General features: G+C 69.6%; 47 protein-coding genes (1 of these 47 only partly in view). 19 read left to right on the top strand and 28 right to left on the bottom strand.

Annotated features, from left to right (window positions below):
- The 8 genes from ACYVK3_RS07800 to ACYVK3_RS07765 form a co-directional block, all read right to left on the bottom strand.
- Window positions 1-181, bottom strand: partial view of a glycosyltransferase family protein gene (locus ACYVK3_RS07800; protein WP_460496716.1) — the 5' end (the start) only. Its footprint begins 1,352 nt before the window's first position; 181 of the gene's 1,533 nt are visible here — the first part of the coding sequence; it begins with the start codon at window positions 179-181; its stop codon lies beyond the left edge, outside the window.
- A 54-nt stretch (window positions 182-235) separates the two neighbouring features.
- On the bottom strand, window positions 236-1,891 hold the full coding sequence (locus tag ACYVK3_RS07795; protein ID WP_460496715.1) for a glycosyltransferase family protein: 1,656 nt from the start codon (window positions 1,889-1,891) through the stop codon (window positions 236-238).
- Between the two features lie 41 nt (window positions 1,892-1,932).
- Window positions 1,933-3,477, bottom strand: coding sequence for a glycosyltransferase family 4 protein (locus ACYVK3_RS07790; protein ID WP_460496714.1), 1,545 nt, complete (start codon window positions 3,475-3,477; stop codon window positions 1,933-1,935).
- A gap of 19 nt (window positions 3,478-3,496) precedes the next feature.
- A complete protein-coding gene (locus ACYVK3_RS07785; protein ID WP_460496713.1) occupies window positions 3,497-4,780 on the bottom strand; it encodes a nucleotide sugar dehydrogenase in 1,284 nt (427 codons plus the stop codon).
- Window positions 4,781-4,788: 8 nt separating this feature from the next.
- Window positions 4,789-6,384, bottom strand: a complete 1,596-nt coding sequence (locus ACYVK3_RS07780; protein ID WP_460496712.1) for a glycosyltransferase family 2 protein — start codon at window positions 6,382-6,384, stop codon at window positions 4,789-4,791.
- Window positions 6,381-7,394, bottom strand: a complete 1,014-nt coding sequence (locus tag ACYVK3_RS07775) for a Gfo/Idh/MocA family protein (protein ID WP_460496711.1) — start codon at window positions 7,392-7,394, stop codon at window positions 6,381-6,383. Before ACYVK3_RS07775 ends, ACYVK3_RS07780 begins: the two co-directional genes overlap by 4 nt.
- On the bottom strand, window positions 7,391-8,482 hold the full coding sequence (locus ACYVK3_RS07770; protein ID WP_460496710.1) for a DegT/DnrJ/EryC1/StrS family aminotransferase: 1,092 nt from the start codon (window positions 8,480-8,482) through the stop codon (window positions 7,391-7,393). The genes ACYVK3_RS07775 and ACYVK3_RS07770 overlap by 4 nt, the downstream gene beginning before the upstream one ends.
- Before the next feature lie 195 nt (window positions 8,483-8,677).
- Window positions 8,678-9,478, bottom strand: a complete 801-nt coding sequence (locus ACYVK3_RS07765; protein WP_460496709.1) for a sugar phosphate isomerase/epimerase family protein — start codon at window positions 9,476-9,478, stop codon at window positions 8,678-8,680.
- A gap of 95 nt (window positions 9,479-9,573) precedes the next feature.
- Here ACYVK3_RS07765 and ACYVK3_RS07760 point away from each other — a divergent pair, with 95 nt between their 5' ends.
- The 4 genes from ACYVK3_RS07760 to ACYVK3_RS07745 all read left to right on the top strand — a co-directional run bounded on the left by ACYVK3_RS07760 (window position 9,574) and on the right by ACYVK3_RS07745 (window position 13,795).
- The gene (locus ACYVK3_RS07760) at window positions 9,574-10,383 is read left to right on the top strand and encodes a hypothetical protein (RefSeq protein WP_460496708.1); all 810 of its coding nucleotides are present in this window, start codon (window positions 9,574-9,576) and stop codon (window positions 10,381-10,383) included.
- 328 nt (window positions 10,384-10,711) lie between these two features.
- Entirely contained in the window at window positions 10,712-11,392 is a 681-nt protein-coding gene (locus ACYVK3_RS07755) for an IspD/TarI family cytidylyltransferase (protein ID WP_460496707.1), read from the top strand.
- Window positions 11,385-12,092 (top strand): SDR family NAD(P)-dependent oxidoreductase, encoded by a 708-nt coding sequence (locus ACYVK3_RS07750; RefSeq protein WP_460496706.1) that lies wholly within the window; start codon window positions 11,385-11,387, stop codon window positions 12,090-12,092. Before ACYVK3_RS07755 ends, ACYVK3_RS07750 begins: the two co-directional genes overlap by 8 nt.
- Before the next feature lie 11 nt (window positions 12,093-12,103).
- Window positions 12,104-13,795 carry a CDP-glycerol glycerophosphotransferase family protein gene (locus ACYVK3_RS07745; RefSeq protein WP_460496705.1) on the top strand — a complete coding sequence of 564 codons (1,692 nt, stop codon included), beginning with the start codon at window positions 12,104-12,106 and terminating at the stop codon, window positions 13,793-13,795.
- 51 nt (window positions 13,796-13,846) lie between these two features.
- Here ACYVK3_RS07745 and ACYVK3_RS07740 read toward each other — a convergent pair whose 3' ends face one another.
- Together ACYVK3_RS07740 and ACYVK3_RS07735 are read right to left on the bottom strand one after the other, a co-directional pair.
- Window positions 13,847-15,520, bottom strand: a complete 1,674-nt coding sequence (locus tag ACYVK3_RS07740) for a CDP-glycerol glycerophosphotransferase family protein (protein ID WP_460496704.1) — start codon at window positions 15,518-15,520, stop codon at window positions 13,847-13,849.
- 114 nt (window positions 15,521-15,634) lie between these two features.
- Window positions 15,635-16,330: a phosphocholine cytidylyltransferase family protein gene (locus tag ACYVK3_RS07735; RefSeq protein ID WP_460496703.1), complete on the bottom strand. Its 696-nt coding sequence runs from the start codon at window positions 16,328-16,330 to the stop codon at window positions 15,635-15,637.
- Between the two features lie 156 nt (window positions 16,331-16,486).
- Between ACYVK3_RS07735 and ACYVK3_RS07730 the strand changes: the two genes are divergently transcribed.
- Entirely contained in the window at window positions 16,487-17,260 is a 774-nt protein-coding gene (locus tag ACYVK3_RS07730) for an IspD/TarI family cytidylyltransferase (RefSeq protein ID WP_460496702.1), read from the top strand.
- A gap of 8 nt (window positions 17,261-17,268) precedes the next feature.
- On the opposite strand, the gene ACYVK3_RS07725 is transcribed toward ACYVK3_RS07730, so the two are convergent.
- The 5 genes from ACYVK3_RS07725 to ACYVK3_RS07705 all read right to left on the bottom strand — a co-directional run bounded on the left by ACYVK3_RS07725 (window position 17,269) and on the right by ACYVK3_RS07705 (window position 24,976).
- Window positions 17,269-18,435 (bottom strand): glycosyltransferase family 4 protein, encoded by a 1,167-nt coding sequence (locus ACYVK3_RS07725; RefSeq protein ID WP_460496701.1) that lies wholly within the window; start codon window positions 18,433-18,435, stop codon window positions 17,269-17,271.
- A gap of 229 nt (window positions 18,436-18,664) precedes the next feature.
- Window positions 18,665-21,433, bottom strand: coding sequence for a type I DNA topoisomerase (topA, locus tag ACYVK3_RS07720; RefSeq protein WP_460496700.1), 2,769 nt, complete (start codon window positions 21,431-21,433; stop codon window positions 18,665-18,667).
- 144 nt (window positions 21,434-21,577) lie between these two features.
- On the bottom strand, window positions 21,578-23,893 hold the full coding sequence (locus tag ACYVK3_RS07715; protein ID WP_460496699.1) for a proton/sodium-translocating pyrophosphatase: 2,316 nt from the start codon (window positions 23,891-23,893) through the stop codon (window positions 21,578-21,580).
- 217 nt (window positions 23,894-24,110) lie between these two features.
- A complete protein-coding gene (locus tag ACYVK3_RS07710) occupies window positions 24,111-24,620 on the bottom strand; it encodes an ATP-binding protein (protein WP_460496698.1) in 510 nt (169 codons plus the stop codon).
- On the bottom strand, window positions 24,617-24,976 hold the full coding sequence (locus tag ACYVK3_RS07705; RefSeq protein WP_460496697.1) for an STAS domain-containing protein: 360 nt from the start codon (window positions 24,974-24,976) through the stop codon (window positions 24,617-24,619). The genes ACYVK3_RS07710 and ACYVK3_RS07705 overlap by 4 nt, the downstream gene beginning before the upstream one ends.
- Window positions 24,977-25,111: 135 nt before the next feature.
- On the opposite strand from ACYVK3_RS07705, the gene ACYVK3_RS07700 reads away from it, so the two are divergent.
- Window positions 25,112-27,505 carry a DEAD/DEAH box helicase gene (locus tag ACYVK3_RS07700; protein ID WP_460496981.1) on the top strand — a complete coding sequence of 798 codons (2,394 nt, stop codon included), beginning with the start codon at window positions 25,112-25,114 and terminating at the stop codon, window positions 27,503-27,505.
- A gap of 65 nt (window positions 27,506-27,570) precedes the next feature.
- Window positions 27,571-28,035: a hypothetical protein gene (locus ACYVK3_RS07695; RefSeq protein WP_460496696.1), complete on the top strand. Its 465-nt coding sequence runs from the start codon at window positions 27,571-27,573 to the stop codon at window positions 28,033-28,035.
- 61 nt (window positions 28,036-28,096) lie between these two features.
- Here ACYVK3_RS07695 and ACYVK3_RS07690 read toward each other — a convergent pair whose 3' ends face one another.
- Window positions 28,097-28,687 carry a heme-binding beta-barrel domain-containing protein gene (locus ACYVK3_RS07690; RefSeq protein WP_460496695.1) on the bottom strand — a complete coding sequence of 197 codons (591 nt, stop codon included), beginning with the start codon at window positions 28,685-28,687 and terminating at the stop codon, window positions 28,097-28,099.
- Window positions 28,688-28,829: 142 nt separating this feature from the next.
- Here ACYVK3_RS07690 and ACYVK3_RS07685 point away from each other — a divergent pair, with 142 nt between their 5' ends.
- Window positions 28,830-29,624, top strand: coding sequence for an HAD-IIA family hydrolase (locus ACYVK3_RS07685; RefSeq protein WP_460496694.1), 795 nt, complete (start codon window positions 28,830-28,832; stop codon window positions 29,622-29,624).
- A gap of 26 nt (window positions 29,625-29,650) precedes the next feature.
- A complete protein-coding gene (locus ACYVK3_RS07680; protein ID WP_460496693.1) occupies window positions 29,651-30,034 on the top strand; it encodes a DUF3263 domain-containing protein in 384 nt (127 codons plus the stop codon).
- Between the two features lie 24 nt (window positions 30,035-30,058).
- Here the strand turns inward: ACYVK3_RS07680 and ACYVK3_RS07675 are convergent, their stop codons facing one another.
- The 3 genes from ACYVK3_RS07675 to mdh all read right to left on the bottom strand — a co-directional run bounded on the left by ACYVK3_RS07675 (window position 30,059) and on the right by mdh (window position 33,112).
- Window positions 30,059-31,312 carry an APC family permease gene (locus ACYVK3_RS07675; RefSeq protein ID WP_460496692.1) on the bottom strand — a complete coding sequence of 418 codons (1,254 nt, stop codon included), beginning with the start codon at window positions 31,310-31,312 and terminating at the stop codon, window positions 30,059-30,061.
- 3 nt (window positions 31,313-31,315) lie between these two features.
- Window positions 31,316-32,056 carry a phosphatase PAP2 family protein gene (locus ACYVK3_RS07670; protein WP_460496980.1) on the bottom strand — a complete coding sequence of 247 codons (741 nt, stop codon included), beginning with the start codon at window positions 32,054-32,056 and terminating at the stop codon, window positions 31,316-31,318.
- Window positions 32,057-32,161: 105 nt separating this feature from the next.
- Window positions 32,162-33,112 carry a malate dehydrogenase gene (gene mdh, locus ACYVK3_RS07665; RefSeq protein WP_460496691.1) on the bottom strand — a complete coding sequence of 317 codons (951 nt, stop codon included), beginning with the start codon at window positions 33,110-33,112 and terminating at the stop codon, window positions 32,162-32,164.
- Window positions 33,113-33,312: 200 nt separating this feature from the next.
- Between mdh and ACYVK3_RS07660 the strand changes: the two genes are divergently transcribed.
- From ACYVK3_RS07660 to ACYVK3_RS07635, 6 genes are all read left to right on the top strand, one after another.
- Entirely contained in the window at window positions 33,313-34,200 is an 888-nt protein-coding gene (locus tag ACYVK3_RS07660; protein ID WP_460496979.1) for a sulfite exporter TauE/SafE family protein, read from the top strand.
- Window positions 34,201-34,276: 76 nt separating this feature from the next.
- Window positions 34,277-35,629 (top strand): dihydrolipoyl dehydrogenase family protein, encoded by a 1,353-nt coding sequence (locus ACYVK3_RS07655; protein ID WP_460496690.1) that lies wholly within the window; start codon window positions 34,277-34,279, stop codon window positions 35,627-35,629.
- 93 nt (window positions 35,630-35,722) lie between these two features.
- A complete protein-coding gene (egtA, locus tag ACYVK3_RS07650; protein ID WP_460496689.1) occupies window positions 35,723-36,964 on the top strand; it encodes an ergothioneine biosynthesis glutamate--cysteine ligase EgtA in 1,242 nt (413 codons plus the stop codon).
- On the top strand, window positions 36,961-38,238 hold the full coding sequence (egtB, locus tag ACYVK3_RS07645; protein WP_460496688.1) for an ergothioneine biosynthesis protein EgtB: 1,278 nt from the start codon (window positions 36,961-36,963) through the stop codon (window positions 38,236-38,238). The genes egtA and egtB overlap by 4 nt, the downstream gene beginning before the upstream one ends.
- Window positions 38,235-39,194 carry an L-histidine N(alpha)-methyltransferase gene (egtD, locus tag ACYVK3_RS07640; protein WP_460496687.1) on the top strand — a complete coding sequence of 320 codons (960 nt, stop codon included), beginning with the start codon at window positions 38,235-38,237 and terminating at the stop codon, window positions 39,192-39,194. The genes egtB and egtD overlap by 4 nt, the downstream gene beginning before the upstream one ends.
- A 417-nt stretch (window positions 39,195-39,611) precedes the next feature.
- A complete protein-coding gene (locus tag ACYVK3_RS07635) occupies window positions 39,612-41,219 on the top strand; it encodes an HNH endonuclease signature motif containing protein (protein ID WP_460496686.1) in 1,608 nt (535 codons plus the stop codon).
- A gap of 334 nt (window positions 41,220-41,553) precedes the next feature.
- On the opposite strand, the gene ACYVK3_RS07630 is transcribed toward ACYVK3_RS07635, so the two are convergent.
- On the bottom strand, window positions 41,554-42,723 hold the full coding sequence (locus tag ACYVK3_RS07630) for an acyl-CoA dehydrogenase family protein (RefSeq protein ID WP_460496685.1): 1,170 nt from the start codon (window positions 42,721-42,723) through the stop codon (window positions 41,554-41,556).
- A gap of 272 nt (window positions 42,724-42,995) precedes the next feature.
- Between ACYVK3_RS07630 and ACYVK3_RS07625 the strand changes: the two genes are divergently transcribed.
- Window positions 42,996-44,396 (top strand): UDP-glucose dehydrogenase family protein, encoded by a 1,401-nt coding sequence (locus tag ACYVK3_RS07625; RefSeq protein ID WP_460496683.1) that lies wholly within the window; start codon window positions 42,996-42,998, stop codon window positions 44,394-44,396.
- A 17-nt stretch (window positions 44,397-44,413) separates the two neighbouring features.
- On the opposite strand, the gene ACYVK3_RS07620 is transcribed toward ACYVK3_RS07625, so the two are convergent.
- The 7 genes from ACYVK3_RS07620 to ACYVK3_RS07590 form a co-directional block, all read right to left on the bottom strand.
- Window positions 44,414-44,677, bottom strand: a complete 264-nt coding sequence (locus ACYVK3_RS07620) for a hypothetical protein (protein WP_460496682.1) — start codon at window positions 44,675-44,677, stop codon at window positions 44,414-44,416.
- Between the two features lie 5 nt (window positions 44,678-44,682).
- A complete protein-coding gene (locus tag ACYVK3_RS07615; RefSeq protein WP_460496681.1) occupies window positions 44,683-45,273 on the bottom strand; it encodes a non-oxidative hydroxyarylic acid decarboxylases subunit B in 591 nt (196 codons plus the stop codon).
- A 111-nt stretch (window positions 45,274-45,384) separates the two neighbouring features.
- On the bottom strand, window positions 45,385-45,852 hold the full coding sequence (locus ACYVK3_RS07610) for a hypothetical protein (protein WP_460496680.1): 468 nt from the start codon (window positions 45,850-45,852) through the stop codon (window positions 45,385-45,387).
- A 92-nt stretch (window positions 45,853-45,944) separates the two neighbouring features.
- Entirely contained in the window at window positions 45,945-47,912 is a 1,968-nt protein-coding gene (locus ACYVK3_RS07605; protein ID WP_460496679.1) for a CDP-alcohol phosphatidyltransferase family protein, read from the bottom strand.
- On the bottom strand, window positions 47,909-48,751 hold the full coding sequence (locus ACYVK3_RS07600) for an ABC transporter ATP-binding protein (RefSeq protein ID WP_460496678.1): 843 nt from the start codon (window positions 48,749-48,751) through the stop codon (window positions 47,909-47,911). The genes ACYVK3_RS07605 and ACYVK3_RS07600 overlap by 4 nt, the downstream gene beginning before the upstream one ends.
- Before the next feature lie 105 nt (window positions 48,752-48,856).
- Complete coding sequence (locus tag ACYVK3_RS07595; RefSeq protein WP_460496677.1) at window positions 48,857-49,207, bottom strand: hypothetical protein; 351 nt, start codon at window positions 49,205-49,207, stop codon at window positions 48,857-48,859.
- Between the two features lie 11 nt (window positions 49,208-49,218).
- On the bottom strand, window positions 49,219-51,660 hold the full coding sequence (locus ACYVK3_RS07590; protein ID WP_460496676.1) for a glycosyltransferase: 2,442 nt from the start codon (window positions 51,658-51,660) through the stop codon (window positions 49,219-49,221).
- A 161-nt stretch (window positions 51,661-51,821) separates the two neighbouring features.
- Between ACYVK3_RS07590 and ACYVK3_RS07585 the strand changes: the two genes are divergently transcribed.
- A complete protein-coding gene (locus ACYVK3_RS07585) occupies window positions 51,822-53,321 on the top strand; it encodes a glycosyltransferase family 2 protein (RefSeq protein WP_460496674.1) in 1,500 nt (499 codons plus the stop codon).
- A gap of 9 nt (window positions 53,322-53,330) precedes the next feature.
- On the top strand, window positions 53,331-54,779 hold the full coding sequence (locus tag ACYVK3_RS07580) for a glycosyltransferase family 2 protein (RefSeq protein WP_460496673.1): 1,449 nt from the start codon (window positions 53,331-53,333) through the stop codon (window positions 54,777-54,779).
- Here the strand turns inward: ACYVK3_RS07580 and ACYVK3_RS07575 are convergent.
- Window positions 54,690-55,808: a glycosyltransferase family 2 protein gene (locus ACYVK3_RS07575; protein WP_460496672.1), complete on the bottom strand. Its 1,119-nt coding sequence runs from the start codon at window positions 55,806-55,808 to the stop codon at window positions 54,690-54,692. The two genes, ACYVK3_RS07580 and ACYVK3_RS07575, sit on opposite strands and share 90 nt — an antisense overlap.
- Window positions 55,809-56,151: 343 nt before the next feature.
- On the opposite strand from ACYVK3_RS07575, the gene ACYVK3_RS07570 reads away from it, so the two are divergent.
- On the top strand, window positions 56,152-57,429 hold the full coding sequence (locus tag ACYVK3_RS07570) for a nucleotide sugar dehydrogenase (RefSeq protein ID WP_460496671.1): 1,278 nt from the start codon (window positions 56,152-56,154) through the stop codon (window positions 57,427-57,429).
- The last annotated feature ends 16 nt before the right edge of the window (window positions 57,430-57,445 follow it).

Genomic DNA, 57,445 nt, shown 5'->3' with positions numbered 1-57,445 from the left:
GTCGCACCTCGGCGTCGCCGAGATGCCAGGAATGGGGCTCACCGTCCGGGGAACGTCCGATCAGAACGACCTTCCAGCCGGCCTCTGCGGCGGACTGCGCCTCCTTCTGGACGCGCGAGTCACCGGCGACGCCATTCTGCACCAGCATGACCACCGTGCCGCGGTACTGCCCTGAACCCATGTCGGAATGGCCTCTCCTTCTCCGTGCGGCCTCCGCCGAATCAACGAACTGACGCTACTCGAACTCGGTGAACTGGCAGAGAATTCCTGTCCATGAACGCGTTAACCCGAGGAAGTTCTGCAGCCTCGCCGCACTCCATCGACCATCATGGACCATTCTGGCGAATTGGAGTGATGCGGACGCGATCCGACGAGTCCCCGTGGGATCGTCGATCATCGATTCCAGGCGTTCCGCGAGTGTATCGGGCTCAATGCCGACGACCGGCGGTGCCACACCCATCCGTTCGATGTTGGAAGGGTGCATGTAGGCCATGACGGGTTTGCCCGCGGCCATCGCTTCGCAGGCGAAGGCGCTGTAAGTGCCGATGCCGATCTGCTCGACGACAATGTCGGCGTCGTGGACGAATCGACGCATCTGGTCACTGGGCACACCTTCGACCAGTCGGAACTCGATCACGCCGCGGCGGTGGAGCCGCTCGAGCACGGGGACGATATAGGCCGAACCCTTCGTCCAACGTTTCGAGGGGGCGTGGACGACCACCGGGCGGCGCCGCTCCATGACCGGGCGGTCGCAATACCAGTAGTCCACGTCCACCGTGAGCGGCAGCCACTGCGCGCCGGGCAGCTCGTCCAGCAGATCGGGAGTCGTCACGAACAACGGCAGTCCGGCGTCCTCGGCGACGGCGCGGTTCCGTGCCGATTTGCGCCGCAGTAGCGGCGCGACGTCGTCGGGGACATGGCGGTACAGCGAGAATTCGTATTTGTCGAGATGGCGGCCGGCGTCGCGTATCTCGCTGCCGTGGGCGAGCAGCGCGATCCGGAGGCCGTCGCGGCGCAGATAGGGCAGGTCGGCACCGGCGTCGGTGCCGTGTTCGAACCCAAGGAAGGCGCGGAAGCCGTCGACAATGAGGTGCGTGTAGCGACTCGCGCGCTCGCTCTGCCGGCGCTGCACATGTCGCTGCTTCTGACTCGGTGGATCGATGCAGACGTCAGCCGGGTAGCCGCAGACTCCGCCGGTGGCGGTCATGAGTACCTCGGCCGACACGTCGCGCCTGGTCCGGCTGAGCGCACGGGCGAGCTGGGCGAGCTGGCCCGCCGAGTTCGCCGTGCCCATGCCCAGGCGAATGGGCCGCGAGCCCAGGCTGGGCCATCTGGTGGCCTGGCCAAGCCGGTAGTCGGCCGACACCGCCGCGAAATCGCGCCTCGAACCGAGCACCGCGCGGGCCGCCGCGGCGAGCGAGGCACCGTCATCGGGCAGATAGGTCTCACCGAGGCCGTACTCGCTCAGCAACTTCCTCGTCGCGACACCGTCGGGGGCGATGACCGGAAGGCCGGCTTCCAGGTAGGTGAAGACCTCCAGCGGCACCGGCAGGGCGTACGCCTCGTCCGGGTGCGCGACCACGCCGAGATCCGCCGAGGCGACGAAGCCGCGGAGGTCGTCGCCGACTCGGACAGTGTGAACTCGTCGAGCGACACCGGCACGACGCGCCTCCTCGCGGATTCGCTGCGCGCCGCCCTCGACGGAGCAGACGACCACCGCCGCCGCGTCGAGTTCACGAAGTCCGTCCAGCAGTGCCGTCAGCTCGTCGGCACGCCCTTGCGCCAGAGCGGCCAGCAGCGGTGTCTCGGAGGGCACACCGCAGCGCGGGGGTGCGGTCACCGGCCACTGCTCACCGGCGACCGAGCGGCCGTCGCAACCGAAGTAGCCCATGTACACCTCAGGCGTGATCGGGGTTCAAACGGTGATCATAGTCAGTTCTCCCCATAAAGCAGACGGCGGTACACGCCATGCAGCCGCTCGGCCTGGGCACGCCAAGTCCACTCGTCGAGCAGGCCGCCCTCGTAGACGGAGCGGTAGGCCTTGGGGTCAGCCAGGATCGCCTTGACGGCGCGCGCCAGGTCCTCGGGATCCTCGGCTCGGCACACTTCGCCCTGCCCGGTCGCTCGGACCATCCCGCCCATGGTCTTGACGTCGGTGACCACGATCGGCAGCCGTGCGTGGGAATACTCGAAGAACTTCGTGATCAGCGCGATCTCGTGGTTCAGGTAGTGATGCAGCGGGATCACCCCGACGTCCGCACTCGACAGGAACGGCACCACCTGCCAGTACGGAACATAGGGCACCAGGTGGAGCCGGTCAGCGACGCCCAGCTCCCGGGCCTGCGCGAGCAGCTCCTGCGGGAACCTGGACTCGGACTTGCCCACCACGAGCGCGCAATGCACCCCGTCGAGGTGGGGTAGCGCGCTGACCATGTCGACCAGCCCGCGCTGCGGGGCTGCAGCGCCGCTGTAGACCATAAGCGGCACCTCGGGCGACAGGCCGCAGCTCTCCCGCAGACTGGGCACATTCTCGCCGTCTACTTGCGCACCGTCGACATCGGGGACGTTCATCACGACGGTCGGGAGCTCGGCGAGCCCGTGCCGCTCCCGAAGGAGTTCGGCGACCGATTCGGAGACCGTGGTCACCGCATCGGCGTAGGGAGCGTACTCGAACTCGTGAGCGACCTGAGCCGGATGCCAGCGGGGATGCGGGACCCAGGGTTTCATCCCGGGCAGATATTCGTGGGCATCCCAGACGAGTTTGACGTTCCGGCCTCGGGCTCGCTGCCGCATCACCGCCCGCGCCCCTACCCCCAGCATCTGGAAGTCGTTGGCGTGGATCAGATCCGGCTCCAGCTCGTCGATGACGCGGCCGAAGGCGATCTCGAACTCCCACAGGCTCGGGTCGAAACGGCGCCAGACGCGGTGGCCCATCGTCCGCGCCCAGAAGCCGTTGGTGAACCGGTCGAGGACCGAGACCATCTCGCTGCGGCCTTCCCGGAGCCTGTCGGTTTGGCGAAGCCGCAAGCGGATCCACTTGCCGGCGATCTTGACCGCGACTCGCCTCGGCAGAAGAGCGAGCTTGCGGGCGGCGCGGATCAGGGCATGCTGTTCGCGGCCCTCGATGGTCTGACGAACCTTGATCTCACCGATCGAGGCGTGCCAGGCACGGCGCTGACGGTCGCGTTGGTTCCTGCGCGGCCCGGGCGGATACGCCAACGGGGCGCGCAGCCATCCGCGACGGACCTCGTAAGAGTGGCGCGCGACCTTCACGGGCAGCAACCGCACCAGTGCTCGGCCGAGATCCCATTGTTCTTCGCTGCGGCGGCGGGAACGCCCGAGCAGGACCACATCCCATCCCGCGGCCGCTGCCGATTCGGCCTGTTTCTGGACCCGGGAGTCGCCGATGACTCCGTTCTGGACCAGCATCACGATGCGTTCGTTCCGCTTCGCGATCGGCTGCTGCCCTTGTGTCATTGTTCGCCGTTCCGTTCGCTCAGTTGCCGATGACGATGTGGCGGCGCCCGGCCCACGCGGCGGGGTCGGTGACGCGGCGGCCGTCGAGGAGGACGGTGGCCTCGGGCAGGTCGGCCGGGCTCAGAGTGCGGTATTCGGAGTGGTCGGCCTGGACGATCGCGGCCGTGACGGTCTCGCCGCGGTGGGCGGGCAGGCCTTCCGCCTCGAGCTCGGCGACGGTGTACATCGGGTCGGCCACGAACGGGGTCGCGCCCTTCTCGCGCAGCGACTCCACGAGCGGGAACACCCCCGAGAACGCGGTCTCCTTGACCCCGCCGCGGTAGGCCGCGCCGAGCACGAGGACGTTCGCGCCGTCCAGGTCGCCGTAGGCGGCGGCGAGCAGGTCGACCGCGTACGCCGGCATGGCCGCGTTCGCCTCTCGGGCGGAGCGGACCACGGTCGCTTCGGGGTCGTTCCACAGGTACATCTGCGGGTAGATCGGGATGCAGTGCCCGCCGACGGCGATGCCGGGCCGGTGGATGTGGGAGTACGGCTGAGAGTTGCACGCCTCGATGACCTTCTGGACGTCCAGGCCTTGTGCGTCGGCGAAGCGCGCGAACTGGTTGGCCAGGCCGATGTTGACGTCCCGGTAGGTCGTCTCGGCGAGCTTGGCCATCTCGGCGGCCTCGGCCGAGCCGAGGTCCCACACGCCGTTGGGCCGCGGCAGGTCCCCACGGTCGTCGAAGTCGAGGACCGCTTCGTAGAACGCGACCCCGGCGGCGGTGGAGGCCTCGTCGATACCGCCGACGAGTTTCGGGTAGCGGGCCAGGTCGGCGAAGACCCGCCCGGTCAGGACCCGTTCGGGGCTGAACACGAGCTGGAAGTCGGCCCCGGCGCTCAGGCCCGAGCCGTGCTCGAGCATCGGCGCCCACCGCTCGCGCGTGGTGCCGACCGGCAGGGTCGTCTCGTAGGAGACCAGGGTGCCGGGGCGCAGGCCGGCGGCGACCGCTTCGGTGGCGTTGTCCATCCAGCCGAAGTCGGGGACGCCAGCGGCGTCGACGAACAAGGGCACGACGATGACGACCGCTTCGGACTCGGCCACGGCGGCGGCGGTGTCGGTGGTGGCCCTCAAGCGACCGTCGGCGACGGCCTCCTTCATGCGCCGTTCGAGGTCGTGCTCGCCGGGGAACGGCTCGACCCCGGCGTTGACCGACTCGACGACCCGCTCGTTCACATCGGCGCCGATGACCTCATGGCCCTTGGAGGCGAACTGGACCGCCAACGGCAGCCCGATCTTCCCCAACGCGACAACACAGACTCTCATTGTTGGATTCACTTCCTGCCGATAGAAATTCCGAGGCGCGCGAGTCCGCGCCGGGTCGCCTTCTCATCCACACGGATGGCCAGGGCCCGCTTCTGGCCCCATTCGACGGAGAGGCCGCGGGGGTTGCCTTGGCGCTGGACGTTGTCGTGCGGGGATTTGAGCGGCAGATCGTAGACGAAGTCGCCCAAGGCGATGTAGCCGCGCAGCGACCATCGGCCCGGGGCCTTCGAGGTCAGCGCCTCGCAGGGGATGCGGGCCGTCACCACCGTCTCGTCGCCGTCGGCTTCGCATTCGATGTCGGCGGCGATCTGCGGCCCGGCGTCCTCGTCGACCGTTCGGGCGGTGCGCTTACGGGGGTTCTTGCCTTCCTTGAGGCGGACCAGGCCGACCTTGACCGCTTCGGGGTCGATCCCTTCGACGGGGAGGCTGAAGGAATACTCCAGAGCGTATTCGGCGCGTTTGACGCCGGTCCACACGAAGTAGCGGGGTCGGACGCCGCGGGCGAAACGGACGGTGACCTTGTCGCCCAGCAGCTCGAAGGTCTCGTCGTCGAGTCCGGCCGCCTCGTCCCGGAAGCCGGTGTAGCGGGCGAAGGCGCGGCCCGCCTCGACGGTGAACGGCACCGGCTCGACGAACTCGATGGCCTCGATCAGGCGCGAGATGTCGCGGCGCTGGGCGTGGGCGAGGCGGACGCGCTTCTGGACGGGGAGGCGGCGGCGCATCTCGTCGGTGAGGTGGGCGTCGGCCAGAGCGGCGACGCCGTCGCAGATCTCGCGCCGTCCGGCGTCGTCGAGCGCGACGAAGCCCTCTTGAAGGAGGATCCACTGCTCGTAGGCGAAGGTGCGGTACAGGAGCGCGTCGCGTTCCGGGCCCGGCGAATACAGGCGGCAGATCGTGTCGACGATGCGCCTGGTGGCGAACAGCCGCTCGCTCAACTTGGAGCTGTAGGTGACGTTGGCGGCGTTCTCGCGCTCGACGGTGTAGTAGTACTCGTAGTCGGTGAGATTGGAGACCTTGCGCGCGTGCGCCATCGCCTCGATGGTGAACGGCACGTCGCTGTAGACCGAGACGTCCTCGTGGAAGCGCAGGTTCAGGCGTTCGACCAGGTCGCGGCGGAACAGTTTCGTGTTCGACAGGGCCCACACCAGTTTGGACAGCGGGAACGGCACGTCGGTGCCGGGCTGCTCGAACGCCGTCTGCGGGGCGCGGCGGCCGCCGACGCCCACCATGAGGCCCATGACCACGTCCGAGGAGTGCTCATCGGCGCAGTTCACCATGCGTTCGAGGGTTTCGGGGCCGAGGTAGTCGTCGGAGCCGAGGAAGAACAGGTAGCGGCCCGTGGCCAGTTCGAGCGCGGCGTTGCTGGGGTTGGCGGGGCCGCCGGAATTGGCCTGGTGGACGACCTTGATCGTACCCGGGTGGGCCTTGGCGAAGCGGTCGAGTTCGGCGCCGCCGGTGTCGGTGGAACCGTCGTCGACGGCGATGAGCTCGATGCGGTCGGTTCCGAGTGTCTGCTCCAGCACCGATTCGACGCACCGGGTCACGTACGGCATCGTGTTGTAGACCGCGGTGATAACGGTGACGTCGGGCACGCGGGTGCTCATGCACGCACTCCGGCGCCGTCGAAGACGACCGTCTCTCCGATCTCGGCCGAGCGCAGCATCGACTCGGAGATCTCGACGGTGGCGCGGCCCTGATCGAGGTCGACGATGTCGCTGTCGAGGCCGAGCACCGCGTCGCGGAAGTGCTCGTGCTCGACCTGGAGGGGTTCGCGCTTGCGGATCGCGTAGCGGACCATGTCTCCTTCGGACACGCCGCGGAAGGCGCGCAGCGCCTCCCACTCGGTGTCCTCGACGCCGTTGGCGTAGAAGGTCAGGTCGGCGGTGAGGGTGTCAGCGATGAAACAGCCGCGGTCGCCGGTGACGACGGCGGTGCGCTCCTTGAAGGGGCTCAGCCAGTTCACCGAGTGGTTCACGATCGTGCCGTCGGTGAGGTCCCCGACCGCCGCCAGCATGTCCTCGTGGCTGCGGCCCGAGCGCGAGACGGTGCGCGCGGTGATCGAGCGATACGACTGGCCGGTAACCCAGCAGGTCAGGTCGATGTCGTGAGTGGCGAGGTCCTTGACCACGCCGACGTCGGCGATGCGGTGCGGGAAGGGGCCTTGGCGTCTGGTGACGATCTGGAGGATCTCGCCGAGCTCGCCCGCTTCGAGGCGGGCGCGGAGGTTCATGACAGCCGGGTTGTACCGCTCGATGTGACCGACCCCGGCGACGAGGCCACGGGAGCCGAACGCCTCCGCGAGGCGCCGGGCGGCCCCGGCGGTGTGCGCGAGCGGCTTCTCGATGAGTGCCGCGACGCCGGCCTCGGCCAGCATGAGCCCGACCCGCTCGTGTTCGGCGGTGGGGCATGCGATGACGGCGTAGTCGAGGCCGAGCTCGATGAGCTGCTCGACGGTTTCGACCAAGGGGACGTCGGCCGGGACGGCCTGCTTGTCGGCGACCGGGTCGGCGACGCCGACGAGGTCGACGCCGTCGAGTCCGTAGAGGACTCGGGCGTGGTTGCGGCCCATCGCGCCCATGCCGATCAGGCCGGCGCGCAGCTGCGGTGCGTTCACGATGCGGACTCCAGGGAGTTGACCGCGTCGGCGACGCGGTCGAGTTCGAGAGCGGTCAGGGAAGGGTGTACGGGGATCGAGAGGACTTCGGCGGCGGCCCGGTCGGTCTGGGGCAGCTCCGCTCCCGAATCGGCGTAGGGCACGAGCCGGTGGATCGGGGTCGGGTAGTACACGGCGGAGCCGACACCCGCCTCCTTGAGCCGCTCCTGGGCGTGGTCGCGCTCGGGAAGGCGCAGCGTGTACTGGTGGTAGACGTGGCGGAGGCCGGGTGCGACCGGCGGCGTGACCGCGGCGGTGATCGCGGCGTCGAGCCGGGCGGCGTTGGCCCGGCGCTGCTCGGTCCATTCGGTCAGGCGGCCGAGCTGGACGCGGCCGATCGCGGCGGCGACGTCCGTCATGCGCATGTTGGCGCCGACGATCTCGTTGGCGTATCGCTGCTCCATGCCCTGGTTGCGCAGGAGTCGCAGCGTGCGGGCGACCTCGGCGTCGTCCGTGCTGATCATGCCGCCTTCGAGGGCGTGCATGTTCTTGGTGGGGTAGAAGCTGAAGGTGCCGACGGCGCCGAAGGAGCCGACACGCTTGCCGTCGATCTCGGCGCCGTGGGCCTGGCAGGCGTCCTCGACGACGGCGAGGGAGTGCCGCTCGGCCAGAGGCATCAGGCGTCGCATGTCGGCGGGGTGCCCGTAGAGGTGGACGGGCATGACGGCGGCGGTGCGCGGGCCGACGAGGGCGGCGACGGCGTCGGGGTCGATGCAGAAGCTGCCCGGTTCGATGTCGGCGAAGACCGGTTCGGCACCGACGAGGCGGACCGCGTTCGCCGAGGCCGCGAAGGAGAACGAGGGGACGATCACTTCGTCACCCGGCCCGATGCCGAGCGCCATGAGCGCCAGTTGGAGCGCCGAGGTCCCGGAGTTCACGGCCACGCAGTGGGCGGTGTCGGCGACCTTGCCGAACTCGTCCTCGAACGCGGCGACCTCCGGCCCCTGGACGACCATGCCGCTGCGCAGGACCCGGGTGGCCGCTTCGATCTCCGCTTCTCCGATGTGCGGCCTGGCCGGGGGAATGAACTCCCGTTGTTCGTCTGACATCCGTCCCCCTGGGAGGTGGTTGTGTTCCGCATCGTTGCGCCGTCGATATTACAGACGCACCCGGAGGTGGACTTACGGAGAACACCGGAGAAAGTAATGGAGACGACCAGCACTGACGCGAGGGTCGCGCCGATGGGAGTCGACAATGGTATTTGTCGGCTGTTGGGGCGGATGCCTGATATGGAGCGGGGCGATTCAGGCACGGAGGCCCGAGTCGAGCCCCTCGCGGGCGAACTTCAGCGACTCGGCGAGGTCCGCGGCGCGGCGGGTGCGGTTGCCCGACTTGCGGGTCGAGACCTCGACGGTGATCGAGCCGTCCCAGCCGGTGGCGGCGAGCTTGCCGAGGATCTCGGCGCACGGCTGCGTGCCGCGCCCGGGGACCATGTGCGCGTCGCTGCCCGGGGCGGTGCCGTCGCACAGGTGAATGTGCCGCAGGCCGTCGCCCATGCGCTCGGCCATCTGGATGGCGTCGGCGCCGGAGGCGGCGCAATGGGACAGGTCGAGGGTGTAGGCGTCGTAGCCGTGGAGCGTCGGGTCCCAGTGCGGGCTGTAGGGCACGAGCTTGCGCCGGCCGAGCTTGAGCGGGAACATGTTCTCGACCGCGATCGTGATGTCCGGGTATCGGGCCTTGAGGCTCTCGAGCACTGTGGAGAACTTGCGGGCGTAGTCGCGCTGCCAGGAGAACGGCGGGTGAATGACCACAGTGGGCGAGCCGAGGTACTCGGCGGCCTGCACGGAGCGGCGCAACCGCGTCCACGGGTCGGCGCTCCACACGCGCTGGGTCACCAGCAGGCACGGGGCGTGGACGGCGCCGATCTTGACGCCGTAGTGCCGCGAGAGGCTGGCGGCGGCCGACGGGTCCTGCGAGATCCGGTCGGTGAAGACCATGAGCTCGACGCCGTCGTAACCGAGTTCGGCTGCAAGCTCGAAGCCCACCGCGGTGGGCTCCGGATACACGGACGTGGTCGACAGAAGGACCGGGACGGACTGGGTCACACCACCCAGGGTACGCCGAGCGAAAAATTCGGTTCGCGGCCTTCGCCGTCGCGAACGTCCGGGCCGGATCCAGGGGGCCCGGGTACCGTGGACGGATGACCGATGAGGTGGGACCGAACTTCGACCGCGAATGGGTCGAGTTCTTCGATCCCGACGATCCCGAGACGCTCGTCCGGGCCGATCTCACGTGGCTGCTGTCGCGATGGGGCTGCATCTTCGGTAAGGCGCCGGAGGCCGGCGGCTGCCCGGGCATCGAACACGACAAGCCGGCCGACGGGTGCTGCCTGCACGGGGCGTTCTACACCGACGCCGCCGACGTCAAACGCACCCGGCAGGCGGCCGCGAAGCTCACTCCGGAGACGTGGCAGCTGCACCGGCGCTGGAAGGACACCATCGTCGACGACACCCTGGAGAACGACGAGGGCGTGGAGGAGCCGGCCAAGAAGACCGCGGTGGTCGACGGCGCGTGCGTCTTCCACAATCGCGCCGGTTTCCCGACCGGTTCCGGTTGCGCGCTGCATCAGCAGGCCATGCGCGACGGGGTCCATCCGATGGAGTACAAGCCCGAGGTGTGCTGGCAGCTTCCGGTGAAGCGCGACTTCAAGACCGAGCACCGGGCGGACGGTACGGCCGTGGAGGTCACGCTCATCACCGAGTTCGACCGGGCGTCGTGGGGTCCGGGCGGCCACGACTTCGACTGGTGGTGCACCGGCTCGCCGCTGGCGCACACCGCCGCCGAGCCCGTGTATCGCTCCTACGGGACGGAGCTGACCGAGTTGCTGGGCAAGGCCGCGTACGACCGGCTGCGGGAGCTGTGCGCCGCACGCGAAGAGCGCGGTCAGGTCGCGCCGCATCCCGCGACCGTGCGGGCCGCCGAACGCCTTGAGGCGCCCCGCCGGCGCTGAGCCTCCCACTCGGGACCCACCAGTACCGGAGCGCTCACCTTCCGTAGATAACGCTTGCCCGTTTTGGCGTGCCTTGCACGCCATCGCGCCGAATCCCCCTATTGCGCACCGGAATTCGTGCCGACGAGAAGGTGAATTCAAGGTTGCTCGCAAGTAAACATGAATCGCTCGCATGTTACTGTGATAAAACTCATTCCACTTCGTGGCAACCTGCCAGCCCGACTGGAACGATCTTCCCGTTCACTGCCCGATTCCCCATGCCCTCGTCCCGTCCATCCGAGAGTTCCCTGAGGAACATCGTCGTTTCCCTCGCGGAGGTAAACCCCAGATGTATAGCCTGATGCTGCTCAACGGCGGTATCGGAAGCCGCGTCGCCGCAGGCCGCCCGAAGCAGTTCATCGACGTGGCCGGACGCCCGATCATCGTCTACTCGCTGATCGCCGCCGACACCGTTCCCGAAATCGACCAGATCGTTCTCAACTATCCCGAAGGATTTCGCGAGGAGATCGAACGGCTGGTCACCGACTACGCCATCCAGACCCCTGTCACTTATGTGCCCGCCGGCGCCAGCCGCCACGAGTCGGTGGCCGCGATGCTTCCGGCCTGCCGGAACGAGCGAGTCCTCGTCCACGAGTCGGCCCGGCCCCTGATCTCCGCCGCCGACTTCAAGCAGTTGGTCGCCGACCCTCGCGAGAACGTGAGCCTCATGCTCCCCATCCCCTTCACCGTCGCTCCCGTGGAGCCCGAGACCGCTCGAGTCATCGGCTCGCTCGACCGCGCCCGGCTGCGCAACGTGCAGCTACCCCAGAAGTTCCTCAAGGACGACCTCGCCGACGCGCACGATCGCGCCCGCGCCGAGGGCATGGTCTTCACCGAGGACGCGACCCTGTGCGCCGTCACCGGCCACGAGGTCCACTTCATCGACGGTCAGGACACGAACATCAAAGTGACGACCCCTACCGACGTCAAGTTGGCCGGGTTCCTGCTCGGAGGGGACGAATATGTCTAAATCCATGCTCATCACCGGCGCCTCCAAGGGCATCGGCGCGGCCATCGCCGAGCGGTTCTTCTACGCCGACAACGACGTGACGGACTTCCTCCTGCTCGCGCGGCAGTCCGAGGAGTTCGAGAAGCTGATCGGCCGGCTGACCGGTGACAACCCTTACGGCAAACGCGTCTTCCCGCACGTGGTCGATCTGGCCGATCGCGCCCGCATCGTCGGGCTCATGCGAGATGTCATGGCGGAGGCCGGCAAGGTCGACTACCTGGTCAACAACGCCGGGTACACCGCCCCCTGCGCGCTCCAGCAGATCGAGTTCGCCGATTTCGAACGCACCATCGGCGTGAACCTGTACGCACCGTTCACGATCGTGCAGGAGCTGCTGCACTGCGGCAACACCTTCGAGCTCATCGTCAACATCGCCTCCACCGCCGGCATGGGCGGCCGGCCCGGCTGGCTGACATATGGAGCGTCGAAGGCCGCCGTGATCAACATGAGCGAGGCGATGAAGGACGAGCTGTCGATCTACGGGACGCGCGTCGTGTGCATCTCCCCCGGCCGCTGCGCCACTGATCTGCGCCGCAAGCTCGCCCCGGACGAGGACCCGTCGACGATCATGCAGCCCGAGCACGTCGCCTCGGTGATCGACATGCTCGCCTCCGACGTCGGCCGCCTCGTCGACAGCCAGAACCTCGTCGTCCGCCAATAAGAACGAAGCGCATGCTCAACAAAATCACACAGCTCAGATACCTCCGAGCGCTCCTGCCGAACATGCTCCCGGTGCTGTGCCACGCCGTGATCCTCTTCGGAGGACCGGGCGCGTGGCGGTCGGTCGCGTTCGCGCTCATCGCCGCGACGCTGGTGTTCTACTGCTATCCCCGCCGCTCCAACGTGCCGGGCCGCTACGCCCCGGGCCGGATGCTGCTGGCGTTCACGCCGTTCACCGCCGCCCTGACCGCCGGGACCGAGGTGCCCTTCGCCTGGGCGCTCGCGGTGCTCGCGAGCGCCGGGATGATCGCCGTCGAGGTGCTGCTCAGCCGCGTCGTGAGCGCCGCCAAGATCGCCACCGCGCACCTGCCGACCAGCCCGTCCACATCGGACTCATTCTTGCGCCGCACCGTGCTGTACTACCTGTCGACGATAGCGGTACTGGCGGTACAGGCGCCGCTGGTCGCCTCGGGATGGGCCGGGGCCACGCCGTACGCGGTGGCGCTGGCGGCACTGCCGACCGCCGCGCTCGCCGGGGCGAAGTTCCTCGGGCTCACCCACCGGATTCTTCCCTCCACGGAAGACATCACCGAGACAGTGGCGGGTGCGCTCGAACGGATCGGGCCGTCGTTCATGGTGTACTTCGCCGGGCCCCTGAATACCACCTATCAGTTGGAGATGTGGCTGCCGTACTTCGAACAGATCGAAGGCGACTTCTTCATCATGACCCGGGAGCGGCACAACCTCCAGTCGCTTGCCGAGGCGACCGAGCGGCCGGTGGTGTTCGTCGAGGGCCAAGGCCCGATCGACGGAGTGATTCCGGAGTCGGTGACCACGGTCTTCTACGTCAACAACGGCATGAAGAACACCCATCTGGTGCGCGACCCCGAGCTGCTGCACATCCAGCTGCTGCATGGCGACTCGGACAAGGTCTCCAGCTACAACCCGGTGACGGCCATGTACGACAGGGTCTTCTGCGCCGGACAGGCCGGCATCGACCGATACGCCGGTCACGGCGTGCACATCCCATCCGACAAGTTCGATATCGTGGGCCGCCCGCAGGTGTCGGTTCTCGATATCACCCGCACCCCTGTCAGCGACGTCGAATCGCCGACCGTGCTTTACGCGCCCACTTGGACCGGCTTTTATGAGGATGCGAACTATTGCTCGCTGCCCTTGGGCCCCCAGCTCGTCCGCGCCCTGCTGGACCGAGGTGTGACGGTGGTGTTCCGGCCGCACCCGTACACCGATCGCGACGATGACGCGAAGCACCAGCGCCTCGATGTCGAGGAGCTGCTCCGCGCCGACGCGGCGAAGAGCGGGCGGGCGCACGTTTGGGGTCCGAAGGCCTGTGAGGACATGACATTGTTCGACTGCGTCAATGCCGCCGACGCCCTGGTGTGCGACGTCAGCGCCGTGGCCTCCGACTGGCTCTACACCGAGAAGCCGTTCGCGGTCGTCGACGCCCGCGACGAAGGCGAGGACTTCATGGAGACGTTCCCCCTCGCGAGGGCGGCCTATCGGATCGACGGCACCGGCGCGAACCTCGGACCGGTGCTCGACGAGCTGCTCAAGACCGACCCGCTCGCCCGCCAGCGAGCAGAGGCGAAGGTGTATTACCTCGGAGACTTCCCCGCCGAATCCTATGAGCGGGCCTTCATCGACACCGCCCAGCGATACATCGACGTCGGAACGCTCGACTGACGCCACGGGGCGCCCCGCCGTCTCGGCAGGGGCCCGTCACGCATTGTTCGGTCAGCCGACGAGGACCCCCAGCGAGGACTCACCCGTGGCGGTCTTGCGCACCGGGGTGGCGTAGGTCGCCCGCACCTCGTCGACGAAGCGATCCACGAGGTCCTCGGGGGCGATGTCGCCGAGGTAGTACTCGCGTACGGCGGCGCGGGTGCCGACCTTGGAGTCCATGACGAGCAACTCGTCGAGCACGTCCTCGATGTTGCCGGCGTCGGGCTCCAGCAGATACGCGGCCCTGGCCAACGGGAACTCTGTCAGGTAGGCGTCGCCGAAGCCCCTGGGGTCGGTCATCGCGAAGGGCCGGCCGCAGTAGAGCCAGTCCGAGGCGGTACCGCTGATGTCGGAGATCGCCACGTCGGCCGCGTTGATGCAGTCGCTCAGCGTCACCTCCGACTCGGCGAGATCACCCCACAGATGCGCACGACCGGTCCTGGCGGCGTCGGCCGCGATGATCCCCTTGATCTCATCGGCCAGCGCCTGGTAGGCGGCGTTCGTGCTCGTGTAGGGGTGGGTGCGGAAGATGACCGTCACGTCACGTTCGAGGATCGCCTCGACGATGCGCCGTCCCTGCCGCAGGGAGGAGTAGTTGACGTCCTCGGTCAGGCCCGTCCAGGTCGGCGTGTAGAGCACCACCTGGCGATCCTCGTCGAGCTTCTCGCGGTGGCCGACCTGGATGTCGTGGAGCTGCGGGCGGCCGATCTTCTTGAACTTGTAGTTCGGGATGTCGACGCCGTGCCGGTGGTAGCGGTCGATGCCGGCCTGTCCTGCGACGAATACGCGGTCGTACATGAGCGAGACCGGGCTGCGGCTGATGGCCTTGTCCGAGTCGCCGTGCATCAACTGCACGTGGATGTACTTGTCGAGCTTGATGAGCTGCGCGTTCTTGACGGCGTGGTTGACGTAGAAGACGGATCGGACGCTGCCGGGCAGCAGCTTGTCGAGGACCGACTGGGCCGGGACGACGACGATGGGCGCCGTGGTGCGCTCGGCGACGGCGTCGACGAGGTAGCGGTCGCGGATGATGATCATGTACGGGTCGCCGACCCGTTCGAAGTACGGCAGCCACATCCGAAGCTGGTATTCCGACTCGCGCGAGCCGGCGAAGTGGATGACGAACTTCGGCTGGAGCCGTTCGACGGCGGTCATGACCTGGATGTCGACCGGGTGGGACTCGCGGCGGCGGCGCAGGTAGTTGTCGACCGCGGCCAGGGCGGCCCAGGCGAACACGGCGATCGTGGCGGCCAAGAGGGCGAGGTCGGTCCAATGGCGAGCGGGGTCCTCGGGGACGGCGGCGGCGAGGACATAGGCGACGGTCAGCAGGTTCGTGAGCGTCGCGATGACCGGGGGCAGTTCCCAGCGGCGTCGGCTGGAGCGTTCGACATCGAGGTTGACGCTCTCGAGGTAGCCGATGTGGAGGGCCTTGGAAACGACATCGGAGTAGGCGCAGAAGAGCGTGATGGCGACGCCCGCCACGAGGAGTCCCAGCCGGCCCGTGCCGCCGGAATACCAGACCTCGATGAGTACGGCGAGCGCGGCCAGCGTGCGGGCGATGCGCGTGGAGGAGATGACCGTGCGGTACTGCCAAGTGTTGACGCCGAAGACGACGAAGGCGAGCGCGAGGGTCACCAGAGGCATGTCGCGCAGCGCGACCGCCGTGATGACCGCGGCGACGGCCATCAGGTTGAGCCTGAACGACCAGGATGTGAGCAGATTATTCATCGAAGTGGTACGAGCCCTACGTTTCGTGTTCTACCTGCATTATGCGCCTGCGGCGCCTAGCTGCGATGCTGTTCACTTGAAGTGCTGGTTGACGCTGTTGAGGTCTTCGGCGAAGTCGACCTCGATGACGTTGTGCGCCGAGATGTCGACCGCCTCGAACTTGAGTCCGTCCTTCTCAATGGCGGCCTCGATGCCGCCCTCGAAGTACTCCTGGTCGTCGACCTCTGCGAGCCGCTTGGCGACGACGGCGCGGTCGTCGGCGGAGACGTAGTTGATGCCGACGGCCTCGCCGAGAGCGCCGTCGGAGACCTTCTTGGAGAGCTTGTTGACGTAACCGTCGGCGCCGAGAGTGTACTTGACCTCCTCGTCGGAGACCTTCGCGGTGTTGACGCTGATGAAGGACCGGTCCATGGCGACGTGCGGCAGCAGCACGTCGAGCACCTGCGGGTCGAACACGACGTCGCCGTTGAGCCACAACACGCCGCCGGGGCCCAGGATGTTGAAGGCCTTAAGCAGGCTCTTGGAGGTGTTGGTGTCGCCATATGCCTGGTTGTAGATGAAACCGACGTCGGGCACCTCCTCCATGATCATCTCCTTCTTGAAGCCGACGACGAGGTGGATCGAGTGCCGGCTGAAGCGGGAGGTGAGCAGGCGCAGGGAGCGGCCGAGGATCGTCTCGCCCGTGTTCAGCGGCGTCAGCGGCTTCGGGTGCGGCTTGCCGAGCCGGGATCCGACTCCGGCCGCCAGGATCACGATGTTCGTGGACATTGGAGACACCTCGATTGGTTAGGGTGCTGGATTAGTGCAGTTTACCTAGTTAACAACGCAATTACGCAAAGACCAACGACGGGTGGACGCGGCGGTCACACAGCACACGGAGGGCGGGCCGGCGACGGTATTCTTCCCACCGTTCGCACTCGACCGATGAGCCCTTGGAGTGACGCCTTGCCTTTCAGCCAGTCCGCGGCACCGTATCCCTCCGACCGGCCCACCGTGGCGGTGGTTTTGGCGGGCGGCACGGGGACCCGCATGGGTGCCGGCGTGCCCAAGCAGCTGCTCGACGTCGGCGGCAAGCCCGTGATCCTCCATACGCTGGAGGCGTTCGAGGCCGCGCCCGATGTCGACGAGGTCCTGGTGGTCATCGCCGACGGCTACGCCGACGCGGTGCGCGCCATCGCCGGGCGGGCCGAGGTGACGAAGCTGGCCGACGTCATCGGCGGCGGTGCGAGCAGGAGTGATTCGTCCAAGGCGGCGGTGGCGTGGGCGAGCGAGCGGTTCGGCCCCGACGGCGAGTGCAAGCTGCTGCTGCACGACGCGGCCCGGATGCTCGTGTCGGGCCGGATCATCGCCGACGTGGTCTCGGCGCTGGACCGACACTGCGCCGTCGGCGTGGCGGTGGCCTCGTCGGACACGATCATCGAGGTCGAGCGGTCGGGCGGTGAGACGTTCGTCGCCGCGGTCCCCGACCGGGCGGCACTGCGCCGGGTGCAGACGCCGCAGGGCTTTCACCTGTCGGTGATCAGGGCCGCTTACGCGGCGGCCGAGGCCGACGCGGACTTCCGCGCGACCGACGACTGCTCGGTGGTGCTGCGGTTCCTGCCGCACGTGCCGGTGCGGATCGTCGACGGCGAGGAGCGAAACCTGAAGGTGACCGAGCCGATCGACCTGGTGGTCGCATCGGCGCTCCTCGAACGCTGAGCACACGGTCAGGACCGGTTCGCCAGCAGCCGTTCGAACAGCTCCACGTGCCGGCCGACGACCTGCTCGGGCTCGAAGCGCGCGGCGGTGCGCCTGCCGCCGTCGGCGAGCTTGCGGCGCAGTTCGACGTCGGACATGAGCCGTGCGAGCGCCTTGCCGAGCTCGCCGGGGTTCTTCGGCTTGACGAGCAGGCCGTTGACCTCGTTCTCGACGATCTCGCGCGGGCCGTGCTTGACGGAGGTGCACACCACCGGCAGTCCGGCGGCCATCGCCTCGACGATGACGAGACCGAACGGCTCGAATCGGGAGGGAATGGCGGCTATGGAGGCCTCGCCCCATTGGGCGTCGAGCGGCGTGACCGGGCCCATGAGCTTGACGCGGTCGCGGAGGTCGCGCTCGCCGATCATCCGCAGGAGTTTCTTGCGGTCGCGGCCGCGGCCGTAGATCTTCACCTGCCATTCGGGGAAGCGCTCGGCGATCTGGCCGAACGCCTCGATGAGGATGTCGAAGCCCTTCATGCCGGTAAGGCGCCCGGCGGTCATGATGACCGGCTCGGTGAGGTCGGAGGGGCCGTGCGGGTTCGGAGGGATCGAGTTCGGCACGCAGGTGACGAGGTGGGCGTGCTCGGGCATGGCCTTGCGGTAGATCTCGGCGTCGGCCTCGGTGATGGTGACGATCGCATCGAGGCGGTGGTAGCCCTCGAGGATGCGCGCGCGGACGGGCGCTGCGTAGCTGTCGAGGTAGAGGTGTTCTTGGGCGACCTTGACGCAGCCGGGCCGGCCGTAGCGGGCGACATAGAGGTTCAGGCTCACCTGGGTGCTCACCAGGACGTCGGTGTCGAGTCGCCGGAGGAACCGCTTCACCTTCTTGTCGAGGAGCCTCGATGACTCGCCCATGTTGTTCACTTTGTCTTCATCGAGGTAAGAGGGGAGCTTCCGGTTGATCTTGTCGATGAGCGACAATCGTTCGCCGCCTTCGGAGGGAGCGCGGACGTCCCAGAGGTCGACGATGTTCAGGCGCGGGTCGATCGCGAAGTCGGACCGGTCCTTGTGCCGTACACATGACACGATCGTGACGTCATGGCCGAGACCGACCAGGGCTTCCGCGGTGTTCAGCGTGGTTTTGATGGTGCCGCCGATGCCCCAGATATTGCGAACGAGAAACGTAATTCTCATATGTTCGTAACCAACTCCCGAAGAATTGTCGAGTGATCCACAGAAGACGGTCGATGTTCACCGTCGAACGCCAACCCACGTCTCCCTGACGCGCCAAGACACTCCCCGGTTGCCTCAGGGCCCAGAAAAGTTTACCAATGGTATTGATACGCGAGTGCCAAGTCGTTCGGTTGCAGCCCGAACGGTTTCAGTGTGTCGGATGGACCACAGCGACAGGAGAACGCGGTACCTACTCGTGCTTCTTCGTGGCCTTCTTCGCGGTGGCCTTCTTCGCCGTCTTCTTGGCGGCCTTCTTCGCCGTCTTCTTCGACGCCGTCTTCTTCGCCGTGGTCTTCTTGGCGGCGGCCTTCTTCGCGGTGGACTTCTTGGCCGCCTTCTTCGCGGTCTTCTTGACGCCGCCTCCGGCGGCGACCTTCTCCCGGCGCTCGGCGAGCAGCTCGGCGGCCCGGTCGATGGTCATCGCCTCGACCGTGTCGGTCCTGCGGATGCTCGCGTTCGTCTCGCCGTCGGTGACGTACGGGCCGAAACGGCCGTCCTTGAGGGTGACCTCCTTGCCCGTCACCGGGTCGGGGCCGAGCTCCTTGAGCAGTGTCTGCGCGCGCTGGCGCCCGCGGGTCTTGGGCTGGGCGAGCAGCTTCTCGGCCTCGTCGAGCGTGAGCGTGAACAGCTGGTCCTCGGACTCCAGGGACCGGTAGTCGCGTTTTTTGACGACGTAGGGGCCGTGCGGACCGAGCCCGGTGCGGACCTCCTCGCCCTCGGCGTCCTTGCCGACGAGCCGCGGCAGCGTCAGCAGCTTGACCGCGTCGTCGAGCGTGAGCTCCGAGAGCTTCTGCCCGGACAGCAGCGAGGAGGACTTCTCGCCGGAGGTGACGTAGGGCCCGTATCGGCCGCTCTTGGCGTACACGGGCTCGCCGGTCTCCGGGTGGGTGCCCAATTCGCCCTCGCCGGCGCCGAGCTCGTAGAGCTCCTCGACCTTCGCGGGGGTCAGCTCGTCGGGCGCGATCGATTCGGGGATGGAGGTGCGCTCGCCGTTCTCGCCGGCCTCGGCCTGCTCGGGCGAGGTGCGTTCGAGGTAGGGGCCGTAGCGGCCGACGCGGACGACGACCTTGCGGTTCTGCTCGTCGGTGTAGAGCGGGATCGAGTTGACGCCGCGGGCGTCGATCCGGCCCAGTTCCTCCTCGACCATGTGCCGCAGCCCGCCCGAGGCGGCCACGGTGCCTTCGCGGTCGGCCCCGCCGAAGTAGAACTTGCGCAGGAATTCGACGCGCTGCTCCTCGCCGCCGGCGACCTGGTCGAGCTCATCCTCCATCCCGGCGGTGAAGTCGTAGTCGACCAGGCGCGGGAAGTGCTGCTCCATGAGGCCGATGACGGCGAACGCCAGGAACGACGGGATGAGGGCCTGGCCGCGCTTGAACACGTAGCCGCGGTCCTGGATGGTCTGCATGATCGAGGCGTAGGTCGAGGGCCGGCCGATGCCGCGGTCTTCGAGGGCCTTGACCAGGCTGGCCTCGGTGTAGCGGGCGGGCGGCTGGGTGGTGTGCCCGGCGGGATCGAGGCCGCGCTCGTTGAGGTGCTGGCGCTCGGTGAGCTCGGGCAGGCGCTTCTCGGCGTCGTCGGCGTCGCCCTCGTCGATCGATTCGACGTAGGCGAGCAGGAAGCCTGGGTTGGTGATGGTCTTGCCGGAGGCGCCGAAGTCGGCCTCCTCCCCCGCCTCGGTCGTGGCGCGGGCGCGCACCGAGGTCGAGTTGCCGGTGGCGTCGACCATCTGGCAGGCGAGCGTGCGCCGCCAGATGAGCTCGTAGAGCCGGTGCTCCTCGGCGGAGAGCTGGCCCTTGAGCTGGTCGGGGGTCTTGAAGTGGTCGCCGGCGGGACGGATGGCCTCGTGGGCCTCCTGGGCGTTCTTGACCTTGCGGGCGTAGCGGCGGGCCTCGGCCGGCACGTACTGGCTGCCGTAGAGCTGCGCGGCCTGCTCGCGGGCGGCGCGGACGGCCGTTTCGGACAGGTTCGTCGAGTCGGTCCTCATGTACGTGATGTGACCGTTTTCATACAACCGCTGTGCGACCCGCATGACCTGTGCGCTGGAGAGGCGCAGTTTGCGGCCGGCCTCCTGCTGGAGCGTCGAGGTGATGAACGGCGCGTACGGGCGGCGCCGGTACGGCTTCTTGTCGACCTTGAGAACGGTGAAGTCGCGGCCGGTCAGGCGCTCGGCGAGGCCGCGGGCGCCGGCCTCGTCGAGGTGGACGACGTTGCCCTTGGCCTTGCCGGTGGCGGGGTCGAAGTCCTTGCCGCCGGCGATGCGGTCGCCGTCGATGGCGACGAGGGTGGCCTTGAAGGCCTGGTCGTCGTCGGTGGCCAGTCGCGCGGTGACGTCCCAGTAGTCGGCGGTGCGGAAGGCCATGCGGGCCCGCTCGCGCTCGACGACGACCCTGGTGGCCACGGACTGGACGCGGCCGGCCGACAGGCGCGGCATGACCTTCTTCCACAGCACCGGGCTGACCTCGTAGCCGTAGAGGCGGTCGAGGATGCGGCGGGCCTCCTGGGCGTCGACGAGGTCCTGGTTGAGCTCGCGCGGGTTGGCGACGGCATCGGCGATGGCCTGCGGCGTGATCTCGTGGAAGACCATCCGCTTGACCGGGATCTTCGGCTTGAGCGCCTCGAGCAGGTGCCAGGCGATGGCCTCCCCTTCGCGGTCCTCATCGGTGGCGAGGTAGAGCTCGTCGGCCTCGGCGAGATAGCCCTTGAGCTTCTTGACGTGCGCCTGGCGGTCGGGGTTGACGATGTACAGCGGGGCGAAGTCGTTCTCGACGTCGACGCCGAGGCGCGACCATGCCTTGTCCTTGTATTTCTTCGGGATCTCCTTGGCGCTGCGCGGCAGGTCGCGGATGTGCCCGAGCGAGGAGTCGACGATGTAGTCGGGGCCGAGATAAGAGGAGATCGTCTTGGCCTTCGCCGGGGACTCGACGATGACCAGGCGCTTGAGGTCGGCCACAGCTCCCACCAATTCACTCGAAGATTGCGATACGGGACTCGAGAATTGCACTCGATTCGCTACGGTAACTCACGCTTGCCGAGTCCGTCCCCAGAGTATGCGTGTGGCCCGGGCCTGACGGCCGGGGCCACACGCTGGTTTCGAACGGATTCGCTACCTGACTTCTACGGCCTCACGCTCTTTTGGGGAGCGGTCGTCGCCCGCCTCGACCACGGCCGAGCGGCGCTTGGAGAGCAGGATCGCGCCGATGAGGACGAGCACGGCCGCGCCCGCGACGGTCCACCGCATCGCGACGTTCGCGTCGTCGCCCACCGTCGCGACCACGACGGCCGGGGCGATGATGAGGGCGACGAGGTTCATGACCTTGAGCAGCGGGTTGATGGCCGGGCCGGCGGTGTCCTTGAACGGGTCGCCGACCGTGTCGCCGATGACGGCCGCGCTGTGGGCCTCGGAGCCCTTGCCGCCGTGGGCGCCGTCCTCGACGTCCTTCTTCGCGTTGTCCCAGGCGCCGCCCGAGTTCGCCAGCATGATCGCCATGAGCACGCCGCAGGCGATCGCGCCGGCCAGGTACGCGGCGAGCGGTCCGACGCCGAGGCCGAAGCCGACGGCGACCGGAGCGGTGATGGCCAGCAGGCCCGGCGTCGCCAGCTCGCGCTGGGCGTCGCGGGTGCAGATGTCGACCACGCGGCCGTACTCGGGACGCTGCTCGCCGGTCATGATGCCCGGGAAGCGCGCGAACTGGTCGCGGACCTCCTGGACCACCGCGCCCGCCGAGCGGGCCACCGCGTTGATGGCCAGACCGGAGAACAGGAACACCACGGCGGCGCCGATGATGAAGCCGACGATGTTCGCCGGGTTGGCGATGCTGAGCGCCTCGAACAGCGCGGCGCCGGCCAGGCCCTCGGACGCCACGGCGTCGGTGTACGAGCCGAACAGCGCGGTCGCGGCCAGCACGGCCGTGGCGATCGCGATGCCCTTGGTGATGGCCTTGGTGGTGTTGCCGACCGCGTCGAGGTCGGTGAGCGTCTGGGCGGCGTCGCCGTCGACATCGCCGCTCATCTCCGCGATGCCCTGCGCGTTGTCGCTGATGGGTCCGAAGGTGTCCATCGCGACGATGACGCCGACGGTGGTCAGCAGGCCGCAGCCGGCGAGCGCGACGGCGAACAGGCTCACCAGGAGCACGCCCCCGCCGAGCAGGTAGGCGCCGAAGACCGCGGCGGCGATGAGCAGCGCCGAGTAGACCGCCGACTCCAGGCCGAGCGAGAAGCCCGAGAGGATGTTGGTGGCCGCGCCGGTGCGCGTCGAGGCCGAGACCTCGCGGGTCGGCTTGTAGCGCGTGTCGGTGTAGTAGCCGGTCAGTGTCATGATGGCCGCGGCGAGCGCGATGCCGATGACGACCGCGATGATGGCCAGGCCCTGCGGGCTGACCGGGATCGCGGAGGCGTCGATGTCGGTGCCCAGCTCGGCCCAGTCGGCCGGGACGTAGAGGAACACGGCGACGGCCGTGAGGCCCGCGCCGATCACCGCCGAGATGTAGAACGCGCGGTTGATCGCGGTGAGCCCGGAGGCGTCGGAGGCGCGCATGCGGGTGATGACGACGCCGATGAGGGCGCAGACGATGCCGACCGAGGCGACCAGCAGCGGCAGGATCAGGCCGGTCTCGCCGAAGGCGGCGCGGCCGAGGATGAGGCTCGCGACGAGCACGACGGCGTAGGACTCGAACAGGTCCGCGGCCATGCCGGCGCAGTCGCCCACGTTGTCGCCGACGTTGTCGGCGATGGTGGCGGGGTTGCGCGGGTCGTCTTCGGGGATGCCCTGCTCGACCTTGCCGACGAGGTCGGCGCCGACGTCGGCGGCCTTGGTGAAGATGCCGCCGCCGACGCGCATGAACATGGCCAGCAGGGCGGCGCCGAAGCCGAAGCCCTCAAGGACCACCGGGGCGTCGCCCCGGTAGGTGAAGACGACGATGGCCGCGCCCAGCAGACCGAGGCCGATGGTCAGGAAGCCGACCACGCCGCCGGTGCGGAAGGCCAGGTGCATCGCGCCGATGGGCTTGCCGTCGCGCGCCGCCGCGGCGACGCGCACGTTGGCCCGCGTCGCCAGGCTCATGCCGGCCCAGCCGATGAAGGCGCTGAACGCGGCTCCGACGACGAAGAAGAGGCTGCGTCCGATGCGGACGTCCGTGCCTCCCTCTGCCGGCAGCAGGAACAGCAGCACCACGGCGATGACCACGAAGATCCCGAGCGTGCGGAACTGGCGGCGCAGGTAGGCCGAGGCCCCCTCCTGGACCGCCCCGGCGATCTCGCGCATCTTTTCAGTGCCGGTCCCCGCGCCCAGGATGCCCTTGACGAGGGCGGCAGCGGAGCCCAGCGCCACCAGCGCGAGCACGGCGGCCACCACCACGAGGCTCACATTTGAGCTCGTGAGCTGGCCTACGTTCTCGTCGCCATTGGCGAGCAACGTATGCATGTTGTTCCTCCATAGGAATGGCCGCGCGACTCGCGCGCGTGCGGATTCGTCGAGGCCGTTCGCGATGGGATGCGGCGGCGCTCAGGACCGCGCCCCCTCGCTCGACACGGTGAGGCGTCGATGCGCGGTGGCGCGGCTGCTTTGACGAGCGGAGTGTAACGATGCGAGCTCGTTGCGCGCGGGGTCGGTCACCGGGGGTCTCTTGCGGTGAGCGGACTCAATGCTCGGTGGACTGGGAGCCGCCGGGCAGCGGCCAGCTCATGGAGACGGTGGTGCCCTTCTCGCCGTCGGGACCGGTCACGACCAGGTCTTCGACCAGTCCTCCGAGGACGATGAGGGTGATCTCCTCCGAGAGGGTGTCCTCTTCGAGCGCATCGTGATCGTTCGCGCGCGCGCCGGGGCGGTCATGCGAGGGCGCGAGGCGAGTCTCGGACTGTGCGCGCAGATCGCGCGCGTTATCGGTGATTTTTGCAACGAAACGATCACCGATCGAAAATTCTATGCGCACAAGATCGTCGATCTGGCTGTCGCGATGCCTGAGGACCGCTCGCGTGCAGGCCTCGCCGACGGCCTGGCGGACCTCGTCGAGCAGGCCGGTGGCCACCCCGGCGTGCGAGGCGACGTCGGCGGCCACGAGTCGGGCGGCGCGGACGTAGGCGGCGGCGGGCGTGAAGGCGAACCGCACCGTCGCCGGTTCCGCGCGGTGGTCGTGTCTGGCGGCGTTCACTCGCTGGGCACCGCTTCCCGGACATCGAGCACCTTGTCCAGGCCGGTCAGGTCGAGGAGCTTCCTGATGCGTGGGTTCGCGCACACCACCACCAGCGCTCCGCCGGCGTCACTGAGCCGACGGCGTGCGCCGATGAGCACCCCCAGACCGGTCGAATCGCAGAACTCGGTCGGCGTCAGATCGATCGCGACGCGCATCCGGCCCTCCGCGGCGAGCTGCCGGACGGCCTCGCGCAGTTTCGGCGCGGTGTACATGTCGATTTCCCCGGTCACGGAGATGACGGAGTAGGCGCCGACCGTGGACAGGCTCAGTCCCAGTTCAGGCTCGGGCGCTCCGTCACTGGATGTTCCTCTCACGCGCTCTCCCAAGGCTTGGATGTGTCCTAGGGCATAGCGTACTGCTTCCACAGTGGGAGCGTGTCGGGAGCGTCCCTCCGAGTGACCGCCCGCCCACCTCGCCGAAGGAGGCGCTTGTCGGATCGCTGCGGCATCATTGACCCCGTGTCATCGGACCAGCTCATCAGCGCGCTCAGCGCCGGACCAGGCGAATTCGCGGCTCGCAGCCTTCGCCGAGAGGAAGGGCTGCGCCACCTGCGGCGCGTCCCGCCGCGCCGGTCCGCGCACACCGACTGGCCCGCATGGGTCCCCGACGAGATTCGCGACACGCTCGCCGACGGCGGCATCGTGCGGCCGTGGCCGCACCAGGCCGAGGCCGCGACGCACGCGCACGAGGGCCGCGACGTCGTCGTGGCCACCGGCACCGCCTCGGGCAAGAGCCTGGCGTACCTCCTGCCGGTCCTGACCGAGGCCGCGAACGGCACCGAGGGGCGGAGCCTCTACCTCGCCCCCACGAAGGCGCTCGCGGCCGACCAGGCCCGCGCCGTCGGCGAGTTCGACGTGCCGGGGCTGCTCCCCGCGATCGTCGACGGCGACACCCCGTACGAGCACCGCAAGTGGGCCCAGCGGTTCGCGAACCTCGTCTTCTCCAATCCGGACCTGGTCCACCACTCGATGCTGCCGAGGCACCGGATGTGGCGGTCGCTGCTGAAGGACCTCAAGTACGTCGTCGTCGACGAGTGCCACATCTACCGAGGCGTGTTCGGCGCGCACGTCGCGCTCACCCTGCGCCGGCTGCTGCGCCTGGCCGAGCACTACGGCGCCTCGCCGACGGTCATCGCGGCCTCGGCGACGGCCGCCGACCCCGCCGCGGCGCTGTCGACGCTCACCGGGAGGCCGGCCGTGCAGGTCACGGTCGACTCCTCGCCGTCGCCGGGCGCGAACATCGCCCTGTGGGAACCCGAGACCTTCGAGCTCGAGGGCGAGCCGCAGAAGGCCTCCACATTGAGCGAGACCGCCCGGATGCTCGCGCAGCTCACCCAGCGCGGCATCCGCACGCTCGCGTTCGTGCCGTCCAGGCGCGGCGCGGAGATCGTCGCGGCGGAGGCGAAGTCCCGGCTGGGCGCCGACCCGGCCGCGGACCGGATCGCGGCCTACCGGGCCGGCTACCTCCGGGAGCACCGCCGTGACCTCGAAGCCGAGCTGCGGGAAGGACGGCTGCTCGGGGTGGCGACGACGAACGCCCTCGAACTCGGCATCGACGTCACCGGCCTCGACGCGGTGCTCCTGTGCGGCTACCCGGGGCGGCTCGCCTCGTTCTGGCAGCAGATTGGACGCGCCGGGCGCGGCGAGACCGAGGCGCTGGCGATCATGCTCGCCAAGGACGACCCGCTGGACACCTATCTCGTGCACCACCCGGAGGCCATCTTCGACCGGCCGGTGGAGGCGAGCGTGTGCGACCCGTCGAACCCGTACGTCCTGGCCGGGCACCTGTGCCTCGCGGCGGAGGAGCTGCCGCTGCGGGACGCCGACCTCGACTCGATTCCCGGCAGCCGCGACGTGGCCGAGCAGTTGTGCGAGCAGAAGCTGATGCGCCGCAGGCCCGGCGGCCGCTACTACTGGGTGGGCGCTGAGCGGCCCGAGGTCTCACTGCGCGGATCGGGGCCGATGGGCATCGACATCGCCGAGGCCAGCACCGGCCGCCTGATCGGCACGGTGGACGCCGCGGCCTCGCACCGCCTGGTGCACCGCGGCGCGCTCTACCTGCACCAAGGCGAGTCCTATCTGGTCGACGAGCTCGACTTGGACGACGGTGTCGCGCTGGTGCACGCGGCGAAGCCGCCGTGGACGACCAGCGCGCAGGAGATCACGCACCTGGAGATCCTGAGCACGCGCGAGTGCCGCGAGATGGGCGAGGTGACGATGTGCCTCGGCGAGGTCGAGGTGACGACGGCGGTCATCTCGTACCAGCGCAGGCGCGTCCCTACCGGTGAGGTGCTCGACACCCAGCTGCTCGACCTGCCGCCCCAGACACTGCGGACCGTGGCGGTGTGGTGGACGGTGGAGCCGGAGGCGCTGCCGGGCGTCGGCGACCTGCCCGGTTCGCTGCACGCGGCCGAGCACGCCTCGATCGGGCTGCTGCCGTTGGTCGCCACCTGCGACCGGTGGGACATCGGCGGGCTGTCGACGGCGGCGCACCCGGACACCGAGCTGCCGACGGTGTTCGTCTACGACGGCCATCCGGGCGGCGCGGGCTTCGCCGAGCAGGCGTTCCGCAAGTGGACGGACTGGCTGGGGGCGACGAGGGACGCGATCGCGGCGTGCGAGTGCAAGGCGGGGTGCCCGAGCTGCATCCAGTCCCCGAAGTGCGGCAACGGCAATGAGCCGCTGGACAAGACGGGAAGCATCCGCATCCTGGACCTGGTCCTGGCGGCCGATGACGGCGAACCACCGGTGGTGCTCCAGGCCGCGAACCCCGCGATGCTCGTGCCGCAGAAGGAGAAGAAGGAGGAGGAGGAAGCGGCCGACCTCTGGCCCGGCGACTTCTGACCGCTTCGGGTCTTCGGGCCTTGGTACGGTCCTCCGGTCCCCTCGAGCACTGCCCCGGAGTACAAGTGAGTTCCCGAATCATCGAGGTCCGGTACCGGACCGCAGCCTGTGTCGTCTCCATCGTCAGCGGAGCGGCTTTGGTGCCGGTCAGCATTGTCTCGATCGTCACCGAGCAGTGGGACCTGCAAGGCATGTGGGGCATCGGCATACTGCTCGTCGTCTGGGGTGTCAGGATGACTTCAACGCCATGCCGCACCTACGATGTGAGGGCCAAGACGCTCTGGATTCACTGGGTCGGCACTCGCCGCGCGCGTGCGACCTTCGGCGCTCCGAGCGAAGAGCTGTTGTTCGCGGAGGATGGCAAGCTCAGGCGGATCGGTGCCGACGGTCGGGCAAAGCTGGCCGTGGTTCGGTGGGCCTGCGACCGCGCCGATTTCGACCGTCTGCTCCGCGTGATCGATTCCCAAGACCGGTCTCGGCTGGCGAAGGAGCGCGCCAAGCACCGCACCTCGGACATCCAGCAGGCTTGATGCGGTACAGCGCGGTCGCCGAAGCGGCGCCCGAAGGCGCCAGGGCGCCGGTCGCCTGAAGTCAGCCTTCGACTCGGTCGAGGCGGGCCGAGAGGTGCGGGCTCAGCGGCTTGCCCTCCGCGGCCATCTCCACCGCGTACATCAGGGCGCCTTCCACGATGCCGTACAGCCGCTTCGCGGCCGTGACCTCTTTGGCCTGGGGACTGCGCACCACCGCGTCGGTCGCGAGCTCGATCTTCGTGCCGTCCACGTGCCCGTAGTACAGGTCGAGAATGCCGGTCGGGTGCGCCAGCAGGACCTCGACCTCGGGGCGCTTGGGGTCGGCGCCTTGGACCACGCGCCACCAGCCCGTCTCCTGGGCCGCCGGCCGGACCGGCTTGGAGTCCAGGTCGACGATCCACGAACGGGCCTCGTAGCGCAGGAACGGCCGCCCGTCGTGCGTGAAGCGCATCTCCTGGGCGTACATGAAGTCCTCCTGGTCGGGATAACCGCCCTGACCGCGCCCGCGCCAGAGCCCGACCAGCGGCAGCAGCGGCAAGAGGTCGTCGTGCAGGTTCGGCCCGCTGCGCAGGTCGGCGGTCTCCTCGAACGGATAGGCCTCGACCTGCTCGTAGGTCGAGGCGAACTCCGCCGGTACCTCGCGCTCGCTCATCGGTTCCTCCCAGTTCGGATCGTCCAGTAGCCGAAAACGCCCGCCAGTGCCCCGGATGCGATGACGAGCACGGCGGTCAGTGCCGTATCCACGGCCCTTACTTTACGTCCGCCGTTCGCCGATTCGATCTCACGATGGCAATATGTGGGTCATGACTACACCTGGACCGTTCGATTCGTGGCTCTCGGACATGGACGGCGTGCTCGTCCACGAGGGGGTCCCCGTCCCGGGGGCCAACAAACTGATCGAGAAGCTGCAGACGGCGGGGAAGCGGTTCCTCGTGCTCACCAACAACTCCATCTACACCGCGCGCGACCTCCATGTCCGACTGAAGAACTCGGGGCTGACCGTTCCCCAGGAGTCCATCTACACCTCGGCCATGGCCACCGCGGACTTCCTGCACTCGCAGCGCCCGTCCGGCTCGGCCTACGTCATCGGTGAGGCGGGTCTCACCACCGCGCTGCACGAGATCAACTACGTGCTCACCGACTACCGGCCGGACTACGTCGTGCTCGGGGAGACGCGCCGCTACGACTTCGGTGCGATCACGACCGCGGTGCGGCTCATCAAGAACGGCGCGCGCTTCATCGCCACCAACCCGGACGCCACAGGGCCTTCGCTGGAGGGCATCATGCCCGCCACCGGCGCCGTGGCGGCCATGATCTCCCAGGCCACCGGTTCGGAGCCGTACTTCGTGGGTAAACCCAATCCGTTGATGATGCGCAACGCCTTGCGCCGCATCGAGGCGCACTCGGAGTCGACGATCATGATCGGCGACCGCATGGACACCGACGTGCTGTCCGGTCTGGAGGCCGGGCTCGAGACGGTCCTCGTTCTGTCGGGGGTCACTGACACTATGGAAGAAGTCGAGAAGTACCCCTTCCGGCCGAATCACGTGAAGGATTCGGTCGCGGACCTCATCGATTGGATCGAATGAGCAGTCCCGTCGAGTTAGGAGCGATCATGCCTTCCGGCAGTACCCCGGCCCATTCCTCAGCGCGCGCGCGATCGGCGCGGGACGAGTTCGTCCCCGTGCCGCGCGGACCGCAACCGGCGGGCGGCGCCGTCCGGGTCGCCGCGGAGCCGCCGGTGGGCCCCTCGCGGGCCCCGCGCGAGCCGGAGGCGAAGCTCACCGGACTCGAGCAGCGCATCCTCTCGTTCGAGGCCCGGTGGTGGCGAGCCTCGGGCGCGAAGACGCAGGCGATCGCCGACGAGCTCGAGCTGACGCCCGAGCAGTACTACCAGCATCTGGCGCGGCTGATCGATCACCCGGCCGCGGTCGCCGAGCAGCCGGCGGTCATCCGCCGTCTGCGGGCCGCCCGCGATCACCGCAGACGCGCCCGCTGAGCACGGCTCGGGAGGGCTCCGCCCTCACGAGCCGGCGGTGCGGGCGGGGCGACGGGTGCAGGCATACCAGATCGCGCCCGCCGCGAAGACGGCCAGGCCGCCGAGGACCGAGGCGGTCGGCAGGCTCGCGGCGACGAGCAGGCATCCGGCGAGGCCGATCCACGGCAACGGCAGACGCCTGTCGAGCGTGATCGCCGAACCGTTGGCCACCGCGTAGTAGACCAGGACGCAGAAGCTGGAGAAGCCGATCGCGCCGGCCAGGTCGAGCGTCGCGACGATGACGAGCACGAGCGCGCCGGCGGCGAGCTCGGCGGCCCAGGGGACGCCGAAGCGTTCGGAGACGGCCGCGAGTCCGACGGGCAGGCGCCGGTCGCGGGCCATCGCCAGCGCGGTGCGCCCGATACCGGCCAAGAGGCTCAAGAGAACGCCCGCGACGGCGATGCCCGCACCGATGGCCACCAGCGGTTCCAGCGCCGGCGCGCCGGCGCTCGCCAGGTCGGACAGGGGCGCGCGGGATCCGGCGAGCGTCCCCGGGCCGAGGACGCTCAGGGCCGTGACGGCGACGGCGGCGTAGACCACCAGCGTGATGCCCAGGGCGATCGGGATCGCCCGCGGGATCGTCCACTCCGGACGCTTCACCTCCTCGCCGAGCGTGGCGATGCGCGCGTACCCGGCGAAGGCGAAGAAGATGAAACCGGCGGCGGTGAGCACGCCCCACGGGCGGGCGTCGCCGAGTTCCTGGGCGGCCACCGGTCCGGTGAGCCCGGTGATGACCACCGCGCACAGCACGGCGATCGTGACGCTCGCGAACACGGCCGAGGCGGCGGCGGTCTTCTTGACGCCCAAGAGGTTGACGGCGCCCAAGACGACGACCGCGGCGAGGCCGAGGGCCTTGGGGTGGTCGGGCAGCAGGTAGTTGCCGAAGGTCAGGGCCATCGCGGCGGCCGAGGCGGTCTTGCCGACCAGGAAGCCCCAGCCGGCGGCGAATCCTGCGGCGGGGTGGAGTCGCTTGGTGCCGTAGAGGTAGGCGCCGCCGGCCTGCGGGTGCATCGCCGCGAGGCGGGCGGAGGAGCGGGCGTTGCAGTAGGCGATGAGCGCGGCGACGGCGAGGGCGGTCAGCAGGGCGGGGCCCGATCCGGCGGCTTTCGCCGCCGGGCCCCAGACGGAGAAGACGCCCGCGCCGAGCATGGAGGCGAGTCCGATGACGATCGCCGCGGGGAGCCCGAGTCGTCGCTGGAGGGGCTGGAGTGGACGGTTTTGCGGAGACTGAGCGGGCATGTCCTAAAGATATCGTTTCTCGGGTTCGAGCCAACCCGGCAGTTCTATTGCCTCCCAGCGGATCCGTTGCACGATCCTCAAGATGAGGACGCCGATGAAGATGCCCGCCGGGGTGTCGCTGAACCAGTGATAGCCCAGGTAGGTCGTCGAGAAGGTCACGAGCACTGGGGGCACGAACGTCATCAGGTGGCGCAGCCAGGGCCGGATCGCGGCGCCGACGAGCAGGATGATGAACCCGTACCACAGGATCGTGTTGAACACGTGGCCTGAGGGGTAGGCGTGGTCCGGTTCGAGGCTCGTGAAGACGGTGGCTTGCGAGGCGTCCGCATACGGCGGGTCGCCGCGTTCGGGCCAGTAAGGGTAGACCCGGGGAGTGATGAGGTACTTGAAGATCAAGACCGAACCGGCCATGAAGTAGGTCGCCATGAAGGCCACGAGCGGTCGGGCGGTGCGGCTGCGCCAGGCGACGAGCGTGGCGAGGCCGAGGGCGATACCACCGAGGAGGCCGCCCTGTCCGAGCTTGTTGACCTGGTCGACCAGTTCGAAGGCCCAGTCGGGGCGGTGGGCGCCGAAGAAGTCGCGCAGCCAGGTGTCGAAGCGGACCAGCGGGCTGGGCCATGTCAGCGGGATGGTCCAGAGGACGAAGATCGCGATCATGGCGATCTCGAGCACCCACGAGCGCGGCCGTTTGACCAGAAACGGCTTCCAGGCGCTCGTGGGGGCTCGAGTATGACGTTGGTCCATGACGGTCACGGCCGTAAGCCTAGCGACATCCGAAAACGACGCCCATCTGATATGGCGGAGCGGCCTCGGTGCAATACCGGACCGCCGTCGGCTCGGGCCGGTCGCTCACAGGTCGGCGATGTCGGCCTGCTTGGCGCGGACGGCTTCGGCGGCCTGCTTCAGGTTCGCCAGCTCCTCGTCGGTCAGGGGGGTCTCGACGATCTCCTTGACGCCTTCGGCGCCGATCTTGGCGTTGACGCCGAGGTAGACGCCCTCGATGCCGTACTGGCCGTCGACCCAGGCGCAGACGGGCATGACGGCGCCGGAGTCTTCGGCGACGGCCCTGGCCATGCGGGCGGCGGCGGCCGAGGGGGCGTAGTAGGCCGAGCCGGTCTTGAGCAGGGCGACGATCTCGGCACCGCCGTTGCGGGTCTTGGTGACGAGCTCCTCGATCTTCTCGGCGGGGAGCAGGTCCGCCAGGGGCTTGCCGTCGACCGAGGACTGGCTCGGCACGGGCACCATCGTGTCGCCGTGGGAGCCGAGGGTCAGGGTGGTGACGGAGCCGACGGAGACATCGAGCTCCTCGGCGACGAAGTTGGTGAAGCGGGCGGTGTCGAGCATGCCTGCCTGGCCGAGGACGCGGTTTTTGGGGAAGCCGGAGGCGAGCTGGGCGAGCGCGGTCATCTCGTCGAGCGGGTTGGACACGACGATGATGACGGCCTCGGGCGAGACGGCGACGAGGTTCTCGGTGACGCCGCGGACGATCTTCGCGTTGACCTCGAGCAGGTCCATGCGGCTCATGCCGGGCTTGCGGGGCAGGCCGGCGGTGATGACGATGATGTCGGAGTTCGCGGTCGCCTCGTAGCCGTTGCCGTCGTTGTCGGTGGTGGTGCCGACGACCTTGGTCTCGAAGCCCTCGATGGAGCGGGACTGGTTCATGTCGAGCGCCAGGCCCTCGGGCTTGCCCTCGACGATGTCGGTGAGGACGACCTCGTCGAAGATGTCGTACTCGGCGAGACGCTGAGCGGTGGTGGAGCCGTAGAATCCGGCGCCTACGACCGTGACTTTCTTACCCATGGAATGCTCCTCTGCATAGGGACTACCCTGTCACGCTATGACTCCGGTCATGGGCCACGCCTCTGGCCCCTGGTCACGTGGCTTACGCCTCCCATACGGCAGCCGGGCATCCCGTCCAGTGGACTGTAGTTGACAAGTCCTACTAGATAAGTGGACTATATGCGGAACGCAGGAAACGTAGGGAGTTCTCCGTGCTGACCATGGCCACCATCTCCGGAGCGGCGGGCTTCGTCGCCCAGCTGGTCGACGGCAGCCTCGGCATGGGCTTCGGCACCATCACCATGACGTTCCTGCTGGGACTCGGCATCGCCCCGGCGGTGGCCTCGGCGTCGGTCAACGTCGCCACGGTCGGCACCGGCCTGGTCAGCGCCGTCTCGCACCACCGGTTCCGCAACGTCCACTGGCCCACGACCTTGAAACTCGGCGTCCCCGGTGCGTTCGGCGGCTTCGCCGGCGCGTGGGCGCTGGCGTCGCTGACGCATCTGGACGCGGCCACCCCGGTCACGAGCGGCATCCTCATCGTGTTGGGCGCGGCCATCGTGTGGCGCTTCGCCAAGGGCCGGATCGTCACCTCGGGTCCGGTCAACGGCGCCTTCGCCGTTCCCACCGGACTGGTCGGCGGCTTCCTCGCCGCGGTCGGCGGCGGGGGCTGGGGCCCGGTGACGATGCCGATCATGCTCTCCACGTCCCGCCTCGCCCCGCACCAGGTCGTCGGCTCGGTCTCCACGGCGCAGGTGGCCGCCTCCGCGGCGGCCGTCGTCGGCTTCGCGTTCGCGCTGCCCTCGAGCCTGGTGGTGCTGTGGCCGCTGGTGGTCGGCATGGCCGTCGGCGGGATGATCGCCGCGCCGCTCGCGGCCTGGCTGACCCGCAAGATCCCCACCGCCAAGCTCGGCTCCACCATCGGCATGCTCGTCGTGGCGCTCAACCTGCGCACCCTGCTCGGGAACTTCTCGGTCGCCTGGCAGGTCGTCATGCTCGCCTACCTGCTGCTGGCCGTCGCCTGGGTGGCCGTCCTGGTCCGCCGGGGCGCACCCGCCGCCGAGCCGAAGGTCGCTCCCGTCCCCGAGCCGGTCCGCGCCGAGGTCTGACCAGCGCCGGGATTAGTCCCCCGCCGCAGGGGTACCTGCCCGGCTACTGGCGCTTTCGTTGGGGCGGGTGAGAGGCATGAGCGAGCACTTCGACGCGGTCGTGATCGGCATGGGGCCCGGCGGGGAGGTCGCCGCCTCCCGGCTGCTGGAGGCGGGCAGGCGCGTCGCCGTCGTGGAGCGGGAGCTCATCGGCGGCGAGTGCGCCTACTGGGCCTGCATCCCGTCGAAGACGCTGCTGCGCGCCGCCGAGGTCGCCGATCGCGCCGTCCGCACGCCCGGCACCCGCTCGGCACAGGCCGACTGGGCCGAGGCCGCTCAATGGCGCGACACGATGATCCGCGGCCTGGACGACCGCAAGCGGCGCGACGACTACGAGTCGCGCGGCGCGGCGGTGGTCCGCGGGCCCGCCCGCCTCGCCGGGCCCGGCAGGGTCGTCGTCGGCGAGCGCGAGCTCACCTGCGACCACATCGTCGTCGCCACCGGCTCCGAGGCGATGATCCCGCCGATCGAGGGCCTCGAGGAGGCCGCGGTGTGGACCAACCGCGAGGCCACCACGACCACCGAGCTGCCCGGCCGCGCCGTCGTCATCGGCGGCGGTCCGGTCGGCTGCGAGATCGCCCAGTTCCTGCGCCGCTTCGGCACCGACGTCACCGTCATCGAGCTCGCCGAGTCGCTCATCGCGCACGAGGACCCGCGCGTCGGCCGGCTCCTGGCCGACCGCCTCATCGAGGAGGGCGTCAAGGTCCACCTCAAGACCGAGATCAAATGGGTCTACCGCGACGGCGACGCCCGCGTCGTCAGCTTCGACGACGGCACGACCGTCGGCTGCGACGTCGTCATCGCCGCCTCGGGCCGCCGCCCCCGCACCGACGGGCTCGGTCTGGAGACCGTCGGCGTCGACGCCCCGCCCGGGCAGCCGATCGAGGTCGACCGGCAGTGCCGGGCCGCCGAAGGCGTCTGGGCCGTCGGCGACGTCACCGGCGCGATGCCGTTCACGCACGTCGCGAAGTACCAGGGCCGCATCGCGGCCGACGCCATCCTCGGCGAGCGGCGCGAGGCCCGATACGAGGGCATCCCGCGAGTGGTGTTCACCGACCCCGAGGTGGCCGCCGTCGGCCTGACCGAGGCGCAGGCGCGCGAACGCGGCCACCGGACCGTCACCGCCGAGGTCGACCTCGCCGAGCGCCTGGCGCGGCCGTGGACGTACGAGTCCGAGCCGAGCGGCTCGGTCGGGCTCGTCGCCGACGCCGACCGGCGCGTGCTGCTGGGCGCGTGGGCCGTGGCGCCGTGCGCCGGCGAGTGGATCCACCAGGCCGCGCTCGCCGTGCGGGCGGCGATCCCCGTCGACGTCCTGCGCGACCAGGTCGCGCAGTTCCCGACCTACGCCGAGGGCTTCGCGGTCGCCGTGTCGTCGTTGCAGTTCGACTGAGCGAACCGGAAAGTTCCTCTAGTTCACCGCGTCAGGCGCGTAGCGTGAATATCGACACACCAGTCACACCGGCGGAGAGACGGGGGCGGTGACATGAACACTCGGATGTCCGAGGAAGAGGCCGAGCACTACATCGGCGAGCGATGCTTCCTCACCGGCAGGCCCCGCCGCATCGGCGTCGAACTCGAATGGCTGCTGCGCAGCCCCCACGACCGCGCCGCGCCCCTCGACTGGGAACGCTCGAAACGAGCCGTCGCCCACCTGACCGAGAACGGCGCGCTCCCCGGCGGCGGCCGCATCACCCGAGAGCCCGGCGGACAGCTCGAGCTGAGCTCCCGCCCCGCCGACAGCCTCGCCGCATGCGTCGCCGACACCGCTGCCGACATGGTCGCCATAGAGTGCGCGCTCGCCGATCGCGGCCTCCTCGTCGACGGCGGAGCCCTCGACGCCTGCCGCCCCCCGGTCCTGGTACTCGACGAGCCGCGCTACCGGGCCATGCGCTCGTACTACGACCACGGTGACATGGGCCTGACGCTCATGTGCGCGACCGCCTCGGTGCAGGTCAACCTCGACGCCGGCGAGCCGTCCGGCGTCCTGGGCTACCGGCGCCGCTGGGAGCTGGCGCACCGCCTCGGGCCCGTCCTGATCGCCGCCTTCGCCAACTCCCCCATGCTCAAGGACCGCCCCACCGGCTGGAAATCCACGCGCCAGGCCATCTGGGCGCGCATCGACCCCGGCCGCACCCGACCCGTCCCCGAAGGCGAGGACCCCCGCCACGCCTGGGCCCGCTACGCGCTGGACGCCCGCCTGCTGTGCCTCCGGCGCGAGGAGCACGAACCCTGGGACGCCCCGCCCGAGCTGACCTTCCGCGCCTGGCTGCGCGGCGAATGCGCCGAACGCCACCCCACGGCCGACGACCTCGACTACCACCTCGGCACGCTCTTCCCGCCGGTGCGCCCGCGCGGCTGGCTGGAACTGCGCATGATCGACGCGCAGAACGAACACGACTGGGTCGTCCCACTCGCCCTGTGCGCCATGCTCTTCGACGACCCCCAGGCCACCGTCGCCGCCTGGGAGGCCACCGAGGCGCTCACCGGCGGCGAGCCGCGTCCACCGTGGCGGACGTGGTTGCGCGCCGCCCGCACCGGCCTCGACGAACCGGACCTGGCCGAGGCCGCCCGGGCGTGCTTCGCCGCCGCGACCGAGGCCCTCGCCCGCACCGACGTCCCCGAATCACTGCGGGTGGCGCTCGCCGAGTTCGCCGACCGCTACGTCGAACGCGGCCGCTGCCCGGCCGACGACCAACTCCCCGCACACCAGGAGATCCCGACATGACCGACTTCAAGACCCGCGCGCTGGACTCCCTCGACGCCGCGCGGCGCCGCACCCGCCACCTCACCGACTGCCTCGACGACGGCGAGCTCACCGCCCAGCACTCACCGCTGATGCCCCCGCTGGTGAGGCACCTCGCGCACGTGGGCAACTTCGAGGAGATCCACCTCGGACGCCGGCTCGCCGGCCGGCCGGCGATGCGGCCCGAGCTCGACGACCGCTACGACGCCTTCGAGCACCCCCGCCGCGAACGGCCGCACCTGCCGCTGCCGGCACCGGACGAGGCACGCGCCTACATCGACGCCGTCCGCGCCCAGACCGTCGACGTGATCGACTCGATCGAGCCCGACGAGGACGCACGGCGGCTGATCGCGCTCGTCGCCCAGCACGAGCACCAGCACACCGAGACCATGCTCGCCACCCACCAGCTCCGGGCGGGCGAGGCCGTCCTGACCGCGCCAGACCCCGAGCCCGCCCCCGCCGGGACCGCCGCCGAGGTCCTCGTCGAAGGCGGAGCGTTCACCATGGGCGCCTCGGACGACGAATGGGCGCTGGACGACGAGCGACCGGCGCACCCGGTCGAAGTTACGGCCTTCTGGATCGACACCTCGCCGGTCACCTGCGCCGACTTCCAACGATTCATCGAGGACGGCGGCTACGAGGACCCGCGCTGGTGGGACGCCGACGGCTGGAAGCACCTGCTCGAAGGCCGGCTCCAGGCGCCCCTGTTCTGGCGCAAGGAGGGCGGACTGTGGACCAGACGCCGCTTCGGACGCACCGAACCGGTGCCCGGCGACCAGCCGGTGATGCACGTCGGCTGGTACGAGGCCGACGCCTACGCCCGCTGGGCCGGGCGGCGGCTCCCCACCGAAGCCGAATGGGAGAAGGCCGCCAGGTGGGACCCCGCCACAGGCCGCACGCGCCGCAACCCCTGGGGCGACGGGGACGCCGACGAGAACCGCGCCAACCTGGGGCAACGGCACCTCGAGCCGGCCCCGGCGGGCTCCTTCCCCGACGGCACGGCCCCCTGCGGCGCCGGACAGCTGATCGGCGACGTCTGGGAGTGGACCGCGAGCGACCTCGCCCCCTACCCCGGATTCCGGGCGCACCCCGACCCGAGCCACTCCGCGGTGTTCTTCGGCGGGAAGTACAAGGTGCTGCGCGGCGGCTCCTTCGGCACCGCCCCCGACGCCGTCCGCGGGAGCTTCCGCAACTGGGACCTCCCGATCCGGCGGCAGGTCTTCGCCGGCTTCCGCACGGCCCGAGACGCCGAGTGAGCGGCTACGCCATCGAGGACCGGCTGCCCGAGGACCACTTCGAACGGCGGCTGCGCGCCGACGTCGCCGAGGGCCTCGGCGCGGTGCGCAGATCGCTGCCGCCCAAATGGTTCTACGACGCCGAGGGCAGCCGCCTGTTCGAACGGATCACGGCGCTGCCCGAGTACTACCCGACCAGAGCCGAGCACGAGATCCTCACCGTCCAAGCCCCGCAGATCGCCGAGACCGAGGCCCGCAGCCTCATCGAGCTCGGCTCGGGGTCCTCGGCGAAGACCCGCGTCCTGCTGAACGCGCTCCGCCCCGAGGCATACGTGCCGGTCGACGTCAGCCGCAGCGCCCTCGAAGCGGCCGCGGCCGGCCTCGCCCGCGACTACCCCAGGCTCGACATCCGGGCCCAGGTCGCCGACTTCCAACACGAGCTGCGGCTCCCGGCCGTCCCCGCGCCGCGACTGCTCGCGTTCCTCGGAGGGACGCTCGGCAATCTCCTCCCCGAGCAGCGCCGCAGGTTCCTCGCCGGTCTGCGGGCCGTGCTCGGTCCCGGAGACGCACTGCTGCTGGGCGCGGACCTCGTCAAGGACGAGGCGACGCTGGTGGCCGCCTACGACGACCGCGCCGGAGTGACCGCCGCATTCAACAAGAACGTCCTGAAGGTCCTCAACACTCGCCTGCGGGCCGACTTCGACCTCGACGACTTCGCGCACGTGGCCCGCTGGAACCCCGAGCGCGAATGGATCGAGATGCGACTGCGCGCCGTGCGCGACCTGACCGTGAAGATCGCCGACCTGGGCCTGGCCGTGCGCTTCGAGGCCGGCGAGGACCTGTTGACCGAGGTCTCGGCGAAGTTCCGGCCCGAGGGCCTCAGGGCCGAGCTCGAAGGCGCGGGCTTCGAGCCGCGGCGGTGGTGGACCGACTCGCTGGGGCGATATGGACTGGCGCTGGCCGTTGTAGCGGGGTAGGCCGCTCTGCCTCCGGAGGGGCCGGTCCCCGCGCCTCGGGAGACCGGGAATGGAGCTTGGGGCGTCGGCGGGAACGGTGTCGGTGGATGGTCGCTCTGCGCCAAGGGCGGCAGCGACGCGGGTGGGCCCTTATCCGGGTTCGACTCCGGGGCGAGGTTCGCGGGGGTGCGGGTTCGAGCGCGCCGCGACGAAGAGGTGCGTCTTTTGTGGAGGTCGGGCGGCGGACATGAGGGACGACGCGGGCGCTGGCCCCAGGTTGTCCTGCGGCGCAAGACGTTCAGTGTGTGAACGGCGGGAAACGTGAGTGTTTTCCCACCCTAATGGGTGATGACAGGGACCCTGTGACCTGGGAGAATAGAGGTATAGCACGAACCGGCGGAAACAGCAGGTTCGTACGAGACATCGAGGAGGTGTCAGATGGCCAAGGCGACCAGGACTCCGGGCAGAACCGAGCGGACCGAACGCGCAGCGGCCATCCACACCGATCTCGATGAGACCGCCGCCCGGATCAATGCCGCTCACGCCCAGGTGCTCTCCAGGGTCATCGAGGCGAACACCTGGAACATCCACCGGGATGTCGACGGCTTCTCGGCCCTGCGCGACTGGCTCGTCTCCACCTTCGACTTCCATGTGCGCATCGCCGCCGACATCGCCGTGATCGCCAAGCTCGCGCGCAAGTTCCGCCTCTTGGCCGGTGCGGGGCGTGCGGGAACGGCGCGGATCGACCAGGTCGCCTACGCGGTCCGGCAGTTCGACAAGACCACCGCCATGAGGACGCACGCCCGCAAGCCGTTTCCCCAGCCCGTGCCTTCGCCGTGGAATCCCGAGGTCGAGTGTGCGACTCCGGAGGCGCTGGCCGTGGAGTTCTGCACCCACGCCCCGCTCGCCGACCTCAAGCGGCACTTGGCCGAGGCCGAGGCGGGCCTGGCCGAGCACACAGAACTCCACGACGAGCTCTCCGAGGCGACCCTGCAACGCCTGGAGATCTGGGAGCAGGACAACGGCATGTGGGGCCTGTCGGCCCTGTTGCCCTCCACCACCGGCCTCATGCTCGACAAGCTGTTGAAGACGGCCGTACCTCCGCCCAGGCAGGAAGAGGCCGACGCCGACGGGGTGCTCCCGCCCGCCGCGGGCCGCAACGCCGAAGCACTGCACCACATGCTCGGCGTCTACGCTTCGGACCCGAACGCCCCGAAGCGGCACGGGGAGACCTGCCAGCTCAACCTCGCCGTCGATGTCGAGACGCTCCAAGGCAAGGACACCGGCCGCACGCCCACCCTGGAGGGCCGCCTCGTCTCCCTGGAGTTGGCGAGGCGGCTGGCGTGCGAGAGCCTGGTGATCCCGATGGTGTTCAACTACTCCAGTGGCGAGGCGATCGAACTGGGCCGGGCGCTGCGGCTGCCGAACACCGCGCTGCGCCGCAAGCTCGTCGCCGAACAGCCCGAAGGCTGCGCCTGGGCCGGATGCGGACGCCCCGCCGTCCAAGCCGAAGCGCACCACATCGTCCCCTGGTGGGCAGGCGGCGAGACCAACGCCGACAACCTCGTTCTGCTGTGCCGCTTCCACCACGGCCGCATCCACACCCCCGGATGGAGCGTCCAGAAGACCGGACCGGGCAAGGCGGTCATCGTCCACCACGACGGCCACCAGGGAACCGATGCTTCCTGCGGGTGCGCTGACTGGCGCACCGATGCCGACATGGACGCCGACTTCCGAGACGATGTCGCCAATGTCTTCCCGACCGGCCTCTACCCCGATGAGTGGGGACCGAACCTGAAAGACGATCTCAACACCGCCGCCGAAGCGATCGAATACGAACGCATCGAAGCGGAGATCCGAGCGGCCCGCGCGAAGCTCCGAGCGGACTTCACGACACCGGCACCCCGGCCGGAGATTGCGACTCCCACGCCACCGGCCGAATCGAAGCGAACTCGCGAATCGGTAGGAGTCGCACCGGACTACGGACCGGCGCCGTTCTTACTTCGCCCGCTGCGGGGAGGCCGTGGCGGGGAAGGAGCCTCATAAACGGCCAGCTCGAAACCGGAGACCCGGTTCGAGCCCTTCTCCATGCCCGGAACCCGAACCGAACCACCAGCCCCCGAACCCGGCGCCAGGCGAGCCCCGATGCGACCTGGCACGGCCCCACCAGCCACCCGTACTCCGCTGCGCAAGCACCTCCAGTGCCGCCGGGCACGAGTCCCCGACCGCCTCCGTGCCGACCAAGCGACACCAGCCACCTGCCACCGCTTTTGTCGCTGATCCAGCGCAGAACGACCATCACTCTCGCCCGTTCCCGCCGATGCCCCCTCGGCCATTGCCGGGCTCATCGGGCCGCCCTGGAAGCTCCGGCCGGTCCGCGCTAGTCGAAGGCCTTGCCTTTGAGCAGCTCTCGGGCCATGACGATCCGCTGGATCTGGTTCGTCCCCTCATAGATCTGGGTGATCTTCGCGTCGCGCATCATGCGCTCGACCGGGAAGTCCTGCGTGTAGCCGTAGCCGCCGAGGACCTGCACCATGTCGGTGGTGACCTCCATCGCCGCGTCCGAGGCGAAGCACTTGGCCGCGGCCCCGAAGTAAGTGAGGTCGGCGTCGACGCGCTCGGACTTGGCCGCCGCGGCGTAGGTCAGTTCGCGTGCGGCGCTGATCTTCATGGCCGCGTCGGCGAGCATGAACTGGACGGCCTGGAACGAGGCGATCGGCTTGCCGAACTGCTCCCGCTCGGCCGCGTACGAGCGTGCGGCGTCGAGCGCCCCCTGGGCGATACCGAGCGCCTGCGCGGCGATGGTGACGCGGGTGTGGTCGAGCGTCCGCATCGCGAGGGAGAAGCCCTGTCCCTCCTCGCCGATGAGCCGGTCGGCGGGGAGGCGCACCGAGTCGAAGTAGACCTCGGCGGTCGGGGAGCCCTTGACGCCGAGCTTCTTCTCCGGGGCGCCGAAGGAGACGCCGGGGTCGGACTTCTCGACGACGAACGTCGAGATGCCGCGCGAACCGGCCTCGGGGTCGGTCTTGGCGAACACGGTGTAGTACTCGCTGACTCCGGCGTTGGTGATCCAGCGCTTGACGCCGTCGAGGACCCAGGAGTCGCCGTCGCGGACCGCGCGGGTCTTCATCGACGCGGCGTCCGATCCTGCCTCGGGCTCGGACAGGCAGTAGGAGAACATCGCCTCGCCGGAGGCCACCTTCCCCAGGTAGCGCTCCTTGGTCTCCTCGGAGGCGTCCAGCAGCAGCGGGAGCGTGCCGAGCTTGTTGACCGCCGGGATCAGCGACGAGGAGGCGCACGCGCGGGCGACCTCTTCGATGACGATGGCCGTGCCCAGCGCGTCGATCCCGGCGCCGCCGTACTTCACTGGGACGTGCGGCGCGTGCAGGTCGGCGGCCCGCAGCGCCTCGTAGGACGCCGAGGGGAACGACGCCGTGGCGTCGGCCTCGGCGGCGTGTGGCGCTACTCCCGCTTCGCACACATCACGCGTGGCAGACCGGATTTCGGAGTATTCTGCTGGCAGCTGGTAGGGGCTGAACCCGCTGGACATCGGTGGCTCCCGGCTGGATAGTCGACGGTGTTACTCGCGAGTAACGATGGGGCGAGTCTAACGCATCCACAATCGGACCGGTGATGAGGAACACCGCGAATTCGCCGACGTTTTCCCGCAACGCCATCGCGCGTTCACGCGTGGAGCAGAATATACGATGGCGCCTCCTCCGGCGTTCGCTTCGCCATAACTGCGGAGCCGCAACACGGCAGGTCCGTTACCAGCGAACCGGCCCGGACACTTACGACGAGCACAGACAGGGCACGTATTCGATGGCCAACGCGACGCAGACCCAACAGTCCTCGCAGAACACCACCACACGTCCCCGCATCTCCTTCCTCGGATGCGGCTACCTCGGCGCGACCTACTCCATCTGCTTCGCCGAGCTCGGCTACGAGGTCATCGGGTACGACGTCGACACCGCCAAGATCGAGGCCTTCGCCTCGGGAACCGTGCCCTTCCACGAGCCGGGGCTGCCCGAGCTACTCAAGAAGAACCTCGAGTCCGGGCGCCTGCGCTTCACCACCGACGTCCAGGACGTCGCCGACTTCGCCGACGTCCACTTCATCTGCGTCGGCACCCCGCAGCGACAGGGCGAGCACTCCGCCGACCTGTCCTACATCGAGGCCGCCGTCACCGACCTCTCGCGCCACCTGAGCCGCAAGTGCCTCATCGTCGGCAAGTCCACCGTCCCGGTCGGCACGGCCTCCTGGGTCCAGGAACTCGTCGACCGCCACGCCCCCGAAGGGCTCGGCGTCGAGGTCGGCTGGAGCCCGGAGTTCCTGCAGGAGTCGAACGCCATGCACGACGTCCTGCGCCCGAACCGCATCGTGTACGCGGCGCAGTCCGAGTGGGCCTCCAAGCTCCTGCGGGACGTGCACAAGGGCATCCTGGAGCTCGCGGCGGTCGAGGACCGCGAGGTGCCGGTCGTCGAGACCGACCTGGCCACCGCCGAACTGGTCAAGGTCGCCGCGAACGCGTTCCTGTCGACCAAGATCTCCTTCATCAACGCCATGGCCGACCTGTGCGAGGTCACCGGCGGCGACGTCACCGACCTGGCCCGCGCCATCGGCTACGACGCCCGCATCGGCAACAAGTTCCTGCGCGCCGGCATCGGCTTCGGCGGCGGCTGCCTGCCCAAGGACATCCGGGCCCTGGCCGCCCGCGCCGGCGAGCTCGGGGTCGGCGAGTCCTTCCGCTTCCTCGGCGAGATCGACCAGCTCAATTCGCGGCGCCGCAGCCACACCGTGCGGCTCGTGGCCGAACTCGTCGACCGGCCCATCGGACCGGCCGGCCCGAGCCTCTCGGGCGTGCGCGTCGCCTACCTCGGCGCCACGTTCAAGCCCGACACCGACGACATCCGCGACTCCCCCGCGCTCGCGATCGCACGCAAGCTGCGCCAGGCCCGCGCCGACGTCGTGGTCTACGACCCCGAGGGCCTCGACAACGCCAAGACCGCGGCACCCGAGCTCAGCTTCGTCAAGACCCTCGCCGAGGCCGTCGCCGACGCCGACGTGGTGTGCGCGATGGTGCCGTGGGAGGAGTTCCGCACGCTCGACCCGGAGGCACTGGGCCGCCAGGTGGCCCAGCGGCGCATCCTCGACGGCATGAACGCCTTCGACCCCGAGCAGTGGACCGCCAACGGCTGGAGCTACCGGGGCATCGGCCGCTGAGCGGCGGGTCCGAAAGCTCAGATATTCGCCTGGGGAGCGCTGGTCGTGATCCTCGTGAACGGCCACGCGTGCGGCGCGCGCTCGACGAGGCCGGCCGGCGGTTCGGGCAGCGTGCGCGGGGCATCGTGGCCCACCACGACGACCACCACCCGTCCGGATGCGGTGAACACCTCCGTGCGCACGGTCTCGCCGAGCCCGGCCACGCCTTCGGTGAGCACCCATTCGAGCAGTTCGCCGCCGAAGCCCGCTCGGGCCTTGGCCTCCCACATCAGCGTGTCCATGTCGTCTACTTTCCTTCGGGGTCCGACCCTTCAGAACCTAGCCCGTTCCAACGCCTGGCCTTCGCGCTGGGCAGACCGAACTGGTCGAGGACGCGCACCACGACGTGGTCGACGATGTCGTCGACGCTCTGCGGGTGGTTGTAGAACGCGGGAACCGGCGGCATGACGACCGCGCCCATGCGCGAGAGCGCCAGCAGGTTCTCCAGGTGGATGTCCGACAGCGGGCTCTCGCGGGCGACGAGGAGGAGCTTGCGCTTCTCCTTGAGGACCACGTCCGCGGCACGTCCGATGAGGCCCTCGGTATAGCCGGTGCGGATGCCCGCGACGGTCTTCATGCTGCACGGCGCGATGATCATGCCGTCGGTGCGGAACGAGCCCGAGGAGAGCGGCGCGGCCTGGTCGCCGTGGCCCCAGCTGTAGTCCGCCAGCTCGGCCAGCTCGGCGACGGTGCGGCCGGTCTCCAGCTTGAGCGTGGTGCGGGCCCACTTGCTGACGACCAGGTGCGTCTCGACGTCCGCGATCTCGTGCAGCGCTTCGAGCAGCCGGACCCCGAATACGGCCCCGGTGGCCCCGGTCATGCCGACGATCAACCTCATGCGAGACCTCCAGTCTCCCGACCACTGAACCGTAGATCCCCGAGCCTGTGCCGCGGCGGCGAGCCCGCCGTGAAGCGAGGTCACTCACGGCTCATGAAGAGCCGCAAGGGGTCATCGCAGGCTCGCCGGCATTCGCCGGCCGGGCAGGAGCGCGAGGAACGCCAGAGCGAGCAGCCCGAGCGACATCGCGGCCTGGACGGGCAGTGAGAGACCGAGCAGGCCGCCACCGCTGCCGCCGTTGGCATCCGGATCACGGACGCCGGGTTCGCCGGCGTCGCCGCCGCCGTCGGGGGACGTGCCGGTCGAGCCGTCGCCGTCGTCACCGTTGCCGTCGCCATCACCATTGCCGTTGCCGTTGCCGTTGCCGTTGCCGCCGCTGTCGCCGTCGTCGGCGTCGGGCGTGCCGTCGCCGTCGTAGTCGGGGGCGCCGGTCTCGGGCGGGAAGACCGGGTTGGTCTCGTCGACGTAGCTCCAGTCCACCTGGTCCGAGTCGTCATCGTGCGGAAGGAATGACAAAGCGCTCACCGCACCGAGGAAGGTCGCGGCGAGCACCAGACGCGGCAGCCGGTTCTTGCGCACAGGTACACCTTAGTTGCAATGCACCAGGGCCGCCCGCCTGTTGCCGGGGATTGATCGAACGGATTCCGTTGAAGGGCTTGCAAGGACGGGGGTCAAGCGCGGGCGGCCCGGAGGGTGCCCGCGACGACGGCGCCGATGAACGTCGCGGCGACGTACACGGCGAGCGCGGCGAAGGTCGCCGTGGCGACGACCGGCTCGGTCGCGAGCGAGGCCGCCGCCGCCGTCAGAGCGATGAGACCTCTGGCGGGCCAACCGAGTCCGAGGTCGCGGCGGCTGACCGGCGAGGCGGCCTTGTCGAGGCCCGCGGCGAGGTCGTAGAAGTAGAGGGCGACGACGCCCAGCAGTGCGAACAGGACCGGCCAGGACACTCCGGCGACGATCCCGGCGGCGGTGATGACACCGAGTTCGACCGCGCGCAGCCCGGCGGGGATGAGCCAGTCGAAGATGCCGTCGTGGTCGCTGCGGGCCGAGGCGAGCCCGGCCAGGACCGCGATGGCGGCGAGGATGAGCGGTGCCGCCTCGTAGCCGTCGGCGGCGCGCCACACGGCGACGCCCGTGGCGGCGACGGCGAACGCGGTCGAGATGACCGGCAGGTTCGAGAAGCGGTGCCGGTTGGCGGGCATGAGCCTGGCGAGGACGCCGTCGTCACGGTGGGCCGGCCGGTCGGGTCGGCGCAGCGCGGGGGTGCGGGCGGCGAAGGTGCGCAGCAGCCGCCCGGCGCTGGTGTAGGCGAGGGCTATGAGCTGCCAGGTCAGCAGGGCCGCGATGGCGATCTTGGGGCCGAAGGCGACGGCGGCGACGGCCAGCAGGAGCCAGCGTTCGCCGACGCCGGCGACGATGGTGCGCTTGGCCCAGTACAACGGTGACCGGTGGGCGCCCATGACCTGCTCCGAGGCCGAGCCGAGCCGATGCCCGAGGTGGGCGGCGCGTCCGACCGGCGGGGCGGTCTCGCGCTTGCGAGCCTGGCGGACGACGGCGGTGTCGAGCAGGACGGCGTACCAGGTGTCGGCGGTGTGCCTGACGGTCTGGGCGATCATGGCGGCGATGGCGATGCCCCAGGCCGCGGCGGTGGAGCCGTCGAGGGCGGCGCCGGCGGCGAGGCCGGCGTAGATCGCGTACTCCTTGCCGCGGTCGGCCATCATGTCGAGCCAGCCGCCGAAGGCGGAGAAGTTCTGGGTGTAGCGGGCGAGCTGGCCGTCGACGCAGTCGAACACGAAGCTGAGGTACATGAGGGCGGCGGCCAGGAGGTACCACCAGCCGGCCCCGGAGGCGAAGATCGCGGCGGCGCCCAGGGCGAGGGCGATCGAGACCCAGGTGATGGGCGTCGGCGCGAAGCCCAGGCGCGCGCAGAGCTTGACGAGCTTCGGGGTCCAGGAGGAGACGGCGTACGTGGCGAACAGGTCGTCGTCGTGTTTGACGGCGTTGCCGAGCCGCCAGGCGTCCATGTCGACGGCCTCGAACTCGGCGATCGTCGCGGCGGCTTCGTCGGCGTCGGCGACCTGGCGGTGCGCGAGCCCGGACGTGCGGTAGGCGTTGACGGGGATGGCGCGGGCGTGCAGGGCCGCCAGGACGGATTCGAAGGCGTCGCCCTGGGTTTCGGCGGGCCAGTGGCGGCGCAGGCGGCTCAGATGGGCGGCCGAGACCTTCGCGAGGCCGCCGAGTCGGGCCGGGCCGGGCCCGGGGCCGGTGATCAGGCCGCGTTCGACGCTCACGGGCGATGCGGCCGGGTCGTCGGTGCCGACCAGGACGCCCGAGCGCCGCGAGGAGTCGGACAGGACGGCGGCGACGGTGACCTGGGAGGCGACGAGGTCGGCGAAGGCGAGGTAGAGCGGGCCCTCGCCGGTGTAAGCGATCTCGCGGACGTGTTCGAGGTCGCGGGAGGGGTCGGCCGACTCGATCTGCTCTGCTTTGACGGTGAGTCCCGAACCGGGCCTGGTGAGCACGGTGATGTCCTCGCAGCCCGCCTCGCGGATCTGCTCGATCAACCGGTCGAGGACCGTGTCGTGTTCGGGTAGGTCGACAGAGCCGCCTGGAGCCGGCAGGATGACGGCTCGACTCACGAAGCCGCCTCGGCGGGCTGGCGGCCCGCTGCCTCCTCGGCTGCCTTCTTGGCGGCGGCCTGCTGCTTCTTCTTCTCGCTCTTGCGCTTGGCCTCGGCCTCTTCGGCCTCCTTGTACGAGGCGAGGGCCTCCGCGACGGTGCCGTCGGTGACCACGCGGCCGGTGTCGAGGAAGATGCCGCGCTCGCAGTACCGCTTGAGGTCACCCTCGGAGTGGGAGACGAACACGAGCGTACGGCCCTCGTCGAGCAGCCCGCGGATGACCCCGTGGCACTTCTTCTTGAAGGCCGCGTCGCCGACGGCGAGCGCTTCGTCGACCAGGAGGATCGGGTGCGGCAGCTGGGTGATGACACCGAAGCCGAGGCGCACCTTCATGCCCGAGGAGTAGTGCTTGACGGGCGTGTCGATGAAGTCCTCGAGCTCGGCGAAGTCGACGATCTCGTCGAACTTGGACCTGATCTCCTTGTTCGTCATGCCGTGGAGCGCGCCGACGAGGTTGACGTTCTCGCGGCCGGTCAGGTCGCCGGAGAAGCCGGCGGAGAGTGCGATGAGCGGCGCGACACGGCCCTCGCGGCGCACGTATCCCTCGTCGGGGATGAGCACGCCGGTGATCAGGCGCAGCAGTGTCGACTTGCCGGTGCCGTTGCGTCCGATGATGCCCACCGAGTCGCCGGGAAAGATGTCGAAGTTGACATGGCGCAGCGGCCAGAAGTCCTCGGCGGCAGCCCCCTGTTTATTGGCGGTGCGCCGGACGAACAGGTCCTTGACTCGGCCCTTCTTCTGCTTGCCTTTGGCGAAGCGGATTCCGAGGTCGCGAGCCTGGATGATCGGCTCCTCCATGAGGGCGGCCCTCCCAGAACAGGTGGTTTACACGGCGCGCCAATACTACCGCTCGTCCGGCCCTCACCGCCTCGGGCCGAGGCGAACGGCCCTGCGAGTCCGTTCTCAGCGGTTCTGTTCCTGTGCGGGAACCATGGCGCCCGCGTGCCGCCGCTCCGCGGCCAGGCGTTCGACCTCGATGGTGGCCAGGATGCGCCGGTAGGTGACTTCGGCGCGCTCAGCGGAGGCGCGCACTTCGACCCGGGCGCGGCGGGACTCGTGCCACGCCAGGGCCACCCCGGCGAGCGTGACCAGGCTCATCAGCAGTGACAGCGACGACACCAGGCGGGCGTCGCCGAAGAGGGCGGCGGCGAGGAGCGCCACGGCGGCGGCCAGCCCGGCGGCGCCTGCGGCGGCGACCTTCTTCGGGGAGGGCCGGCCTAGGCGGCGGTAGACCGCCCTGAGCATTGATTTCATCGGTAGAACACTTAACCCATCAGATCGGTCACGAGTTTGCGGTAGGAGTCGTGGCTGAAGCGCTCGCGCACGCGCTGCTGCGCGAGGGCGCTCTGGCCCAAGAAGCGCTCGAGGTCGGCATAGTAGCCGTCGACCAGGCCGATCACCTCGCCCGGTTCGCAGTACAGCGCCGCGTCGCCGAACGTCGCCTCGAAGCGCGGCGGCAGGACGACGACGCACCCGGCGGCGAGGGCCTCCAGCACGGCTCGGCCGAACGCCTCGTACTGCTTCGGGTGCGGGAAGTAGATCCAGAAATCGAGCTGGTATAGGAACGATTCGACGTCGGTCTCGTTGAAGCCGTAGCAGGTCCATTCGGTCGGCGCGGCGGCGCCGGTGAGGGCGCGGACGGTCTTGACGCCGCCCATGACGCGCACGTCCCAGCGGCCGTCACCGGGGTAGACCTTGAACAGGTCGTCCACGGTGGGCCATTTGGTCGCGTCGTCACGGGAGTGGCGGCCGACGACCGGCAGGACCGAGCGGAAACCGCTGCGGGCTGGAGCGATCGCCGCGTCCTCGAGGATGCCGGGCATGTCGAAGTCGGCCAGGCGCCCGGCGGTGAGCTCGGCGAGCGCCTCACGCACCTGCGGCCCCTGCGGGACCCACAGCGGTTCGACGCCGAACATGACGGTGGCGTTGGCGTGGCAGGCGTCGGGGATGTAGCGGATGTCCGAGCCGTCGCGTTCGGCCGGGGCCTGGTTGGCCAGGACGATCATGCGATTCGGCCGCACGCCGGAGCGCTCGCCGGAGCGGTACTGGAGGATCGGCGGGTAACGCAGGACCAGCAGATCGCATTCGACGTCGTCGGTGGGCAGGACCTGGTCGACTTCGCCGTCGTTGACCATCCGCTGGATCGCCTCGCACATGGGGCGGTCGTCGGTGGTCATGTGCCGCCACGATTCGAGGTGCATGACGGCGATGGCGTGGCCCTCGTCCCGGAGTGCCTTGATCTCCTCGATGGTGGACTTCTGAGGGCCGCCGAACGGTCGCCAGTCGAGGACGAATACGACGTCGAAGTGGCGTCGGCGCTGGTCACGAGCCGCGACGGCAGTGTGGTACGGGGCCCAGAACGGCCGGCGCGGCGGCCGCTTGGGCAAGTACGGGTCGGCCTGTCCCTCGGCGATCCGCTGGTGCCAGAGCGGGTAGGCGGACTGGTAGGCCCGCCGGGACGGGTGCTTCCAGCCGGGGCCGAACTCTTCGCGTGAGAGAGAGCCGGGCGCTTGGCGCATGAGCGTGTCGCGCCGGTCGAGGCGGCGCACGGCCGACTTGCCGAAGGCCGCCGCGACGCGATGCAGGAACTCGGTGTCGGCGCCCTTGCGGACCTCGTCGTAGTAGCCGATGCGGTCGAGGACGCCCCGGCGGAACATCATGGACGCCGTCGACGCGGTCGTCAGGACCCGGCCCGGCCGGGTGACGGTGAGGTCTTCGCCGAAGAGGAAGGCCTCGGAGTAGGTGAGCTGGAGTTCCGGATCGGCCAGGAGCGGGGCGATCGAGTTCGCCAGGCGGTCGGGCACGGCCCAGTCGTCGGAGTCGAGGCCGGTGAGGAACTCGCCGGTGGCGGCGTCGAAGGCGGTGTTCCGGGCGGCGAAGGTGCCGCCGTTGGCTTCCTTCCTGATCACGCGGACCCTGTCGTCGAGCGCGGCGACCTCGTCGAGGATCGGGCCGTACTCCGGGCCGGAGGCGTCGTCGACGACCAGGATCTCCAGGTTCGCCCACGTGCCGGCCAGCAGGGACTCGACGGCGGTGCGCAGTGCGCGGTCGGGCCGGTAGGCGGTCATGACCACCGAGATCTTGGGCCCGCCGGGGACGGCCGGCCCGGCGTCGGCGCGGAGCCGGTCGAACCAGGGCAGGCTCGCGTCGGGGTCGAGTCGGAGCCGCCGCTGGCCGCACAGCCGACCGAGCCGCTTGATCCAGGCGCCTTCGTCGCCGCCGCGGTCGGGGTGGGCCAGGTCGGCCTCGAGGGCGCCGCGCTCGAGCTCGGGCATCGCCTTGTAGCGGCGCAGCAGGGCCCGCATCCGCTCGGTCTCACCGAGCGACCACGCCAGCTGGGCGTGCACGGCCTGGTGGCGGGCGGAGACGCGCTTGGGCCCGCCGAGGCGCAGCGCCAGGTCGAACAGGGCGAGCGCGTCGCGGCGGTCGTCCTCGCCGCCGAACTGAAGGCCGACGACGCGGGCGAGCTCGCACAGCGCTTCGGGATCGATCTCGTTTCCCGCCGGCTCACCCGCGCGTGCGGCCTCGAGCAGCGCGGGGAGCGTCAGCGTCCGGCAGGCCGCCCTGGCGAGCAGATGCCGCGCGCCCGGAGAGCGAGTCCGCAGGGCCGTCGCCCCCATCGTCCCGGGTCGACGAGTCGCCGCTCGCGCCAAGTGGTCGTCGGTCAACCGCGGCGGGTACAGCTCGGTCTCGTCGTCAACGTTCATCTATTTCGTCGTCTCCAGGTCGAGGTCCACATGATCGTTGCCCCTGAATTCACAAAGTATGTGAATATGATTTAAACAATTGTCCGCGCGCGAGTAAACAACGGTTGAACAGGCACGCCGGTCAATGCCTCAGATCGCGAGCGGGATATCGTAAGCCCGAAATGAACGACTCACCGAAACGCCCTCGCATCGTCCGCAATGACTATAGGGCCCTGCGTCCGCCGAAAGCGGCGGACTGGCAGCCGAGCCTCGCGGTGAGCGTGGTCATACCGGCCTACGCGAGCCAGGAGAAACTCGACCTGACCCTCGCCGCACTCGCCGCCCAAACGTACCCGCCGGAACTCATGGAAGTCGTCGTCGTCGACGACAACTCCGCTCCCGCGCTCAGGCTTCCCGAACTGCGGCCCGAACACACCCGGCTCGTCGTCACCTCGAACGACTCCTGGGGTTCGGCCCACGCGGTGAACACCGGCGTCGACCACGCCGACGGGCAGGTCGTCCTGCGACTGGACGCCGACATGGTGGCCTGGCGCGACCACGTCGAGGCCCAGATGCGCTGGCACCACGCCGCCGACTACCTCGCCGTCCTCGGCCACAAGCGCTTCGTCGACTGGTCGGAGGGGGTGCTGACCCCCGAGCAGGTCCACGAGAAGATCGTCTGCGGCGAGGGCGACGCGCTGTTCGAGATCGAGTCCTCGCGCCCGCACTGGATCGAGCGCGTCATCGACGACACCGAGGGCCTCACCGTCCACCGCCCCGACAACTACCGGGTGTTCATCGGCGCCACCGGCTCGCTTCACCGCGACTTCTTCAAGACCGTCGGCGGCCTGACCACCGAGCTGCGCCTCGGCAGCGACACCGAGTTCGCCTACCGGCTCGCGCAGTCCGGGGCCGTGTTCGTGCCGGAGCAGACCTCCTCGGCCTGGCACCTGGGCTTCCCCCAGATGCAGGAGAAGGAGGACGAGGGCCGCACGCAGCGCCTGCCTTACATCGCCCAGCGCGTCCCGCTGCACGGTATGCGCCGCAGCGCCCCGCCGCGCGCCTGGCGCGTGCCCCACGTCGACATCGTCATCCGGACCGGCGACGCCACCGTCGCCGACATCGACGCCGCCGTCGCCCCCGTCCTGGCGGGCACCGATGCCGATGTGCGCATCACCCTGGTCACCGGCCAGGCCCCGCCGAGGCACGACCGCGAGGCGATCCTCTCCGGCGAGGGCGCCCAGCTGCGCCTCGTCGAGGAGATGTACGCGGCTGAGTCGCGCGTGCGCATCGCCACCGAAGCGCCCGAGTCCGACCCGGCGGTCCCCTACCGGCTCCTGCTGCCCGGGCCGGTCCCGCTGCGCACCGACAGCGTCACCAGACTGCTCGCCACCGCGCGGCGCGAGAACGCCGGACTGGTCCTGGCCGAGCTGCGCGGTTCGGCCCCGGCACGCCTCGAGCGGACCGCGGCCTTCGCCCGCGCCCGCCACATCGCGCCCGGCGAGGACACGGACAGGATCGTCGCCGGCATCTGGGGCGCGGCCGCGCACAAGGGCCTGGACGCCCGCGAGCCGGGCAACACCGCCTTCGCCCCCCTCCCGGCCGACCCGGCGCGGCGCCTCGCCCGCCGGTTGCTGAACGCCCGCCAGCGCGCCCGGCTGCGCGCCCTTTTGAAGCGATAGGAGGCCGACATGGCCGGTCCGAGCATCCGCGGCAACGACTACGGGACGCTCCAGCGCCCCGTCGGCGAGTGGGAGCCGCATCTGAGCGTCAGCGTCGTCATCCCCGCCCACGGACGACAGGAGCGGCTCGACGTGGTGCTCGCCGCGCTCGCCGCTCAGACCTACCCCGAAGCGCTGCTCGAGGTCGTCGTCGTGGACGACGGCTCCACCCCGGCGCTCCGGCTCCCCGAGCTGCGCCCGGCCAACGCGAAGATCGTGCCGCCGCTCTCGGGCGGGTGGGCCTCGGCCCACGCCACGAACTCCGGGGTCGAACACAGCGACGGCGACGTGGTCTTGCGACTGGACTCGGACATGCTCGCCTTCGACGACCACGTCGAGTCGCAGATGCGCTGGCACCACGCCGCCGACTACCTCGCCGTCCTCGGCCACAAGCGCTTCGTCGCCTACGAGGACGGGGACCTGGAGCCACGGGCGGTCTTCGAGCGGGTGCGGGCCGGGAAGTCCGCCGAACTGTTCGACCACGAGGCCTCCGAGCCGCAGTGGATCGAGGCGATCATCGAGCGCACCGACGGGCTCAAGGACGCCGACCACCGGGCCTTCCGCGTCCTCGTCGGCGCCTCCTTCTCGGTGCCCAGGACGCTCTACATGACCTCGGGCGGGATGGACGCCGAGGTGATCCTCGGCTCGGACACGGTCTTCGGCTACCGGCTCCACCAGGCCGGGGCCGCCTTCGTGCCCGACGGCGACTCCTCGTCATGGCATCTGGGGCCGCGCCAGATCAGCGCGCGCGGCGACCTCGCCAAGCGCTACCGCAGGCCGCACATCGCCAACCGCGTCCCCGAACTCGACGTCAAGCGGCCGAGGGCGCGGCGCTGCTGGGACACGCCGCTGGCCGACATCGTCGTCGAAGCGGATCCGGGCGCTGAGGCCTGTGTCGACAAGATCCTCGAAGGCACCGTCCCGGACGTGCGGGTGACGCTGCTCGGCGAGTGGCCGAAGCCGCTGCCCGAGCGTCACGCGCCGTTGGACGACCCGGACCTGGACTCGCGCCTGCTGCAGGAGTCCTTCCGCGGCGAGCCGCGGGTGCGGTTCGCCGGCGAGGTCGAGCTCGACCCTGCCGTGCCCTACAGCGTCCTGCTGCCCGCCGCGGTGAAGCCGCGCGCCGGGGCCGTCGCCGCGCTCATCGCGCAGGCGAACGAGCACCGGCTCGGTCGGCTCGAGATCGAGCTGCCGGAGGGGACGGCGCGTTTGGAGCGCACCGCCGCAGCCGCGCGCGCGGCGCATCTGGGCGTGGACATCGCCGATGTGTGGGGCGCCGAGCGCGTCACCGAGGGGCCGCTGGTGGCCATGCTGCGGGGCGTCGGGCCCTCAGGAGCCGGTGGTGGTGCCGGCCGATCGGGCGACGGGCTGGGCCGCAGGGCTCGGCGCGTCGTTCGTCGCGTCATCGGGCGCGGTTGAGACCGGGGCGCGGCCCTTGAAGCGCCGCTTGAGGGTCAGCGCCACGCGGTAGACCTTCCGTAGGGCCTCGTAGCCGAGGTAGGCGCGGGCGGCCAGGAGCCGTTGCTTGAGGCCATTGACACCGCCAGCGGGACGCCAGGCGTCCGGGCCGGGGTGGTAGTGCCGGTACAGCTCCGAGGTGTGGGCGAAGAACTCGCGGCGTTTCTTGGGGTCGACGCGCTCGGTGTTGCCGATGACGAGCAGCAGGTGCCAGACCATGTGGTTGAACAGGGCGACGCGCACGCCCTGGTCTTGGACGCCTTCAAAGTCGTCCCACACGCGGTGCCATTGGGTGAACACGTCGAAGTGGCGGTCGTCGCGGGTGCGGGTGATCGACGAGCCGGCTCGCTGGATCCACTGGTAGCAGCACTCGGTCACGACCGCCATGCGCTTGGCGCGGCGGAACAGCCCGTAGGTCCACGGGATGTCGGTGTACCAGCCCGATGGGAAGTCGAGGTCGATCGCGGTGAGGAACTCGCGGCGGGAGACCTTCGTCCACGGGGTGTGGGTGTAGTCGACGATCTGGGGCCATTCCTCGAGCGTGAAGCCCGTGGGGTCGACCGGGCACCGCTCGGCGAGGTCGCCGAGCTCACCGACTTCGACCGCGCCGGTGTCGCGGACCTTCTCGTGCTGGACGAGGACGACGTCGGGGCGCTCCTCGTCGGCGGTGAGCGCGGTGATGACGCGGTCGACCGCGCCGGGCTTGAGTTCGTCGTCGGCGTCCACGAACCACACGTACTCGCCGGTGGCGTGCGTCAGGCCGTAGTTGCGGGCCGGGCCGGAGCCGGCGTTCTCGGGTGTGGACACCACGCGGACGCGCCGGTCGCGCTGGGCATAGCGATCGGCGATGGCCCGTGATCCGTCGGGCGAGCAGTCGTCGGCGAGGACGATCTCGAGCTGCTCTCCACCGCCACCGACGATCGAGTCGAGGCACCCAGCGAGGTAATCCTCGGCTCGGTAGACGGGGATGACAATGCTCAATGAGGGCATGCAGCGATACTAACCCCGCGCAGTCTCCGGCATCGTCTGCGCAATGCGCCCGAGGTCACCGTGTCGAAACCGTATTCCGGCATGTGAACGGGCGAATATCGGGGATGCCGGAAGCGACGGTCGCGACACGCCGGGAACATCGAACCGCGGGTGAATATTTGTCAATAGAAAGGTGAACAGACGGTTCAATTGATCATTACCTTGCGAGCGAATGACCGAACGGTGAACGCCAAGGGAACACCGATCGTCGTTCGCCCTGCTCAGCGTCCCGAAACGCGTTATTGCTAATCTCGGAACCCGAATCTTCGACTACACCCCGCCCAGAAACGCAAAGGACTCCACTGTGGCATCGAATGAGAACGCGGGCGAGACGCGGATCGATCTCGTCGTCGTCGGGCAGGGCTATGTCGGCCTGCCGCTCGCGCAGGCGGCGAGCGCCAAGGGGCTCACCGTCGTCGGGCTCGACCGCTCGCAGCGCGTCGTCGACGCCCTGAACGCCGGTGTCAGCCACATCGACGACATCGCCGACGAGGAGCTCGCCGCGATGCTCGACCAGGGCTACAGCGCCACCACCGACGCGTCGGTCCAAGCCCGTGCGAAGGCGATCGTCATCTGCGTGCCGACGCCGCTGTCCGAGGCCGGCGGTCCGGACCTGGCGGCCGTCACCGGCGCGGCCCAGTCGGCGGGCGACCATCTCATGCCGGGCACCCTCGTGGTCCTGGAGTCGACCACCTACCCCGGCACCACCGAGGAGGTCGTCGCCCCGATCCTGGAGAAGAACGGCCTCAAGGCCGGCGAGGACTTCCACCTCGCCTTCTCCCCCGAGCGCGTCGATCCCGGCAACCCGGTCTACGGGATCGTGAACACTCCGAAGGTCGTCGGCGGCCTCACGCCCGAGTGCACCGCCACCGCCTCGGCGCTGTACGGCCAGTTCATCGAGACCGTCGTGGAGGCCAAGGGCACCCGCGAGGCCGAGATGGCGAAGCTGCTGGAGAACACCTACCGCCACGTCAACATCGCCCTGGTCAACGAGATGGCGGTCTTCTGCCGCGAGCTCGGCGTCGACCTGTGGGACGCGATCGGCCTGGCCAAGACCAAGCCGTTCGGCTACCAGGCGTTCTACCCCGGCCCCGGTGTCGGCGGGCACTGCATCCCGATCGACCCGAACTACCTGTCCTACAAGGTCCGCACACTCGGCTACCCGTTCCGCTTCGTCGAGCTCGCCCAGGAGATCAACAACCGGATGCCCGAGTACGTGGTCAACCGGGCGATGGCGCGCCTGAACGCGAACGGCCTGGCGCTGTCGCGCTCCCGCGTGGTGCTCCTGGGCGTCACCTACAAGCCCGACATCGCCGACCAGCGCGAGTCGCCGTCCGAGCCGGTGGCGAAGAAGCTCATCGACGCCGGCGCCGAGGTGGTCTACCACGACCCGCACGTCGAGTCGTGGACCGTGGCCGGCCGCGAGGTGGAGCGGGTGGAGGACCTGGGCTCGGCGAAGGCCGACCTGGTGATCCTCTTGACCAACCACAGCGAGTACACCGCCGAGGCGCTCCCCGAGGGCACCGCGGTGCTCGACACGCGCGGTGCGCTGCGCGGCGCCGAGGGCGTCGAGACGCTCTAGTTCACGCCGAAGCGGG

The organism is Glycomyces tarimensis, from assembly GCF_054776215.1.
Note: the sequence above shows the minus strand (reverse complement) of the source record. Positions and strands in the feature narration are given on the sequence as shown.

What these genes read in the sequence shown, in the direction of transcription:
- ACYVK3_RS07795 (WP_460496715.1), bottom strand. Translation starts at nt 1,891, where the DNA reads ATGGGCTACTTCGGTTGCGACGGCCGCTCGGTCGCCGGTGAGCAGTGG.
- ACYVK3_RS07790 (WP_460496714.1), bottom strand. Translation starts at nt 3,477, where the DNA reads ATGACACAAGGGCAGCAGCCGATCGCGAAGCGGAACGAACGCATCGTG.
- ACYVK3_RS07785 (WP_460496713.1), bottom strand. Translation starts at nt 4,780, where the DNA reads ATGAGAGTCTGTGTTGTCGCGTTGGGGAAGATCGGGCTGCCGTTGGCG.
- ACYVK3_RS07780 (WP_460496712.1), bottom strand. Translation starts at nt 6,384, where the DNA reads ATGAGCACCCGCGTGCCCGACGTCACCGTTATCACCGCGGTCTACAAC.
- ACYVK3_RS07770 (WP_460496710.1), bottom strand. Translation starts at nt 8,482, where the DNA reads ATGTCAGACGAACAACGGGAGTTCATTCCCCCGGCCAGGCCGCACATC.
- ACYVK3_RS07760 (WP_460496708.1), top strand. Translation starts at nt 9,574, where the DNA reads ATGACCGATGAGGTGGGACCGAACTTCGACCGCGAATGGGTCGAGTTC.
- ACYVK3_RS07755 (WP_460496707.1), top strand. Translation starts at nt 10,712, where the DNA reads ATGTATAGCCTGATGCTGCTCAACGGCGGTATCGGAAGCCGCGTCGCC.
- ACYVK3_RS07750 (WP_460496706.1), top strand. Translation starts at nt 11,385, where the DNA reads ATGTCTAAATCCATGCTCATCACCGGCGCCTCCAAGGGCATCGGCGCG.
- ACYVK3_RS07745 (WP_460496705.1), top strand. Translation starts at nt 12,104, where the DNA reads ATGCTCAACAAAATCACACAGCTCAGATACCTCCGAGCGCTCCTGCCG.
- ACYVK3_RS07740 (WP_460496704.1), bottom strand. Translation starts at nt 15,520, where the DNA reads ATGGCCGTCGCCGCGGTCATCACGGCGGTCGCGCTGCGCGACATGCCT.
- ACYVK3_RS07735 (WP_460496703.1), bottom strand. Translation starts at nt 16,330, where the DNA reads ATGTCCACGAACATCGTGATCCTGGCGGCCGGAGTCGGATCCCGGCTC.
- ACYVK3_RS07730 (WP_460496702.1), top strand. Translation starts at nt 16,487, where the DNA reads ATGAGCCCTTGGAGTGACGCCTTGCCTTTCAGCCAGTCCGCGGCACCG.
- ACYVK3_RS07725 (WP_460496701.1), bottom strand. Translation starts at nt 18,435, where the DNA reads ATGAGAATTACGTTTCTCGTTCGCAATATCTGGGGCATCGGCGGCACC.
- ACYVK3_RS07715 (WP_460496699.1), bottom strand. Translation starts at nt 23,893, where the DNA reads ATGCATACGTTGCTCGCCAATGGCGACGAGAACGTAGGCCAGCTCACG.
- ACYVK3_RS07690 (WP_460496695.1), bottom strand. Translation starts at nt 28,687, where the DNA reads ATGAGCGAGCGCGAGGTACCGGCGGAGTTCGCCTCGACCTACGAGCAG.
- ACYVK3_RS07685 (WP_460496694.1), top strand. Translation starts at nt 28,830, where the DNA reads ATGTGGGTCATGACTACACCTGGACCGTTCGATTCGTGGCTCTCGGAC.
- ACYVK3_RS07680 (WP_460496693.1), top strand. Translation starts at nt 29,651, where the DNA reads ATGCCTTCCGGCAGTACCCCGGCCCATTCCTCAGCGCGCGCGCGATCG.
- ACYVK3_RS07675 (WP_460496692.1), bottom strand. Translation starts at nt 31,312, where the DNA reads ATGCCCGCTCAGTCTCCGCAAAACCGTCCACTCCAGCCCCTCCAGCGA.
- ACYVK3_RS07670 (WP_460496980.1), bottom strand. Translation starts at nt 32,056, where the DNA reads ATGGACCAACGTCATACTCGAGCCCCCACGAGCGCCTGGAAGCCGTTT.
- mdh (WP_460496691.1), bottom strand. Translation starts at nt 33,112, where the DNA reads ATGGGTAAGAAAGTCACGGTCGTAGGCGCCGGATTCTACGGCTCCACC.
- ACYVK3_RS07660 (WP_460496979.1), top strand. Translation starts at nt 33,313, where the DNA reads ATGGCCACCATCTCCGGAGCGGCGGGCTTCGTCGCCCAGCTGGTCGAC.
- ACYVK3_RS07655 (WP_460496690.1), top strand. Translation starts at nt 34,277, where the DNA reads ATGAGCGAGCACTTCGACGCGGTCGTGATCGGCATGGGGCCCGGCGGG.
- egtA (WP_460496689.1), top strand. Translation starts at nt 35,723, where the DNA reads ATGAACACTCGGATGTCCGAGGAAGAGGCCGAGCACTACATCGGCGAG.
- egtB (WP_460496688.1), top strand. Translation starts at nt 36,961, where the DNA reads ATGACCGACTTCAAGACCCGCGCGCTGGACTCCCTCGACGCCGCGCGG.
- ACYVK3_RS07635 (WP_460496686.1), top strand. Translation starts at nt 39,612, where the DNA reads ATGGCCAAGGCGACCAGGACTCCGGGCAGAACCGAGCGGACCGAACGC.
- ACYVK3_RS07630 (WP_460496685.1), bottom strand. Translation starts at nt 42,723, where the DNA reads ATGTCCAGCGGGTTCAGCCCCTACCAGCTGCCAGCAGAATACTCCGAA.
- ACYVK3_RS07625 (WP_460496683.1), top strand. Translation starts at nt 42,996, where the DNA reads ATGGCCAACGCGACGCAGACCCAACAGTCCTCGCAGAACACCACCACA.
- ACYVK3_RS07620 (WP_460496682.1), bottom strand. Translation starts at nt 44,677, where the DNA reads ATGGACACGCTGATGTGGGAGGCCAAGGCCCGAGCGGGCTTCGGCGGC.
- ACYVK3_RS07615 (WP_460496681.1), bottom strand. Translation starts at nt 45,273, where the DNA reads ATGAGGTTGATCGTCGGCATGACCGGGGCCACCGGGGCCGTATTCGGG.
- ACYVK3_RS07600 (WP_460496678.1), bottom strand. Translation starts at nt 48,751, where the DNA reads ATGGAGGAGCCGATCATCCAGGCTCGCGACCTCGGAATCCGCTTCGCC.
- ACYVK3_RS07595 (WP_460496677.1), bottom strand. Translation starts at nt 49,207, where the DNA reads ATGAAATCAATGCTCAGGGCGGTCTACCGCCGCCTAGGCCGGCCCTCC.
- ACYVK3_RS07590 (WP_460496676.1), bottom strand. Translation starts at nt 51,660, where the DNA reads ATGAACGTTGACGACGAGACCGAGCTGTACCCGCCGCGGTTGACCGAC.
- ACYVK3_RS07585 (WP_460496674.1), top strand. Translation starts at nt 51,822, where the DNA reads ATGAACGACTCACCGAAACGCCCTCGCATCGTCCGCAATGACTATAGG.
- ACYVK3_RS07580 (WP_460496673.1), top strand. Translation starts at nt 53,331, where the DNA reads ATGGCCGGTCCGAGCATCCGCGGCAACGACTACGGGACGCTCCAGCGC.
- ACYVK3_RS07575 (WP_460496672.1), bottom strand. Translation starts at nt 55,808, where the DNA reads ATGCCCTCATTGAGCATTGTCATCCCCGTCTACCGAGCCGAGGATTAC.